We start from the raw sequence: 54,770 nt of genomic DNA, 5'->3' as shown, positions 1-54,770 counted from the left end.
AGGAGCCAGAAGGCAGGTCCAGGAGGGCGCAGGAGGAGGGAGAGCGCTGGGCCTGGGCTTCGAAGAGGAGGTGGATAGCAGGAGCGGGAGAAGGAGGGAGGGTCTGGGAGGAGGAACTGAAGGAGACGAGGAGCTGGTGGCGTTCCTCGGGAGAGAGGAGGGGGAGAGAGGCGAGGGAGCAGGAAGGGTCGGAGACGAGGGAGGAGAGCAGGGTCTGCCAGTGGCGGGCGAGCCGGACAATGGTCTGCTCTTCAAACAACTCGCTGCTATACTCAAAGCGCCCGATCAATCTCCCATCGGGTCGGTCATCCACCTCCAGCGAAAGATCAAACTTAGATGCCCCCGCACTCACATCCATCTGCGTAATCGTCCAGCCCGAAGGCAGCACTGGCAGCTGTGGCTCCAGCGTCAGGGTTACCTGGAACAGTGGATTCCATGCCGCTGAGCGCTCCACCTGGAGCTGCTCCACCAGGTAGCTAAAAGGTATATCCTGATGAGCAATTGCCCCTATTATTCTCTCGCGGACCTGTTGCAATAGTGAGCGGAAGCTCGAACTGCCTGTCAACTTGCAAGTGAGCGGGAGCGTATTCAAAAAATATCCTGGCATCCTGGCAAACTCGGGACGTTGTTCGCGGCTTCCCAGGACTGCTCCAACTACAATCTCCTCCTGTTGCGTATAGCGATACAACAAGAGCTGGAGAGAGGCCATCAGGACCATATAAAGCGTCATACCTTCCTCACGCGCCAACCTCTTGAGTGCCTCGGTTAGCTCCTGGCTCAGGGTGAAAGGTACCATCCCCCCACGGAAGCTTTGAACTGGCGGCCTTGGGAAATCCGTAGGCAAATTAATCAACGCCGGTGCCCCTGCAAGCGCCTCTCGCCAATAGGCGAGCTGTTGATCAAGTAAGCTCTGATTGACAGAAGCCTGTTGCCAGAGCGTGTAGTCAGCGTACTGATAAGCTGGCTCAGGCAGAGGTGAGGAGCGATCAGCGCAAAATGCCTGATAGAGTGTCCACAGTTCTGGCAAAAAAACCTGGTAGAGAGTGACTCCATCAAAAATGATATGATGTAAAGTTAGATAGAGGCGATGGAGCCGATCCTCAAATCGAATAAGCAGACCGCGCACAAGAGGACCGTTTGCCAAATCAAAAGGGAGGCGAGCCTGCTCGGCAGCCAGACGTTGAGCCTCTTTCTCTCGCTCTTCTGGAGGAAGATGCCGCAGATCCACAAAAGGCAATTCAATCGGCTCGAAGGGATGGATCTTTTGAATAGGCTGTCCATTCTTCTCGGGAAAGCTCGTGCGCCAGATCTCATGGCGTCTGATAAACTCGTTAAAGCTGCGCTCGAATACTTTGCGGTCGAGAGAGCCTGGCAGGTGGACAGTCACGCACTCGTTATAGACTGGCTCCTTTGCCAGGCGAGAGAGAAACCACAGCTGCTGCTGCCCAAACGAGAGCGGCAGAACCTGTCCTCGCTCATATCGGGGAAGCGGTGTTAGCAGCCTCTGAGCCAGAGGTTCGCCGACCAATTTCTTCTGGCGCAACTGCTCTAGCAGTAGTTGTCGTACATTCTCCGCCGAGTGATTCTCGCTCATCGTTCACCTCTCACCTTTCCCAAGATACCGGCAAACTTTTGAGGCCACGCAGGCCGAGATTCTCACGCCAGACAAGCGGACCTGGCTCCAGCCGGAGGCTGGGCAGGCGACGCACAATCAGCTCGATGGCAATTTGACCCTCAATACGCGCCAGAGCTGCCCCGAAGCAGAAATGACTGCCCCAGGCGAAGGCCACATGGCGATTGTCCTCGCGTCGAATATTGAGGCGGTCGGGATCGGGGAAGCGCTCTGGATCGCGATTAGCTGCACCCATAACCGCGATCACTGCATCGCGCTTCCGAATCTTCTTCCCACCCAGTTCTGTATCCTCGGGGGCCAGACGAGCCGTATGCTGGCTGGGACTCTCGTAGCGCAGCAACTCCTCCACTGCCGATGGGATCAGTGAGAGATCTGCGCGCAGTAGAGCAAGCTGATCCGGGTGGCGCAGTAAGCTCAGCACGCCATTCCCGATCAGATTGGTCGTTGTCTCCTGCCCTCCCACCATCGTAATAATCGTATTGGCGATAATCTCCTCCTCGCTCAGACGATCGCCATCGATCTCGGCGGTCAAGAATGCATGGATCAAGCCCTCGCGCGGATGGCGCTCGATTTCCCTGATGGCTGTGCGAAAATAGGCAGTCATCTCATTGAGACTGCGAATCACCTGAGCCACGCGGTCCGGGTTATGTTGAAAGTTCCCGAGCACCTGCGCGAAATCAGCTGACCAGGCTGTCAACTGCTGCCAATCCTCCGTTGGCACCCCCAGCATCTCTGCAGTGACGATCGCCGGTAAAGGGTAAGCCAGGTCCGCGATCACGTCCATGTGTCCCTGAGCTTGAACGCGATCGAGCAAGCTGTGAGCGATGTCGCGGATATGCTCGCGCAGCACGGCCACGCGGCGAGGAGTAAAAGCCTTCGCTGCCAGACTGCGCACCCGCGTATGGGCTGGCGGGTCCAGAAACAGCATCTGCTTCACCATGACGCGGGCCAGAGGAGTCAACGCCTGCATCCCCATAGCCTCTAGCTGCTCAGGGGTTGGCGTGCGCTGAGCAGAAAAGCGCTGAAAGACCGTAATGACATCGGCATAGCGCGTCACTACCCAGGCGTGTAAAAAGGGGTCCCAGTGAACAGGGTCCTCACGACGCAGGCGGTGGTATAGCGGATAAGGATTGGCCAGAATCTCTGGATCGAGTAGATGATACAGACTTAGTGGTGGCTCCTGCCGCTGCGGCGGCGTCACCGACCTCGGTTCCTGCATAATTGTCTTGGGCTCCTCTTGTCCAGCAACAAGACTGACCGTTTCTTCTTCTTGCAGTCGCAAACCAGGCTGGCTGCTCTCTCCCCCTATTCTGGCAGCCAGCAGGCGCGTTACACGCTTCTCTCCCTGCTTCACCTGTTCTGCAACTGCTCTAGCAAGCTGCAGGCTTCCTGCTCACTCATAGTGGCCAGGCGCTCAAGCAGTAGCTGCTCGATGCAAGCGGCGAGCTGACGTACTGTCGGTGCGGTAAACAGCGTATGCAGCGAAATCTGTACCCCGAACAGCTCGGTCAGGCGTAAGATGAGCTGGGCCCCCAGCAGAGAGTGGCCACCGAGCATAAAGAAGTTGGCATTAGCATCGATTGCTGGGCGTCCCAGCAGCGAGCAGACTACCTCGGCCACCTGTTGCTCGATAGCGTTGGCTGGGTCCGCAGCCGCCTCTGTCGCAGGCAGAGCAGCCAGGCTTTCTATGTCTGCCTCTCCTGTCTCTGGAGCTTCTGACAGGATCTCGCTGGCTTCAGGTGGGGGTAATGCCGCCCGATCGATCTTGCCATGCACAGTCAGTGGCAGGGCTTCCAGACGCACAAAGATCGTGGGAAGCATGTAATCGGGCAACTGCTTGGCGAGCGCCGTACGCAGCTGGGAGGGTGTGGGACGCGCTTCTGGCGAGGTGACCACATAGGCCACGAGTTGCTTCTCGCCAGGTAGCTCCTCGCGAGCGATGACGACGCTGGCAGTGATCCCCGGCTGCTGATTGAGCACCGTGGCTATCTCGTCCAGCTCAATGCGATAGCCTCGAATCTTGACCTGAGTATCCAGGCGGCCCAGGAAGGCAATCTGGCCATCTGGCAAGAAGCGTGCCTGATCGCCCGTACGATACATCCGGGCCCCAGGCTGTTGAGCAAATGGATCAGGGAGAAAACGCTCAGCGGTCAGCTCTGGGCGTCCTCGATAACCACGAGCCACTCCCTGGCCGCCGATATACAGCTCGCCAGGTGTTCCCCAGGGCACAGGGCGGAGCGCTTCATCGAGAATGTAAATCGACGTATTGTCAATAGCCCAGCCAATAGATGGAGGCTCTGCCAACGGCTCGCTCACTGGCGGCACAGGGCCGGAAGTCGCTACCACCGTGGCCTCGGTCGGTCCGTAGTTGTTCACCAGCGTGAAGGGCAGGCCGGGCTGTGGATAGCGGCGGAGCGTATCGGCTCCCGTCAGCAAGAAGCGCAGAGCAGTTTCGCGAGGCCATGGGAGCTGGATCAAACGTTCGGCCAGCGGCGTTGGTAAGAAAGCGATGGTGATTGCCTGCTCAACCAGCCAGTCACGCAGTGCTGGTGCGGAGAGACGAAGCTCATCAGCCGGCAAATAGACAGTGGCGCCGCATGTCAGATAAGGCCAAAGCTCCCAGCCGGTTGCGTCAAAAGCTGGACTGGTCACCTGGCTGGCCCTATCGGCAGCGCTCACGGAAAAGACACGCTGGTGCCAGAAGATCAAATTCAGCAGGCTATCATGGGTGACCTCCACACCCTTGGGGCGCCCGGTTGAACCCGAGGTATAGATCACGTAGGCCAGATCGGCTGCCCTGGCCTGTTGTTCCTGGATCTCTCCCGTTGACTGGGCAGCCAGCTTGACGGCATCCTGATCTAGGTAGACACGTTGCCTCGTCGGGATCGCTGTTTCCTGCTCAAGTTGGCGGGCCAGACGAGAAGTTGTGACCAATACGGGGGCCTGCGCGTCCTCCAGCATAAAGCATACGCGCTCGTGGGGATAAGACGGGTCAAGTGGCAAATAGGCCCCGCCGGCTTTGAGAATAGCTAGTAGCCCCACTACCATCTCCGGTGAGCGCTCCAGGTAGAGGCCGACCGGAACACCAGGGTAGATCCCTAGCGCTCGGAGATAATGAGCCAGCTGATTGGCTCGCCGGTTGAGCTCCTGATAGCTCAAAGTAGTCCCCGCTGTCACTACTGCTGGGGCCTGCGGGCGCTCGCGCGCCTGCTGAGCAACAAGAGCCGGTATACAGGCATCACGTGGATAATCTCGTTTAACTGCGGCCCAGAGGCTGGGTGGCTGTTCTGCTTCGCTCGCCAGGAGACGACCGGGATTCTCCTCGATTACACCTCTAGCCACCATTGCTAGCGCAGAGAGTTTGCTACTGTGCAGCTCTTCTTGCTGAAGATCCATATGAATAGCTTGCTCCTACCAAATAAATCATAGATCTTTATTGCCTCTCCCGGGAGGAGGCTATGATCAAGACAGCCTGCTGATTAAGCGTAGATAGACAATACCCTTGAGGGTACGTCTGTTGAAAAGTCACTGAATCCGTTGTGGCTGTAGCTGCTCTGAAGTGCTTCATTCCTGCTTACTATCCCCCCTATCTACCAGACTCCCTGCTCGGGGAGCGCGTATGAACGAATGCGCCTTCAAATGAGTTAGGAAGAAGAACGTCAGATAACAGTATACTGCTCTATTGGCTGGGAAGCTCCTCTGGGATAGCTTTTTTAGCTGAATATGATAGCCGTCTTTGCCGGCATTGATGACCGCTTTCGGGCGGACCTAATCCATTGCCTGGGGAGTCCCCTGTTCGGCTGTGCTCCAAATGTGCTGACAGGCGGCAATACCCTGACGAATGCCCTCCTGAATAGCGCGATTATTGGCAGGCGTTTGGGTCTGCGGACTGTAGAGATTGGCGTCCCAGCCGTAATAAGCGATGCCGGTAGCTCCATGCTGGCAGAAGCTCTGGCTTTGCTGAACAATATCGGCAGTGCTTGGCAGGGGCCAGCTCAAGCCTGGACGCGTCGAGGGGCCGCCGAAAGCCTGGGCGATCCCAATCAGAGGTGTCTGAGTGTAGTTCCAGCCCCGTTTCTGCAGGCTAGCGAACATGGCATTCAGAGTGCTGCGCATCGACCAGTCATAGCGGCTGGCTGAGGCATCCTCCTTGGCTTGCAAGACTGTGAAGATGTAGAGACCGATCATGTCGCAGCCCTCGGGCGTGAAGTTAGCCGCCACCGCGTCGTGCCAGCCGGTGTCGAAACCTGAAGGAGGCGAGGCGCCAAAACCGCAGATGGCTGGGCGCTGTGGTGTGTATTGCTGGATCAAGTCATGGAACTTGATTAACAGCTCACGGGCGCTGCCGGGGTCCCACAGCACCCAGTCATCGAGCACCCAGTAACCCAGAATGAGCGGATTAGACCGGGTCTCTTCGAGATGCCGTCTGACAAGCTGAAGCAAAGCCTCTTCGCTTGGAATCGGCACAGAGTCACGCCCGCAGTAAGGATGGGCGCCGGGCGGTGGTGGCTTGACCGTCTTTGTGCGGTGGCACTCGTAATACTGCAGATAGCTAGAGATATAGCCATCGATGACCTGCATGTGAGCAGCCTGCAGCGCCTGCCCTAGTTCGCTCTCAGGCGAGGGAGGATTGCCGTACTCAAAGACAACCCGCATCCCCAAGGCAGCAGCCTCAGCTACCTCGGCAGGGGTTCCGACGGTGAAGCCGCCGATCAGGCGCAGGTCCTTGAAGCGGCTTTCCTGTCCGCTGGAGCCGGAGAAGCGCGGGCTGCTGATGGTCAGTTGAGAAACCAGCGGCGAGTTGGTAATCACCCACCAGGGATGTAGCAGCCAACCAGCTCCTACCAGGATGACTATAACCGAGACGCTGAGCAGCAAAAAGGCACGCTTCTGCCAATGATACACCTGCTTCATACGTTCGTCGCTCCCTGCTTGACTTCCTGCGCGATGGTCATGCCAGAATGGCGACCGGCCCGGCCCCGCTGCTCTTGAGATCTTCTTGCCGATGACTAAGTCGTCTCGACCTCCTGTTGGCCAAAAAGCTTGGGAAGAAAGGTTTTAGCCAGTTCCAGGTTCCCCTCGTAGCTGCGATAGAGCCAGCTTTCCAGCTTCTGTCTGGGTGTTGCTCCTTCGGCCACCCACCAAATGGGGTGTGTCAGGAGCTGAATCGCCTTCTTTTCACGAAAAGCGGCTGACTGCAGCGGGTGGCCATAGCGCCAGCGTCCTGTTGAATCGCTGATATAGGCAAGATCGCCCCGCTGAGCTAAATGGTAGACCCTATAGATCGGCCTGGCCTCTTCTACCGGAATGCTGGAGAGCGTGCGCGGACTGTGGACGCTCGCGATATCCCGCTTGACATAGGGATAGAAGTGAGCCAGGATCGCTATTTCTTGGGCAACGTCAAGACGCTGACCGTGATAATCCTGTAGATCAATATGAAGGGCGATGTCATGTCCATAATTATGAATCTGCTCTAGAAGACGAGCACTTTCTGTGCTAAGTACATTATAGAATGGAGAGGACAGCATCACAAAATACGTGGCCTGGAAGCCTAACTCGTGTTCGACCCGGGCAATCTCCAGAGCTGCTTTTAGGCTGATATCAATATCGTGTCTCAGAAGCAGTATCCGCTCACCGCTTGCTAGCCGTTCTTCAAGAGCATCAAAAAGCGAGCAACGGTAGCCTCGGCTGGCAAAGGCCGAGAGGAGTTGACGATAGCCTTGTAAAGTAAAGTCTTCCACTGCTCTTCTACCTGTTTCTGGTTTCTACTATGAGTGAACTTTATAGTCTGCTGATTTTTTAACTGTTGACGATCTGCTGGTATAGTTGCAGTAGGTTTTCCTGTTCCTTCTCCCAATGCAGATCGGAGGAGGCCGCCTGTAGAGCATACTGGCGCATGGTAGCCAGCCTCTCTGGGCGGGCGAACATTCCATTAATGGCCCTGGCAATGGCTTGAGGAGTAAGCTCGCTAAGCACCTCACCCAGGCCGTAAGCCTGCACCAGCTCTACCACGGCAGGCAGGGCCGAGGTCAGAACGGGTACGCCGGCCATAATGTACTCAAACAGCTTATTGGGCAGAAACATCCGCACATTCAGCGAATAGTCGGGCGAGGCGACCAGTAAGCCCAGATCTGCCGAGGCTGTCCAGCTCAACAGCTCAGCGTAAGGTACTGCGGGCAAGAGCTTCACGCGGTCGCTGACCTGCTCTGCCGCAATCAACTGTTCCAGCTCCTCTGCGGCATTGCCCAATCCTTTCCCTAAGAGCACAATCACGATCTCGGGATCAAGATAGCGGGCAGCCTTGACCAGAAGATCCAGCGAGCGGTTGGCCTGGAGGCGTCCCTGATAAAGTGCGAGGCGGATCTGAGGTGCAAGGCCGAGGGCCTCGTGTAGCCGTCTAGTACGTGCCACCTGCTGATAGGGAGGAATATTGCGTACCAGCGCCAGGTGTTTGATCCGGTAGCGACGCTGAAGCTCCTCAACAATTGGTGGAGAGACCGTGATCACGCCATCGCTGGCTGGAATCATCCCCTTCATGAGCAGGGTTAGCAGATGGTGAAGCAAGCGCCGCCCCCGGTTCATCGAAGAGAGGGGATGCTCCTCCAGAGGCATTTCGTGAGCCTCAAAGACCAGCCGTTTCCGGCGCAGGCGCGAGGCCAGGTAGCAAGCTGGTAAAGCGGCAACATCATGAGCGTGATAAACATCCGCGTCGGTGCTCAGCACCTGCCACGTACCGCGCACGAAGAGAGAGGCAGCTCGCAGTAGAGCGCGACGTTTGAAACGAGATGAGAAAAACTCGGGGGCCAGCCGTACATGCTGCAGAGCAATGCCCTGGACTTGCTCACGAGCAGGTTGTTCTTGGGACTCCAAATCGACCACACTGACATGACACCCGGCGGCGCTGAGCGCGGTGGCGGCCCGCATTACTCGTACATCGCTCTTTCCCTGGCCCAGTACATGCATACAGACCCGCAGGGGGGGTAAACCTCCTGCACGCTCTCTGTTTGAAGCCTCGGTAGCCTTATTGGGGCGCTGGCTGGCTAACAACTCTGTCAAAGTGATTCCTCCTGCTGTGGCGCTGACGCGCTAGTCGAGCTTGCTGGCAGCAGCGCCTGATAGAGTTCAAACAGATGAAATTGCTCACGGTTCCAGTTGAACTCGCGACGCGCAATCTCCAGGGCGTGGCAGCGCATGCGCTCCAGAGCCTCCTGGTCGTGAATGACCCGATTGATGGTGGCAGCAACGGTGGCTGGATCACGCGACGGCTCAACCACTCCCACTTGGTGGATCTGGATCAGCTCGGCAATCACATCCAGCTGAGAGCTAAGCACGGGAAGTCCTGCCATCAAGTACTCAAAAAACTTGTTTGGCAGGCAGTAGCGGATACTCAGCGAGTAATCGGAGGGAAGCAGGGTCAGGCCGAGGTCGGCTGAAGCAGTCCAACTGAGGAGTTCCTCGTAGGGAACGGGCGGCAGCAGTTTCACACGCTCCTCTACCCCAAGCTCGGCGATTAGCTGCTGCAGTTTCTGTTGTATTGGCGCGCGGGCGGCCCCGAGCATGACGATCACGACGTCTGACTCAAGAAATGGAGCGGCCCGCACAAGCAGATCGAGGCCACGGTTTTCCTGTAAATTCCCCTGATAGAGCGCAATGCGGATATCATTTGATAAACCTAATTTCTCGCGTAAAAGGTTAGCGCGCTCAACCTGCCGGTAAGGTGGTACATTGCGCAGGAGCGTGACACGCTGGCCGCCGTACTCGCGCTCGATGAAGGAGACGATAGGCGGTGAGACAGCGATTACCCCCTGGCTGTGTCGAATGAGATAGCGCAGCACGCGGCGTGCAATCGCCAGGAGGCGAGGCCAATGCTGGACTGCTCGATCAGACAGAGGCAGTTCAGGCGAATCGAAGATCAGGGGCTTATGTCGCAGTTTCGCTGCTACAAAGGTAGCTGGTAATGTATGCTCCACAAATGAATGATAGATGTCTGCCTCTTCCTGCAGAAGATAGAGAATACTTAATAGATTGAGGCGGAGCAGCTTCACCAGGAACCAGGGCTTAAAGCGCGTTGGAGTAAACCAGGCGGGCATGAGAATGTGTTTCAGCCTGATCCCCTGGTGAATCTCCTCGCGGGGAGAGGTGTATGACCCGACAACGTCCACAATGGTGACCTGCAGACCTGCCTCCTTCAGAGCAATAGCGGTGCGCCACAAGCGCGCATCGCCAATGGCTGGGGCGAACCTGAGCATGACAACCCGCTGTCCCTGAAAAAGCGGCGTGAGGTCAACAGTCACATCTGGGGCTTCAGATACCGTAGTCATAGGCTTCTTTTCACTCTCCTTCCGGGAAAGGAATAGCGCAGGCGAGCAAGCTGCTGTAGTGGCAGGCGAGCCAGTACCAGCAGGATGACGGCGTAGGCCAGCCAGGTCAGCCCATAAAGAACGGCGCTGCTCAGCGGATCGAGGCCTTGGGCGAGGAATGCCGCGACGAAGTAGAGGGCGATCCCGATGGCTAGCACGCAGAGAAAGAAGCCGACCTCGAAGGGCACTGGATACATCTGGTTGTTCACCAGATAAGCGAGAAACGAGAGGAAAGCGTAGGCCAGTAGTGTTGAAAAGGCCGCGCCGAGTGCGCCACTGAGGGGAATGAGTACCACATTCAACACCACGTTAAAGATAGCAGCCTCTGCCGTCAGAACTACTGCATACCATGTTCTTCTCTTGATCGATATTCCTACATTGAAGACGTTGTAAATGCCGTAAAAGACCATAGACATGGCCACTAAAGAGATCACAGGCGAGGCCCCCTGGTAGCTGGCGGGGAAGAGGACCTCTAGCAAGAACTTCCCGGCGAGTGAGAGGCCAAAGGCGGCCAGCAAAAGGACCACACTGAACCAGCGGAAGATCAGTCTGAAGATCTGAGGCGCGTCGCGGCGACGAGCTACAGAGAACATAGTCGTAGGCCAGGCCAGGTTGAAAGGCGAGATGACCAGCACGCCCAGGACGTTGCCCAGTGTATAGGCAATCGAGTAGCTGGCGGTTTCGGCCAGCGAGCCAAAACGGCTCAGGAGATAGCGATCTGAGAGCTGCAGCACCCAGACGGACACGAAGCTTGCCACCAGTGGTACGCCGAAAGATAACATATTGCGAGCCATCTCTCGGTCGAAGGTCAGGCCTGCTTCCCAGAGGATCACAGGCAATATGCCGAAAACCACAATGGCATAGCCGCTGGCTGTGCCTAGCAAGGCCCCGGTCATGCCCAAATGCATGGGTCCCACGTAGAGCAAGGTTGCGACGAGGCCCACGAGTAGATTAGCGATCGAAAGTGTCGCATAGAGCGTAGGACGGTTCTCCGCTCGCAGCCAGGCCAGGCCCGGCACGCTCAAATTCTGCAGCAGCACCACCAAAGCTGCGGCCTGCACTGGCGCTGTCAGAAGGGCTGACTGGAAGAGGAGCAAGGCAATGAAGGCTGCGCCTAAAGACATGGCCAGGGTGACCACAATCGAGATCGCCAGCAGAAGGCCCACCAGCGTCGAGAGCACGCGCAGGCGCTCGCTGCGCGATTCATAGTCGTAGCCATAGGCGCGAAAAAAGGCATTCCCCAGGCCGAGCTGAGTGATGCCAGCGATCAGCGAGATAGCTGAGAGCAGCACGGAGAGAGCACCATACTCGTCGCGCGAGAGCGCATGCGTCAGAAAAGGAGCCAGCACCAGTGAGGTCAGCGGGCCAGCCAAAGAGGAGAGGGCGTAGATCCCGCTGCTCTTGACCAGCGTGCGCAGCTGACCCACATAGTCATTGCGCTTCTCCTGGGCTGGTGCTGGGGTACTGGGTTGCGGCGTCCTTGGCAGGGCCGGCTGCACTGGTCGAGCGACCTGCACCGCTGGCGCTGGCTGATAGCTCGGCGCATACTGTGGATATTGCGGCCCTGGCCCTGGGTAGGCTGGGTAAGGCTGTGGTGTTGTTGGCTTCAATCCTCAACTTCCCCCTCTAGGCCGGTACGGGCCACCGTTTCTGTAGTGATCTGCTCCAGAGCTGCCCAGCCAGAGGCCCGGAGCAGAACCCGTCGGAAAGCCTCGGGACTGTGTCGATCGGCAATATAGGCCCGAGCGGCCTGACCCATCTGGCGGCAGAGAGCAGGGTTGGCGAGCAAGCGTACGAGCGCGTTGGCGGTCTCCTCTATATCAGCCGGTCTGACTGCAATGCCGCGTCCCTCGGCAAGCAGCAGCGCATTCGAGGGCGGACGGGTTGAAGCAATCACTGCGCAGCCTGCGGCCATTGCCTCCAGTACGGCCATTGAGAAGCAAGCGCCGCGGGTACTAGTGTAGAGAAAAATATCGCTGATCGAAAGGAGCCGGGCAATCTCAGGCGCAGGCAGCTCGCCCCAGAGAGCACAATGCTCCTGGAGCTGGAGCTGATCAATCGTCTGCTCAAGCTCCGGGCGCAAAGGTCCATCGCCGGCAATCATCAGGCGCACCCTGGCTCGGGTACCGGGCTGTAAATGCTCCAGGGCACGAGCCAGGCTGGCCAGCGCGAGATCAAGGCCTTTCTCTGGCGTAAGGCGGCAGGCGATGGCCACCACCATATCGTCCTGCCTTAACCCATATTCTTGGCGGCGACGCGCGCGCTCCTCCTCAGAGGGCACTGGATAGCGCTCGATATTGACCATGCTGGCGAAGCGCACCACGCGGCTGGCGGGGATACCGAAACGTGCTGCCATCGTCTCCACGCCATCGCCCGCGACGCCTGGCACCAGATACTGGTCAACACATCGGGCTGCTAAGCGGAGCATCAGGCGATAGGAGGGCCAGTAGCACCACTCCTGCACACGCCCGATAAAGCGGCGCAGGCGACTGCGATGAGCGAGCAGACGCCTGCGCTCGGCCAGGTGTAGTGGATGAATATCTTCCTGGAGCAGCGTCAGATGACCGTGATCAATACAAATCACGCGTGCACCGGCCAGGCGTCCCAGTGGGGCGGAGAGCAAGGCAGAGAAGACTGCATCCTGCGGCAGTACAAGGTCAAAAGCTGTCCCCTGGCGTAGCAAAGCAAACAGCCTGGCGGCGCCGGTCAAGACATAGAACCAGACAAACGGGAAGTGGGAGGCGCCCATCCAGGAGCGGCCAAAGCGATGGATTATATACCTACCAGTCTCCTGGTCAGTAATGGCTCGTGTGAGATATTCCATTCTCCAATGGCCCTGCATGGCCTCTTCAATGCCTTCCAGGACCGTGAGAACCCCACCGATGGCTGGAAAAGCCGGGAGAGGGACGCAGACGCGCAGCTGGTTGGAGGAGTCCAGCGGGCGTGGAAAAAGGCGCGGTTGCCAGCGACGCCAGAGACGTGCACTCAAGGAATGCCGGGTATGCCACCAGCGGTAGCGCAGGCGGCCCTGCCGGCTTCTCGCATAACGTTGCCAGCGCTGGAGGGCGTGGGCACAAACCTCGCTCTTCGTCGAGGTCGCCAGGGCGTCCAGCAAAGCAATCTGGAGAGTTAGCTCCTGGGGCGTTGCCAGATGGCGCGTGGCCAGGTCACGATAGGGCCAAAAAGGCCCGGAGAACTCACTCAAACTCTGCTCAAAGGTAGTGAGAGCTTGCTGGAAAAGCTGTCGACTCGCCTCATCGCAAGCGGGCCAATACAGTATCAGCTCGTGGAGGCTGAGCAAGGCCAAAGCCATGCCGTTGAAGCTGTGGAGGGCCGGATAAAGCGCCAGCTCCTCGAAAAAGATCCCGTCAGCATAGAGCGGGGAGCAAATACCTCCATCCAGGATATCGCAACGGAAGGTTTCCAGACAGCGCTCCAGCGCCAATGCATGAACCTGGTCACCAGTCATACTCAGAGCGCGCAGCAAGACGGCCAGGGCGCAGCTCTGCATAAGGGCGGAGAGGCAAAGCGCCACCCTGCCACCGGGTCGAGTCGAGACTAGCAACCAGCCGCCAGCTCCATTGTTGAGAGGCTGCTCCAAAGCGAGCAAGTGCCTGGTTTCTTCAAGGAAGAGATCCCTTTCCTGGTGATCACCGCTCTCTAGATAGCGATTCCAATGGTCCAGAGCGCGCCAGGCTGTTGGTAAGGCGATCGTACTGGCAGCCAGTGGGTTGCTCAGGCTTAGACAAAGCTCTAGAACCGCTGCAGGATAGGGGCCGGGCTGTTGAGGCCAGCCGCCTTCCTGGCGCTCACTACCACTACGCACTTTTTCATACTCATAAGAGATAGACATAGATCTTCTCCAGAGATGCACCTGTCAGTTAGAAGAGATCAGATATATTAATCGCGCATGGGCGTATCCATCATGGCGGAAGTGGGGGCCAGGCTAGCCAGGAGCAGAGGAGAAGAGAGCAGGCCCAACATGAGCCAGCCGAAGCAGGCCAGGGGTGGCAGAGTCCAGCCATTGATGCTGATGCTATTGATGCACAGCGCTCCAACGGCAGCCAGGCCCCCGGCAAGCAGTGCGCGATGGCGCTGATCACAGAGACGCCAGGTGCGCCAGGCCTTCCACAGGTAGCAGATCAAGAGTGCGAGGAAGACTGCTAAGACTGGCAGGCCGCCCATCGCCCCAAATTCCAGATAGGAATCGTGGGGATGTGCCAGCGGCACATACTGAAGTGGCGAGCGGTAGGGATCTGAGACCTGCATGTAGATGCTCAAGCCGAAACCCACGCCTGTGAGTGGATAAGCCATAATCACATTCAAAGCCGTTTCCCAGGCGCCCAGGCGCAGTGATAGCTCTCCTTGGCCTGTCAGATGAGCGAAGAGGAGCTGGAGCTGATCGAAGAAGAAGAGAATCAAGATGAGTGAGACGAGAAAGATGCTCAAAACGATCTGCAGGCGTAGCTTCCAGCTGTCCACGAAGAGCAGGAAGAAGGCCAGGCCGCAGCAGGCAGCTACCCAGGCGCCACCGCTGAATGTGAAGAGCAGCGCAGGCCCAATCAGTAGTGCCTCACCCAGATAAAGCAGGCGGGCCAGCCAGGAGCGACTGTGTGCGTAGAGGCCCAGAGGAATGAAGAGCACGAAGGCGAAGAAGGTCCCATTCCAATTCGGGTCTATAAAGAAGCCCCCTACGCGTTGTACACCGGTATCGCCGAGAGTGAAATTCGAAACGCTCTTCAGGAATGGGTCGTGAAGGGAGGTGCCCAGGATAAATTTGCCTGTCAGCGCGATTACAATCGTATGAGCAGCGATCAAAGCACCAAAGGCGGCCAGGAATTCCATGACCAGCCAGAGGCTTTTCAGATTACGTGCCGTATTCAGACCCAGCCAGAAGAAAAGGAAGGAACCGGCGATGACATTCGGATAATAGAAGAGAGCATCATCCAAATTTGTGGCTCCGCGTAGGGAGGGAAAGAAAGTCAGGCCTAAAAAGAGGAGCCAGAGCCAGAGTGGACGAGGTTCTGCCCAAGGACGCTGCTGTGAGCGACCGAGGAAGAACACCAGCAAAAGGACGAGCGCGAGCAGCTGAGCTGTCGCGATGAGGGACATATAGAAGTCAAGGTAGAGATGAATCAGGGCAACGGCCACCGCCAGAATCTCGTCGCAGCGCAGGTAAAGCAGCAAAACTAAAAATAGCAGGCCGGCGATCAAGGCTGTTGACATCGAGGCGGCCTGGCGGGTCACACTGGTGGAAGGAATGACTGTCCCGACGAGTAAAGGAGCGAAAACTTCCAGCATGCCCATCAGGATCAAAGCCCCGATGAGGAGAGCAACATGCCCTGTGGAGGGAGCGATCAGCTCCCTCCCTCCACGCTCGCTTGACATTGAGCGCTGGGTTGTCTTCTGAACGATGCTCATAGTCCTTATCGCTCTCCGCGCTGTCTATGCGGTTCTATCGAAGGCATCTCCAGCGTTTTCAGCTCAGTAATATCGGAGCCACGCTGTCCTGGACGTGGAGCAGGGCCTTCGGCTGCCTCCGCTGGAGCGTTGGGACTGCCGGGACGCTCGCGTGTCAGGCGCGGACGAGCTGGGACCGGCGAACTTTTCCCGTCCGACCCTGATCCGATCCCGGTCACGGAGGTCATGACTCGCTGAACCTGGGCAGGAGTGGCTGGCTCCGTCAGTGACTGACTTGACCCAGTGCGCTGCTGGCTGGCCGTTGCAGGCATTCCTGTCGGCTGTGGTGCGGATGAAGGTTGATGTACTCCCCTTGCGGCAGCCGGAGAGTGCTCTCTTCTCGCCAGCGCGGCCTGCTGGTGTTCCTGTCTCCAGCGGCTGCTTGTCAGTTCCGCTCCTGCCTGTTCACTGTGCTCATCGCCTGCTGCCTGGTAGTAGTAGGGGGTGATACTACCGCGCTGCTGTTGCTGCTTATTGACAACACAGCCGATGATGCGTACGCCTGTCTGGCGCAGGAGGGCGCGCGCCTGGCGGATATGCTCTTTCCGAGAGCGCGTGATGTCGACCACTAAGAGAGCGCTATCGACCCGTGAAGCCAGGATACTGGCATCGGCCAGGCCTAACAGCGGCGGTGCATCGAAGATCACGATATCGAAATAGTAATCCGCCAGGTTCGATAGCAGGTTACGCATGGCCTGCGAATCCAACAGCTCGGGCGGATTTGGAGGGAGATGCCCGGCTGGCATCAGCCAGAGATTGGTAGTGCTGGTCTCATAGAGAAAGCTATCGAGAATACCTCCCTGCTCAGTTGGGCGCTGGCGTGAAGACGAGACGCTTGGCAAGGGCGTCGTCGATGACTGACTCATGGCCATAATAGCGCTGCTCAGGCCGGCTTCAGCAGCGGAGACCCCAAAGAGGCGATGCAGCATTGGGCGGCGCATGTCAGCATCCACAAGCAGAGTCCGCTTCCCCGCCTTCGCCATAAAAATAGCCAGATTCGCGGCAACCGTGCTCTTGCCCTCTCCCGGCACAGAGCTGGTGATTAAGAGATAGTTGACAGGTGTATCAATAGAAGAGAAACCGATGTTCGTGCGAAGGATGCGATAGGACTCAATGAGGCCAGCATGCTCCTTGGGATTAAAGATCTCTTTCTCCTCCGAGGAGCGCACTCGCCAGACGGTCGCGAGAACGGGGTAGCCGAAGAGCTGAGCCAGCAGCTCGCCGGTACGCACCCGTGTATCAAGCTGTTCCAGCAGCAGCGCTAGTAGCACGCCGATGAGAAGGCCAGTTACCAGCCCTGCCCCGGTGTTAAGTAAGATACGTGGCTGAGCTGGACTGGTCGGGGGAGAGGCCTGCTGGACAACACGCAGAAAATTCCCGTTTTCCGCTTCGGTCAACTCCAGTTGAACAAGAGCATCCTGAACCTGAGAATAGCGGTCCTGCAGAGCCTTGAGCCGGGCTTGCAGCATGCTGATCTGCTGCTGATCATTAGTGGTACTCTCAATTTTGCTGATCTGATCGCTAACGCTGTTGATTTGCTGCTCTGTAGAAGTAAGCTCTTGTTGTAGCTGTTGTTGAGAACGTTGATTGTCTTGCTGGATAGCGGCATCTTGTTGCTGAATAAATGTCTGAGCTATATCATTAGCTAGGGCCGCGGCCCGCGTTGGACTTTCATCCAGGACAGAGATCTTGAATAGCTGCGTATTTGTCTCTGTAGTAGTGGAGACACGCGAGGCCAGCGTGGAAGCGCTCAAGCCTGGATAATGGGAAGCCACTGCTGTAAGGACTGGCTGGCTCGTGACCAGTGTCGCCTCGGTATCGACAAGCTGGTCGCTGGCCAAAAGATTATTATAGTCAGCCAAATTGTTGCCCGTGCGAACGGTGACTTGCATGAGGACCGACGCCTGGTAGAGGGGAGTCATCAGCTTGCTGGCGATCAGGGCCCCGATGCCGACCGCCATGCAGCAGATGACAACCAGCCACCAGCGCTTGGCTAGCACGGCTGCGTACTGAGCAATCGTCATTCTAGGTGTTCCTCTCTTGCAGATACCTTTGCCCTGTCTTTGCTCTCATTGTTATATGTATCGATCCTGGCTGAGAATTGTAAACTTCTGGGGAAAGAGTGGTAAGAAGGTCCTGTTCCCCGAATGAGCAGATTCGGTGCTGGGCTGGGCCAGGGCTGGTTCCTCTTCTCCCCAGAAACACCGGCCTATCTGCCTGCCTCCTTTCGTGCGGGGATCTCCGCGCAAAAGTGCTGGCTCTCAGCGGGCGAAGCACTTAGACACCGCGCAATTTAATCACTTCAATAATCGTTCTTAAAAGAATTAGAATATCTAGTATATATGATTGGTGCTTAATATAATAGAGATCGTATTGTAGCTTTTCCAGTGCCTGCTGACTGGTAAAAGTATAGTGATATTTGACCTGAGCCCAGCCTGTTAGGCCCGGGGGAACGCTCAGCCGGCAGCGATAGAAGGGGATCGTTTTTTCCAGGACGGTCACAAACTCTTCCCGCTCGGGCCGTGGGCCGATCAGGCTCATCTCCCCGCGCAGAATATTGAGGACCTGGGGAAGCTCGTCAAGGTGAGTTGCCCGCAGAAAGCGTCCTACTCGTGTCACCCGTGCATCGTTGTGGCTGGCCCACATCGCCTTTCCCTCTGGTTCGGCATCGACGTGCATTGAGCGGAATTTGTACATCTTGAACTTGCGCCCATTCTTGCCCAGGCGCTCTTGACAGTGGAAGAGGGGACCGGGCGAATCAAGACGGATCAGTAGTGCCAGTGGCGGCAGCAGCAAGATCAGTACCAGCAAGCCTAAGAGACCAAAGGTGAAATCGAGTGCTTTGCGCCAGCAGAGGTAGAGAGGAGAAAGGTTGGCACCTGGCAAGGCAATATACCATTGTCCCCCGATCTGCTCCACAGGGATCTTGCCGCTGACGTTCTCATAGACGCAGAGGGCGGGTACCAGTGAGATCCCCAGGTGGGTCCCAGTGATGGCGTCCTGTACCAGGGCTGGATTCTCCTGATACTCGGTGGCCATAATCAGCACGTCAATGGCTTGCTGCTCAATCAAGCGCTGCAGCGTAGCTCGTCCGCCCAGAATGGGCAGAGGCAGCTGCCGCTCAGGCTCGGCCTGCGCCAGTGGGTTCTCCTCCTCTGTGATATAGCCCACGATATCGATGGTTGAGCGTCTGGGAGCAGCTTGCAGCTCTCGTGCAATTGCTTCGCCGATGGTGTTGAGCCCGACAATCACCCCCTGGCGCCGAAAGGGAGGCATGTGCAAGCATTGGGCGATGGCGAGGTGCCAGCCGGCGATCAGAGGAAGACTGACACCGGTAAAGGAGAGAGTTGTGAGCAGCAAGGAACGCAAGGCGTGGCCTTCCAGTGTGGCGCTCAGGGCAAACCAGAGGCCGGCCAGTAGGAGCAGTGTAATGATAGCTCGTAGAGGGCTGACCAGGCGGCTTGACATGCCATTGAGGTCGTAGGCGCGGGTCAGGCGGGCGGCAAAGCCCCAGAGAAGCCCAGCGCAGCCGATCCAGGCGAGGTGCGTTTCCCAGGGTGTGATCAGGCGACTACTGCTTTCCACTGGTGGCTGATTGTGTACTATCAGCAGGGTGAAGGTCACCAGCAATAGTAGACTATCGCCGCCAATCAGAATGAGCCGCCAGTCGTTGCTGGAGATGCGCCGTCTCGTTCGCAGGCCAAGCTGCCTCTGCTCACAGTGAGAGGTGGTGGACAAAGCCAGAATGGCGGCGCTACCCTGATAACTTTGCCTCGACACTGGTTCGCTTTGCTGCTGATATTCTTGCTCTTTTAACATATCTTCCTCCCTTTCTCTCCTATGCCAGACATCTGCTACCTTTCTATCTATCTATATGAAATAGATTTATTCGCCTTGTATTTTTGCTCATGTTGCTGTTCTTGCGCTAAAGAAGGCAGTGTTGGAGTGAAGGAAGAGGATGGCAAAAGGGCGGCGATTTGGGCGTCGAGGCGGGCGCTCAGTTGGTCATAGTCGAAACGCTCCTCGGCCAGCGCGCGACCGCGGGCGCTAAGAGCCTGAGCCAGGGCCGGCTGCTCATAGAGCTGTACAATGGCTTGAGCCAGGGCAGTGGGGTTTTCCGGTTCGACGAAAATAGCGGCGCCGGCCTCTTCGGCCAGCCGACGGGCTTCCCCATCGACGGCTAGCAAAATCGGGCGTCCGCAGGCCAGGGCCTCGTACATTTTGCAGGGCAAGGCCCCCTCAAAGAGAGGGAGCTTGCGCATCATGATCAGACAAGCATCGGCGGCGGCCAGCAGCAGAGGAACTTGCTCGTGAGGGAGCGGGTCCATGAAGATGACATTCTCCAGTCCGCGTCGGCGCGCCTCAGCCAGCAGCTCGGGCTTGGCGCCGCCGTCACCGACCAGGCGAATACGAATTGCGGGATAGGAGCGCAGCTGCTCGGCGGCATCCAGGACGGTGGTCAAGCCATGAGAGATGCCAAGAGTACCAGCGTAGAGCACCGTAAATCGCTCCTCCCAGCCCAGGTGTTGCCGCGCCTCGGCCTGTGGACGAGGGAAGAACTTGCTCGTATCAACGCCGTTCGTCAGAAAGAAAATCTTCTCAGCTGCCAGACCGCGGCGCAGCAGCTGATCACGTATCCCCTCGGTAAGAACCCAGACCAGGCTGGCGCGCTCGTAGGAGGACCACTCTAGCCACTCGGCCAGGCGGATCAGCAGACGATTGCGTAGTACGCCAAGCTGCACCGCCGACTCCGGCCAGAGGTCCGAGACTGTGAACACATAGGGGCTGCCTTTCCAGCGGGCCAGCAGACGCCCAGCGATGGCATTAAAGAGGGGATGCGACTCGACAACCAGCAGGTCGGGACGACCGACTGCGCGCGCTCCCAGGATGGGAGCCAGACAGCCAAAGGAGAGATGAGCCAGGATACGGCGCAGGAAGCCGCGGTTGGGACTCGTGTAGCTCCAAACGCGTACCACGCGCACACCAGCTCGCGTCTCCTCCTGGAGCAGGTGCCCACGGTACTCTGGCGGGACCACGCCGGTCGGATAATTCGGCACCGTTGTCAGGACTGTGACCTGGTGACCTCGCTGCACAAGATGTTCAGCATACTGACTGATTCGTGAAGCTGCTGCCCCTTTCTCTGGAGGGTAATACAGAGTCAGGAAGAGAATATATGCCATAGATCTTTTTATTCCTCATCTTCAGCGCTGCGAGAACGAGAGCTGTATGAATAAGTCGACGTCGACCGTCTCTAATGAGCACTTTTTGGACGATGGCGCGTAGTCGCTGCTGTTTCCTGACTAGAGGCTGTGGCCTCCCGCCTGCGGAAAGCCGCCAGCTGTCTCTGCCTGCTTCTGCCCGGGCTACCGTCACCGATAGCGAGGTAGCGCATGCCAAGCGCCTCAATGGCGGAGCGTTGCAGGGCCTGGCGACCATCGAGCACCACCTGGCAGTGGCTAAAAGGACGAAAATCAAAAGAGCGATAAGCGGTATGAGCTGCTTGCAGAATAATCGCCCTCACCGCGGCAGCCTCCGAAGGAGAGAAGGGGGTATAGCCAGCGGCTCGGATTTCCTCGGAGCTGAAAAGCGGATCATCAGCGAGTACGTGCGCCCCCCGCTTCTCCAGAGCTGTGCGCAGCAAAGCTGCGCTGCTAAAGGCCAGCTCGCGTACATCGCCGCGGTAAGCAATGCCCAGGATCAAAACCGTCTGTCCCCGTAAGGAACCAAGGGCCATTTCGAGGCGCCGGACGGCATAAGTGGCCATGCTATCGTTGATGGCGCGAGCCTGGCGGGGAAGCTGGAGCAGAGGAGCGAAGCCATCGACCTGCTCGGTGACTGCTTCAGCGCCAGCCAGCAAAAAGTAGGGATAAACAGGGATACAGTGGCCACCGACTCCAACGCTCGGTGTATGGATATGAGAATAGGGCTGGCTGTTGGCGGCGGCGATGGCTGCCTGCACATCCAGGCCGTGAGCATCGGCGAAGCGAGCGAACTCGTTAGCCAGAGCAATATTCACATCGCGATAGGTTGTCTCGATCAGCTTCACAAACTCAGCATCGTCAGTCGAGGGCATCACAATAATCTCGGAAGTATCGAGCACCGAACGATAGAAGGCCACAGCTGCCTCCGTGCTGGGGGGATTGAACCCTCCCACAACCTTGGGGTAGAGGCGCAGGTCGCGGAAGATGGTGCCGGAAGAGACCCGCTCGGGACTATAGGCCAGCCAGAAATCGGAGCCGGCCTGCAGACCAGACTCGCTCTCCAGCAATGGGGCCAGGTGGTGGGCGGTCGTTCCCACCGGCAGGGTTGTCTCATAGAGCACCAGTGTCTCGGGCTGTAGCCCTCTGCCAATGGAGCGGGTAGCGGCCTCCAGGGCTGTAAGATTGGCGCGATGAGCCTCATCCATGAGGACTGGCACAATCACCACGACGGCGCGCGCCTGGCGTACAGCAGCCGTCGTGTCGCTCGTGGCACGTAAGCGTCCCTCCTGGACCAGCTGTGCCACCGCTTCCTCCAGGCCAGGTTCCTCATGAATATGGGAGCGACCAGCGTTGATCTGCTCAACCACGTCAGGATTCACGTCGCAGCCAATGACATACCAGCCGTGACGAGCATACTGCACGGCCAGCGGCAAGCCAATCTTGCCCAGACCGACAACGACCGCCGTGGCTGGTGGCAAGGTGGCTATTGACTCGCTTGACAATCTCTTCTCCATGCTCTTCTCTGCGTTGCAGTCTCTCATCCCTCGTCTAGCTGCCTCCCAGGGTGCTGGGATGCTCCTCATGCCTCTGTGGCAGGGTGAGAGAAGAGGGGCTGGCAATACGGCGAGGGAGAATCTGCTCATTCGGCCCTCGCTGGTGAGAAACTGCCGTGCTGGACCCTGCTGTCGAGCTGCGGTCGGCCTCTTCAGGCGAGATATGCGGCTCCTGGGCCTGGGATAGAAGGCCATTGTTGGCTAGCGCCGAAGCCAGCAGCTGCTGAACCACCTTCAGCACAGCCAGGCCATCCTCTCCCGAGACAGAAGGGCTACTATCGCTCATGATCGAGCGAATCACATCCTCATACTCGCGGCGCAGCGGTTCCGCCTTCTGTACCTTCAGGCGGATCATGGTTCCCTCGCTCACGCCTGTCAGGGAACGCAGGGCATCCCAGGAAGTAGGGGAATAGTCGTTCTCGTAGAAAAAGACATCTTGAGTCAAATAATTCACCAAGAACATCCCCTTCTCACCGGTGATGGTCAGCTCACGCACCTTGGTAGGCGTCAACCAATTGACATCCAGTACTCCCAGAGCATCGTTGCTGAAGCGCAGCAGCCCCAGCAGCAAATCCTCGCAGGTACGGTGGATATGCTGCTGGATTTGAGCCGAAACCTGGCTGATCTCGGCGTCCACCAGATAGCGCATCGTGTCGATCTCATGCGAGGCCAGGTCGAGGGTCACGCCGACGTCGCGGATGCGCGGTGGGAACGGTCCGATACGTCGCGCATGGAGATGGAAGATGCGTCCGAGAGTACCAGCGTTCAAGCGGCGCTTCACCTCTGTCACCGCTGGATTGAAGCGCTCGATGTGGCCCACTGCCAGACGAGCATCGCGCTGACGGGCTAGCTCGATCAACGCCTCAGCCTCCTCGACCGTACTGGTCAGGGGCTTTTCTACCAGGACATTGAGGCCGAGATCCAGAGCGAAAGCGGCCACCTCACAGTGGAGGTGAGTCGGGACGACCACCGCGACCAGCTCGGGGCGTTGCTCATCCAGCATCTGGCGATAGTCGCTATAGCCGGCGATGTGGAAGCGCTGAACCGCGCGCTGGAGAGCGCTGGGATTGGTTTCGGCGACAGCCACAAGCTGAACCGAGTCCTCCAGCTCCTTCAAGACGCGCAAGTGGTTCCAGCCCATTGAGCCGGCGCCGACCACTGCTACTCTCAGCTGCATAGAGCAATCACCTCCCGGGCGATGGTCTCCAGGTCATCTTGAGTCAGGGCGGGGTGCACTGGCAGCGAGAGCACCTCGCGCGCCGCCCGTTCCGTCTCCGGCAGCTGAGCCAGAGGGCTGTCTCCGCGCACGCGCTGCCGCCGCTCGGGATTCACCACATAAAAGCGGCTCGCCTGGCTGCGGTAGAAAGGTTGCTGGTGGATAGGAACGGGGTAGTGGACGGCGGTGGCGATGCCGCGCCGGTGCAGCTCAGCGGCGATCTCATCGCGGTGGGCAGGAACGCGAATGGTGTACTGATGATAGGTATGACGGCAACCCGGGCGAGTAATCGGCGTCTGCACAATGCCGGCCAGATGCTGGTTCAGGTAAGTGGCGTTAGCGATGCGTCGCCGTGTGAACTCCTCCAGTTTCGCCAGCTGGACCAGACCCAGAGCGCCCTGCAGGTCAGTCATACGCAGGTTATAGCCCAGGCCAATCTGGTGATAACGACTGGCCTGGCCGTGGTTGCGCAGAAGACGCAGCCGGGCGGCCACCTCGGGATCGTCACTGGTAATCATCCCGCCTTCGCCGGTGGTCATGTTCTTCGTCGCATAGAACGAGAAGCAGCCTGTGCCGAAGCTCCCCACCGGCTTCCCGGCGAAGCTACTGGCATGGGCCTGGCAGGCATCTTCGAGCAGGATCAATTTGTGGGCCTCGACCAGCGGCAGCAAGCGACCCAGGTCGCAGGGATGACCGTAGAGATGGACAGGAAGAATGGCGCGCGTACGCTCGCTGAGGGCCAGCTCTACCTGTGTGGGGTCAAGAGTATAAGTTTCCGGCTCGATGTCGACGAAAACCGGTGTGGCACCCACCAACAAGATCACATTCGCGGTGGCCGCAAAGCTGAAGGCCGTGGTGATCACTTCATCTCCCGGGCCGATATCATGAGCCAGAAGGGCGAGATGAAGAGCCGCCGTGCCCGAGGAAACGGCAATCGCGGCACCAACCTGGCAGAGTTCGGCGAAACGCTGCTCAAACGCAGCGACGTATTTGCCCTGAGCAAGCAGACCCGAGGTCAATACCTCGCGAATAGCAGCCTCCTCCTCAGCTCCCAACAGGGGACGAGCAATCGGAATCATCGCTTTCTCACTTCTCACTGCGCCATCGATCGAATCTGGTCAAATCGCCTGCGTATGACCAAGCGGAGCAGTGCTAGAGCCGTGGGTCACTCACTGGTCAGCGGCAAGATGCGGGAGGTGGCCTCTCTCTACCGGGCAATCGGGATGCTTCTCAAAGCCTGCATGCTGGCCAGATGATGATTTTTAGACATAAGCCAAAGGCATTGGCCTCGACGCTCCTGCGCCACTCAGCAACGCTCTTTCTTTGCGAATTGTTAGGAAAGTATTGAGAAAACAGTCCCTTCCACACTACTCGAGCAGCGCTCTATCCTGGCGCTGCCACACTGCCGAAGACCAGTATAGCTGACCTGGTTGCAATTGTCGTCCCGTTGATGGCTATTTTGTCGGGAATTGATAACCGTTTTTCCGGGTAATATTTACCGCTGACTCGGGTTAACAAATACACACCGCTCAGTGGCTGCTGGAGGTAGGCGAGAAGGCGTCAATCGGCTTCCTGGGCTGATGGAGCCTGGTAGCCACTCGTAGGACCTCCCCGGCAATTCTGGCTACTCGCCTATGGTCCAGCGAATGCCTGTGCTATATATCCCTTCAGCGAAGGCTGTGATTGGTATGTGTCGATTCATTCATGGGCGCTCCAATCGCTGCCGGCTGCGAGGCTGGGCTCTCGTCCAGGCAGTACGACCGGCCTGGCCCCTCATCCCAATGGACAGGCGTACAGACGGGTGGACCCTGCTGCACAGGGGCTTGTCTGACCTTGACGGAAGGAGTTGGCCTGGCATCTTGCCGGGTTCGTCAGCTCTTCTCTGGCTCGTATGATTTGGTTTGTCGCTTAGGCATGAAGGAAAAAAACACTATGTCAGAGCAGACATTAACTCGTTTTAGAAAACGTCGAAAAGGGACAGAGACGCGCATTCTCCATTTTGCTTTTCAGGATCTCTTGCCTCCTGGTCAGACGCTGGCCTTGAGTTTAGGCACGCGGACGCTCTCTTTACTTTGTGATGGAAAAATGATACTTGATCAGCAATTCAGTATCAATGAATTGCGTGTGCTTGAACCTATTTTACAGGCTTTTCCTCACTATTGCCCCTACGAGGTTCTGCTAGCCAGTTTGTCGTCGGCTCCGGTGACCGCCAGCTCGATCGCTCGCTGTCGTCAGCGCCTCTTAGAAGCCCAGGGCAGCCAGCGCTGGCAGCAGGAGTTGCGTCCGCTCCGCCGTGCTCTCTCGTCGGTGCGTAGCAAGCTGCATCACTTTGGTTTGGAGATCTCAAATGTGCGCGAGCGAGGGTGCAGTCTGACATGCCTGACCTATGCTGGGGATATGGCCCAGCGTGAGGTAGTCTAAGCTGGCAGAGGGCTGAGCCGAATGGCCAGCTGGTCTGACAGCCAGGGTGAGCAGGCAAGTAGAGAGAGGCGGGGTCAGCTCTGCGGACGTCTCTCCTCTCTGCTGATCCAGACCTCTCTCATCCGTCTGGCCTCTGTCTGTTTCTGGTGTCACCCAGTCCGTGATCGGCCAGGAGTAACTGGTCTCTGAACGTTTTGGAGCTGCCTCTGCTTTCTGGTGATGGTGGCTGAGCACCCCTGACTTGCTCAGGAGTACTGGAGGCGGTGGAGCACTTCGCCGGCATGTTCGACCACCAGAATGCCCTCGTCCTCTAGTCCTTTCCAGGCTTCGGGATCGATTGACTGTGGATCGCGATAGCCCAGATTGACACGCTGGCAGCGTTCAGCATCGATACCGGTTGCAAGCGTGACCTGGATGCGCGGCAGCTCGCGCCCTGTTGTGGCGTCGTAGCTGCCGGCCCCTTTGACATGGGTGCTATGCGCTTTAATGGTGCCGGGGATCGTGCGAAAGCGTTCAGGTTGCTTGAGAAAGTAGTCGCGCACGTGATAGCCAACGCGCTCGATCAGGGGGCCGTGGGTATAGGAGAATTCGGTAATCTTGGGGGCATAGATGATGACCTCGCCGCCGTCGGCTACAATTGGCTCAGTTTTGTACATGGCTTTGGCACCAGTCCAGAGGTCGGGATAGAGTGGAGCAGCCACGGCTAGCACCAGTTGGTAGGGGTGTGGATGAGTAACGATGTTGAGGCGCGCGGAGAGGTCTGCCGCTGCTTCGAAGGCCTGCTGGTAGTCACCGATGTAGAGTCCGTGCAGATCCTGCCCTTGCATTACAAGGGCAAGGACGAGCAGTGGCCTGGGTACCAGTTCGGCGGCGCGATGCAGCAGGCGACGTACTGGTGTCTCTTTCACGCCGATCGTGTGCAAGCTGGTGACCAGGGCTCCTAGCCAGTGGGTAGTATTGATAATTTCTGGCCCGGCTATGCCAGGGAAAAGATACTTGGCCCCGCCTGAAAAACCGGCAACCTCGTGCGGAAAGACCGGACCGCAGATGATCAGCTGATCATAGTCAAGGATGCGGCGGTTCAGGGAGACGACAATCTCGTCTCTGAGCAGTCCTTCAGTCAGCTGATCAACTTCCTCGGCGTTCAGGGTGCCGAGAGCGTGCAACATCGCGGGTCGATCCCACTGGTGGTTGAAGATGCGCAGGCCGGGATAGGACTGCGCACGCTCCTCCGCTGAGAAGCCCACCAGGGCCGTAATAGCGGCCTCACTGAGAGGGGGATGGGTGCCGAGGGCGATGAGATAGTCTAGTTGCGCTACTCGGCTGTATAGTTGCTCATTCAGGAGGCGGAAGAAGAGAGGGATAGGAGCGCTGCGCGTTCCATCGGGAATGATGACCAGGACGCGCTTGCCTGCAAGGGCTAGCGGTTCGAGGGCGCGCTGGAGCAGGTCGCTCACCTGGCTGGAACTGAGTGTCTCGCTGGTACTTCCCTCGCCAAGCAGCATCGCAAGTTTCTCTCCTTTGGGTGTCTTGCCTGAGTGCTTATGTTCTCTTCTTTGCTCACTGGCCACCGCGGAATGCGGGAGCAGCATCCGCGAGGGTCGGCCTAGTAGGCCTAGTAGGGGCTGGATGCAGCGTGAAGGCAAGCTGACTTTCTTGCTTCCCCCTTGTCACTGATTGTATCACCTGCATTGCAGGCCAGGGTCTTCTACTGAATTGGTTGGCTATGGTGCGTTAGACTGGCTATTTGATTGTCTGTTTGTCTGCTTGCCGCGCTGGCCAAGGGCTCTAGTGGATAGTGAGACCTTGCCAGCGCTGACCAAGCAGCAAGAGTTCCTCTTCAATCTCATGGAGCACGCGTAGCTCAGCCTGCTTGTATGAGAGGGGAGTACCGTGCAGAGCGGCCTGGCGCAGCTGCTCTAGCACGCGGCCAACGGAGCTGATAGTATAGGGACGCTGCTCGGCTGCGGAGGGCATAATGCCCAGCGCGATCTGGCTGCTGTCAAAGAATTCTTCCGGCTCACAACTCAAAGCCAGAAGATAGGCGTAGTCGCGGGCCAGGTCAAGCTGGGCCTGATGGAAATAGTTGCGCTGGGTGCTGGCAATGGAAAGACAGCCAGCGATCTTCCCCCCCTGCAGAAGAGGATAGGCTAGCATGCTTTCTGTGAAAGGCTCGCTATGGGTAGGGAAATAGTAGGTGAGGTCCTCCCGGCTTGGAATGATGGCGTAGTGGCCAGAGGCTACGCAGTGACCGGCCAGCGATTCGGCCCCCAGCAGAAGTAGCTCCGGCTCTGGCAGCGAGCGCCAGGGTGGGGTGCCACGCCCCTGGACGATGCGTAGGCTGCGCACTTGTTGGGTGGCCAGACTAGGGGGCACGCACTGGATAAGGGTAACTTTCAGCCCAAGCTCATGAGGATCAAACTGGCTGATCATCTGCTGCAAAATAAGGTTGCGCATGGTCACGGAGCGGAGCGCCGGTGCGCATTCCAGACAGGTAGTGAGGATACGGCGGTAAAAGGTCGACGGGATCTGCTGGTCTTCGCTGTCGCTGATGGCTGGCCTGCCCAGGAGCTCAGGATGGGCCTGTCGCAGATGCTCCGCCAACACTGGATGGGAGCGGAACACGGCCTGATAGAGCTGCCGCAGATGCTCCGTGCGCGGGCTGCTTTGCCCTTTGGCCCAGCGCGCGATGGTGACGCTATTGACACCGACAGCCTGCGCCAGGCGTCGAAGCTCGTGCGCGTTGCTAATGGCCTGCTCCAGCAGTCTCCGCCAGGTCTCCAGCTTTGTCATAGTTGCCTCTACCTAGGGATTGTTGAGTGCTGCCTCGCTGGTCCTGATCTGCCTATGACTGTCTCATTTTAACCCAATCCTGTGTAAATATCAACGCGAATCGACCCTTTCTGCGACAGCGAAATAAACGCTCGCTTCGCTATGTATTATCAATCAACGATCATCGATAGATGCTGGCTTCAGACACCGGCGTAGGCGGAGAAACCGCCATCGACCGGAACCACGATACCTGTAACGAAAGCCGAGGCAGGACTCAGCAGCCAGAGCAAGGTACCGAAGAGATCCTCTGGCTGGCCGAGGCGTTGCATAGGAGTATGGTCGAGAATGCGACGCCCGCGCTCGGTCAGGCTGCCTGTCGAGGGATCAATGAGGAGCCTCTGGTTCTGCTCGGTTAAGAAAAAGCCGGGGGCTATGGCGTTGACACGAATGGCGGGGCTGTACTCCTGAGCCATGTAAACAGCCAGCCAGTGTGTCAGATTCACGACGCCCGCCTTGGCTGCTCCGTAGGCAGGGACACGCGTTAGTGGGCGCAGCGCGGCCATAGAAGCGATATTGACGATGCTTCCCCTCCCCTCGGCAACCATGCCGCGCCCGAAGACCTGGCAGCAATAGAAGGTGCCGATGAGGTTGAGTGTCAGCACCTCATGCAGGGCCGCCGGCGTCAGATCGAAGAAGGGCAGCTGTGAGCTCGTCGAAGCGGCCTCGCGATTCCCGCCGGCGGCGTTGATTAAGATGGTCGCGCGCCCAAAAGTGGCCTCAATCTCTCTGGCCGCTTGCTCGATAGCCTGACGGTCGCCTACATCACAAGGGAGCCCCAGGACCTCCCCTCCCTCGTGGCGAATCGTGCGCACGATCTCGCTTGTGGGGCCGGCGCGGCGACTGAGAAGGGCGACACGGACTCCACAACGAGCCAGGAAGCGAGCCATACTTCCTCCGAGCACGCCGGTGCCGCCGGTGATCACCGCTGTTTGGTTGGCAATGGTGAATAACTCCTGCTCATCAGCAAGGCGCTCACTCATTTTATGGTATCCTCACTTTCCTCTTTTGATCTTCAAATATGCAGCAGGCGCTATATCTGACCTCTCTCTTCTCCCGTAGACCTGGTAGGTTGGTAAACGATAGGCGGATCGTTACGATCACGTACCTCGCCATGTGCGACGTACCACAGAGCCAGATGGCCACAGAACAGCGGATCATCCGCCAGCGCATCTTGGTGCAGCGACACCGGCTCTGGTAGCTTGCCGTGTGGCGTGCTCAGAAATGAGTTCAGGAGCGGCACTCGCAGGTCCTGCTCGTGCTCCGAACGGAACCGGATCATAAGCTGACCATCCTCGCTTCACTGCAATCCGGGACGTGGCGGAGGTTCAACAAACCGGAAATTTCGAATGAGCTACTCATGTTCCTGCCTGGCCTTTTCTGGCTTCTTCTCCACTGGGCTCTTTCTTCCCTTGACAGGGGCTGCCGCGGGACGTATACTTCTCTTTTAAGAGAAGGAAAACTTTTATTTTAAAAATTTAAAAAGTTGGATAATGGGGTGGGCTGGATCAGACATGGCCAGGGAAGGTGTTGTGGCAGGAGGGTATCCCTGACCGGTTAGGGGTGAGGGTTGCCATGTCCGCGAGGTGATCAAGGTTATCTTCTCTGCACGTCTCATCTTCTCAGCACGAGAACGCGACAGGAGCAGATTATTATGCGGTCCGAGTCATCGAAAATCGCAGTTAACGGGGGGGGAGAGAGGGGGGGACAGTGCGAGCGGCCAACGAGGTCCTGAGCGGTCAGACCAGGCGTGGTCTGCTGCGTCGGGTGCTGCCTTTTTTGGGGCCGGCCTTCATTGCCAGTGTGGCCTACATAGACCCTGGCAACTTCTCGACCAACATTCAGGGAGGGGCCAGCTTCGGTTATCTGCTGCTCTGGGTCATTGTCGCCAGCAATCTGATGGCCATGCTCATTCAGGCCCTCTCTGCCAAGCTAGGAATTGCCACCGGGCTGAATCTGCCCGAGATGTGTCGCACCTATTTCCCGCGTCCTGTTGTTTGGGGCATGTGGCTCCTTGCCGAGATCGTGGCTATGGCTACCGACCTGGCTGAATTTCTCGGAGCTGCTGTCGGCTTTCAGCTCCTCTTTCACATTCCCCTCCTGCTCGGCGGCCTACTGACCGCCATTGTCACCTTTCTCATCCTCGGCCTGGAGCGCTACGGCTTTCGCCCCTTGGAGGCTGTCATTAGTGCCCTGGTGGGTGTCATTGCACTTTGTTACGTCATCGAAACCATACTCGTGCGGCCTGCCTGGGGAACCATTGCCTATCATGCTTTCGTGCCGCAATTCTCCGGCCCTGAGAGCATTCTCCTGGCCTCTGGCATTCTGGGCGCCACCGTCATGCCTCATGTCATCTACCTGCACTCAGCCCTTACCCAGGGGAGGATTGTTGTCCGCGACCCGGTGCGTCTGAAGCGCCTCTTCCGCTATGAGCTGCTCGATGTGATTATCGCCATGGGCATTGCAGGCTTTGTCAATGCAGCGATGCTCATTATGGCTGCAGGCACCTTTTTTCAAGCTGGACTACGCCAGGTTGCCACCCTCGAAGAGGCCTATCGTACGTTGCAGCCCTTGCTAGGGAGCGCTGCCAGTTGGGTCTTTGCCATTTCCCTTCTCATTTCGGGACTTTCGTCCTCGACCGTTGGCACGATGTCGGGCCAGGTTATCATGCAGGGCTTTCTCCATCGCCAGATTCCCGTCTGGTTGCGGCGCCTTGTGACCATGCTGCCATCTCTGCTCGTAATCCTGATCGGCCTGGAGCCGACGCGGACATTGGTAATTAGCCAGGTGGTGCTCAGCTTTGGCATACCTTTTGCTCTTGTGCCGCTGATTCTCTTTACGCAGCGCCGTGATATCATGGGAGTATTGGTCAACAGCCAGCTGACGACCGCTCTGGCCTGGTTGGTTGCCAGTTTGATTATTGCCCTCAATATCTTTCTCTTGTATCAGGTCTTTACAGGAGGCTGATGGAATGTTGCCTGCTCGTGAAAAAGGAGAAAGCGATAGTGACCAGAAGCAGCCTATCAAGCAAGATGCCGGGAAGGGTGTTGCGCAAGGCATCGGGCATGAGCTGGAGCACGAGCGTGGGAAGGTCTTCACGGCGAAGAGTGGCAGGCTAAGGCTCCTCGTCCCTTTAGACGGCTCGCGCCTGGCTGAGGCGGTGCTCCCAAGCGCAGCTGCCCTGGCCCAGCGCTATCAAGGTGAGATCCTGCTCCTGCATATTCTAGAGCAACATCCGCCTGCTCAGGTGCACGGAGAGCGCCATCTGCGTGACGTTGCCGATGCCAGGGTCTATCTTGAAGAGGTAGCGGCTCGTCTGAGGGCGCAAGACCTGATGGTCACCGTGCATGTTCACGAGAACCGTGAACAGAGCGTTGCGCGGGGCATTGTGGAGCATGTGCAGGAGCTACAGAGCGATCTAGTGGTTATGTGCACTCATGGTAATGGCGGTGTACGTGATCTACTCTTTGGCAGCATTGCTCAGCAGGTCCTACAGCGAGGTCCTTGCCCTATCTGGCTGGTTCAGCCGCGCAAGGATGGGAGCGCGCCGCCCTTCAAGCTGAGGCGTATCCTGGTACCACTGGATGGGACTCCGGAACACGAGCCAGGACTGCCGGCGGCCATCGCTCTGGCGCGCACTTTTGGGGCAGAGCTGCGTCTTGTCTTTGTGATCCCAACGCTCACGACGCTGGCGGGGGAGCAGGCGGTCTCAGGCACTATGTTGCCTGCCACCATGCGCGCTGTCCTTGACCTGGCTGAGCAAGGAGCGCGCTCCTATCTCAAGCAGGTCGCCGAGGAGTGTCAGAGTCAGGGGGTCAAGGCTCAGGGAGAGGTCTTGCGAGGCGAGACGGTGCTAGAGGTCGTCAAACTGCTTGAACGCCAGGAGCTGGATCTGGTTGTTCTGGCCAGCCACGGTCGGACCGGGCTGGATGCGCTGCTGAGTGGCAGTGTGGCCCCGCGCCTCGTAGGGCGCGTGAGCGTGCCGCTGCTGCTGGTGCGCGCCACAAACCTCTAATGGCGCTCTCACTCTCATGGCTGACGGCCAGCCAGCGCCCTGGTCTAGCCCAGGCTCTCAGTTAGGATGAGAAGCTAGGCTGGAGGCGATCCGCCGAATCATCCTCGTCTTCCTGGAGGCTCACCGTAATCTGTTCGGCCAGTTCGGCGCTCAACAGGTGCTCGACTGCCTGGCTCTCCTCACCAACGCGGATGCGCAGCGGCCCACCGAAGGGTACCCGTTCAATCACATACACCCGTACCTCTGGATAGAGGCCCATCTGACCCAGATAGCGCAGCTTGGCCGCGTCCTGGTCGTTGACGCGCAGAATACGGGCAGATTGTCCTGCGGGCACCTCCAACAGCGGCTGGCCCGGGCGTTGGGCAATAACCCCTTCCTTGCTGGGGATGGGGTCGCCGTGGGGATCAACGGTTGGATAGCCGAGAAGGGCGTCGAGCCGTTCCTCGAACTCTTCCGAGATCACATGTTCCAGTCGATCGGCCTCCTCGTGCACTTTATCCCAGCTATAGCCCAGTTCGCGCGCCAGATACAGCTCCAGCAGCCGATGATGGCGGATGACCTCCTTTGCCTTGCGCTCTCCCAGCGGGGTCAGGCAGACGCCGCGGTAAGGAGTATGCTGGACCCAGCCAGCCTTGGCAAACTCTTTGAAGAGCAAGGTCACGGTGGCATCGCTGACCCCCAGACGTTCGCTCACCGCCGAGGTAGAGACTCGCTGGCCACGTTCCTGCATGGTATAGATGACCTTCAAGCAATCGCTGACGCGCGGGGCCAGTGCCTGTATCGGTTCATCCATGCGCTCATATCCCGATGTCTGAAATTTCTGATGCAGGAAATCTATATCACATCTTCAGCATGTAAGCAAGGTATGGCAAGGGATCACATGGCGAGAATGGGCGGTATTTGGCCGACCCTAGGGGTCGCTCTGTTAAGCGATCCGGTCACCCGCCCGATCAGCGCCTGCTGCCTCTCCACCGCTGTGGTTTTTCTCACCAGAAAGCCAGCACCATTGTCACCACCCCGTAGAGGAGGCAAACTATGCCCATAGCAAAGTAGGCCAGAGGCTCGGAGAGACCCTCTATGGCTGCTGCAATGAGCAGGAGCAGAAAGCCGACGAGCAGGGTCAGGCCCTCGAACAGCAGGCGTTTGCCCAGACGCAGATGAGGATGACGATAATAGATCAACACCAGAGGAAGAAGTACCAGCTCGCAGGCGCAGGCTACTAGTACGAAGATAGCCATCACCGTCGAGGGCATCTGGAACAAGAGGCCGCCCACGCCAAAAAGGGAGAGAAAGGCTCCCCACAGATACAGCAGCGTGCTGATCAGAGCCTCGCTCCAGCCCCGGCGCCGAGGCTGCTTCTCTGCTGCCACAGAGACAGGCAGCCCCCCGGAGAGGGGATATGGTCCTGGCGTTGGCTCGCTTGCTCCCTGAGCATAAGGGTCATAGGCTGCCTGTCCCCCTGAGTAGAAGGGGACTGAGGCCCCCTGTGAAGCGAGCGATGGCGTCAACGACCTGTACGGCCACTCGTCCAGTGGGTTGGACAAGTTGGAAGCGAGTGGAAAGCGGGCATTCACATAGCCTGCCTGCTCTTCTCGCGGCAGCAGCTCCGTCAGATCGGTGTATGCCTCCGCCAGGGTGCTACCGCAGAAAGCACAAAAACTACTTGTGGTATCGTTCTCACGACCGCAGCTGGGACAGCATCTATTCATCGCACTTCTTACGCGGCAGGGATGAGAGCCGCGCCCTCCCCAAATTTCAAAAGCGCGAAGCCAACACGCCGCATGGCCTGACCCCCGCAGGCGCTGGCATCAGCTGTTGTCACGCTGCCAGACCGGGCTGCAAGCATGTCATCTGCCTGGTCATAGGCAACGCCCGTTGCTGCCAGGGAGCGTGTCGGCCTTTCCTCCATCTCTTGGTGGCGGCCACTGGGGGCCGATGCATCTTGGTCAGAGAAAGTGAGATGAGTCCTTCCTGGGCACGGATCACCTGCTTCCACAAGTGCCTGCTGCCAGTCGGGGCCTGACGCTCTGCTATCCCGACCGAGCAAGGTGGACAACAGATCCCTGTGGTTCGTATTCGTCTATCCGCTTTACCGCCTGGGAGAACTACTTTTTCATTCTAATCTGACCGTGGAGAAAAGGCAATGGCGAGCGAGAACACAAGCTGCTCTCTCCTGCTACGTAGTCGAGGGCTATGTATGTAGGGTAGGTACGGTTACGCTCACCGCTCCCGCTCCAGGCGCTACTGCAGGACGTTCCCCAGGCAATCAGGTTGTCTATTGCTGCGCTCAGCGTCTTGCGGTCTCGGTCAGCCAGTGGTCCTCTGCGCCTGCTGAAAGCGGGAGGGATGGAGCAGCGAGGCCATACATAGGCTGGATGAGGAGAGAAGGGAAAAATGCGGGCCAGGTCTCGTGGTGAGCCAGAGCGAAGGCGACCGGCTGTTGCGTCACCTGCTCTAGCTCACCAACTCTCTCAGGAGCGAGGGCGACGTGCGGCGATGAAGGAAGCATACCAGTAGCCACTGTCCTTGACAATGCGCCGCTGAGTGGAATAGTCGACATAGACAATGCCAAAGCGCTTGCTGTAGCCGAAGGCCCACTCGAAGTTATCTAATAGCGACCAGACAAAGTAGCCGCGCACAGCAGCCCCTGAAGCCAGGGCCTCGCCCAGGGCCTGGATATGCTGTCTCAGGTAGGCAATCCGACAGCCATCGTGGATATGCTCGTTGCCATCCCATTCATCGTGAAAAGCCGCCCCGTTCTCAGTTACAACCATCGTCTTTGGTTGATATTCGTGTTGAAGGCGCAGCAATAGGTCTTTCAAGCCGGAAGGGTAGACCTCCCAGCCCATTTCCGTATAGCTGGAGCCGGGTACTGGAGCCACCGTTTCATGGGCCAGGCGTGCTGAGATTGGCCCTCCGTTAGCCGGAGCGCTAGCGCGTACCAGCAGGCGGGTATAGTAATTGACCCCAAGGAAATCGAGAGGAGCAGCAATCAGCTCCAGATCTGAGGCCTCCATCGCTGGTGGTTGGACCTGCAATGCCGAGAAGAGCGTCTCGGGATAGCGAGCGCAGTAGAGCGGCTCAATAAACCAGCGGTTGTGGAAGGCATCGGCCTGCTGTGCGCTTTCCTGAGTCTCGGGCTGCTCATCGGCTGGGTAGACGGGGGTGAAATTCAGAACAATCCCCAGTTGAGCATCGCTGCGCGTATGGGCACGCAAGCGTGGCAGGGCCAGGCCGTGTGCTAGCAGGAGGTGGTGACCGGCGGTGATAGCAGCCTGGAGATCGCGCAGGCCCGGAGCATGCTCGCCGGACCCATGCCCGAGATAGGCGCTGCACCAGGGTTCATTGAGCGTTGCCCACCAGCGTACGCGATCACCCAAACGACGGGCCACAATCTCCGCATACTCGGCAAAGGCCAGGGCCGTCTCGCGGTTAAGCCAGCCGCCATCGCTCTGGAGCGCCAGGGGCAGATCCCAATGGAACAGAGTGACCAGCGGCGTGATCTTGTGAGCGAGCAAACAATCGACAAGGCGCTCATAGAAATCGAGGCCGCGGCTATTAACTGAGCCTTTGCCCTGGGGGAGCACCCGGGGCCAGGAGATCGAGAAACGGTAAGCTCCGATGCCCAGGCGGGCCATCAGAGCGACATCCTCCTCCATCCGATGATAGTGATCGGCGGCAATGTCGCCGGTGTCGCCCTGGTAGGTCTTGCCAGGTGTACCTGAGAAGGCGTCCCAGATGGAAGGGCCGCGCCCATCCTCATAGGCTGCGCCCTCGATCTGGTAAGCCGAGGTGGCCACTCCCCAGAGGAAATCGGGTGGGAAGCTGACACTGATCTCCAGAGTATTAGAAAGGGGCAGTGTATCAGGAGCTGTGCGCGCTGGTTGACCCATTAATCCTCCTTGTTCAGATGGAGCGGCAAGCAGCCGCTGCCTGGAATAGTAGAGTTCGGGCCGGGCTGCGACCGGCTGAATCGCTGTGGCTGCCATTGGTAGTGTCTCTGTCTCCCCCGATGCTGCTAGTAGAACATAGAACAGATAGAGATCGTTAAGCACTCTACCAGAGAGTGTAGCGTGGAAGCTCGGCTCGTCCAGGTGGGCAAGGCCCAGGCTGACCGAGGCTGGCTGATGTTGCGCTTCTCCTGGTCCCGACGAGGCAAAGTAGGCAGACTGAGTTTGAATAAGGATAGGGCGACCGCAAGCGCAGTCGCCCTATCGATAAATGATTGGCGATTACCCCTGCGGCATCCCTGCCTGTTAAACTCACATCCATGTCTGCTTTACCAGGTGAGACGAAGCGTCCCTACTGAGCTGAAGGGGTAATAAGCAGGTGAGAGAAGCAGCGGAGAGCCATCGTGGCCCTCTAGGCGCTCACTCACTCTATGATGCCTGCTCTCTATAAGTCAGCTCGCTGTAGAAGCCATAGCGCCTCACTGCGGTGGTACTCCTCTCCTCTGGCGCTGAGTGGCGCTGTGATCAACCCCTTGCGGATTGATAAGGACAACAGGATCAGTGCCACCAGGATGACAGGTATACTGGTCATACACTCTACAGTAACCTGGCCTGCCTGGCGCTCTGGCTTCACTCCCTTACTCACTCATCGCTCAAAGAATGCTCCTGCTCCTGACGGCGATGCAAAGTCAACGCTCCGCAAGACTCACGAATCACCAGGCGAGTGGGAAGCTGAATACGGATAGGAGGCTGATAGCCGTCCTCCGCGCCAGCTACGGGCTGCATTGCCGGCCCGTGCAGCAGCGAGAGCAGCAACTCGACCGCATTGCGTCCCATCTCGTAGAATGGTTGCTTGATAGTGGTCAGCGTTGGCCTCACATGCGCCGAGAGGGGAATATCGTCGAAGCCGACAACTGCAAGATCCTGCGGAATGCGTAGACCCAGCGCCTCAGCGGCACTCAGGAAACCGAAGGCCATCTGATCATTGGCGATGAAGATAGCCTCGGGACGCTCCGCAAGCGGTAGCGTGGCCAGCGCTACAGCACAAGCCCTCCCACTGGCGGTCTCGAAGGTGCCGTTGAAGACCAGCGCAGGATCAAAGGGGAGACCAGCGTCGTCGAGGGCCTGACGGTAGCCCTGGTAGCGCTCCTGAGCGCAGCGGAATTCGGCGGGACCTTGCAGATGGGCGATGCGCCGATAGCCGAGGCGGATCAGGTGCATCGTGGCCTGATAGGCACTGACGCGGTTGTCGATGCCGACCGAAGGCAGCTCCGGCGGCGGTCCCTGGTCGTCGATCACGACCACCGGCAAGCCCTGAGAGGCGAGCTGCAACAGGCGTGGAGTCAACGGACCTGGCTGAATTACCAGCAGGCAGGAGGTCAGCCCCAGCGCTAGAATGCGGTTGACAATCGTCGTCGGACTCTGCCCGGCATTCGTGCTGTAAAGAACAATTTCATAATCGGTGTGCTCGATCGCTTCGGCCACGCCGCGCAGAATCTCGGGAACGGTTGGCTGCGTGAAGGGTGGAGTCAGCACTCCTACCAGTCTGCTCCTTCCGCCGGCCAGTCCCGCTGCCGCCAGACTGGGTACAAAACCTTGCTCTTGCATGACACGCAGGACTCGCTCGCGTGTCTCGGCCTTCACATTGCTGCGCTCATTGAGCACCCGCGAAACTGTGGCCTTCGATACACCTGCCAACCGGGCAATGTCCTCAATCGTCACCTTTGGCTTCATGCTGCCTGCTCCCTCCCTGCTGCGTTCCAATGCTCACCCTCTTCCCTCTCTGCAACGACCTCCCTCGTCACCCTCTCATGGCCTTCGGGATGAAAGCGGTTTCATCGCTTTCTACGTAAGCATAATATGAAACCGTTTTCATGTCAAGGGGGCAGCGATGTATCAACGTCACCGCCCGGAAGCGAGCGCGCTGGGTACAGGCCGAGTGAACGGCAGAGGCGAGCTGTTCTGGTGCTCAAGCGCCCAAATAGGCGGTGCGCACGCGCTCATTTTGCAGCAGCTCATGGCCAGTTCCTTCAAGGACAATATGACCATTTTCAAGAACATAAGCGCGATCGGCACGCTCCAGAGCGATTTGCACGTCCTGTTCAACCAGGAGAAGGCTCAGGCCCTTCTCGCGATGGATCACGTCGAGAGCATTGAGCAGATCGTCCACGACTTGGGGCGCCAGGCCCAGTGAAAGCTCATCGATCAGCAACAGCTCGGGATGGCTCATCAAGCCGCGGCCAATAGCGCACATCTGTTGCTCGCCGCCCGAGAGCGAGCCGGCCAATTGGCGGCGGCGCTCGCGCAGCTTTGGCAGAAGCGCATAGACCTCTTCCAGCTCCTGTTTGATGGCCTGCTGTGAGCCGGCGCGCCTGGTATAGGCCCCGAGCAAGAGGTTCTCTTCCACAGTCAGCGCGCTGAAGAGGCGTCGGCCCTGGGGAACATGGCTCAGGCCCAGGCGGACAATCTCCTCAGCTCGCCGGTGGGTAATATCATGTCCGGCAAAGCGAATATAGCCCGTCCAGGCTGGTAAGAGGCCCGAGAGAGTGGCCAGCAAGGTTGACTTTCCGGCCCCATTAGCGCCGATCAGGGCTACCAGTTCGCCGCGGCGTACTTCCAGCGAGACATCCCATAGTACGCGCGTTTCATCGTAGCCACTCTCTAGATGATCTACCTGCAGCAGCGCTTGCTGGCGCTCCTGGCTGGAATTGGATACTGTTGCGGGCTGTGTGGAAACAAAACCCCTCTGCTCGCTCAGAGCACCTGGTCCCGACCGTGGCTCAGTCGGATTCATCCCTGCTCCTCCTTCCCCTCCTTTTGGGGAACCGGACGCGCCGCGCCCAGGCGGCTCTGTTGCTCGCGGGCGTAGCGCTCACCCAGGTACGCTTCGATGACACGCTGATCTGCTAACACCTGTTCGGGCGGTCCCTCAGCGATCTTAGTACCCTGGTGCAGGACCATGATGCGCTGCGATAGGCCCATGATCGCCTGCATCACATGCTCGATGACAAGCACGGTCACCCCGCTGGCGTGGATAGCCCGAATCAGAGCGATCGCTTGTTCCATCTCTGTGGGCGTCAGGCCGGCCATCACCTCGTCGAGCAGCAGCAGCTCTGGCTCCAGCGCTAGAGCACGCGCCAGCTCCAGCCGCTTGCGATCGGCAACCGTGAGCTGATCCGCCCGGAAGTGAGCCTTGGCTGCCAGACCGACGCGCTCCAGCACAGCATCAGCAGCCTCGCGCGCGGCGGCCTGTTTCAGGCCACGGCGTCCGAAGAGGGCGCCGATCATGACGTTTTCGCGCACACTCAGCCCCTTGAACGGCTGAGTCACCTGAAAAGTGCGGGCAATACCCAAGTAGGCCCGTCGGTGAGGGGGCAAACGACTGATATCCAGACCGCGGTAGCGAATCTGTCCGCTGCTCAAGGGCAGCGAGCCGCTGATTAGCCCGATCATCGTGGTCTTGCCGGCTCCATTGGGGCCAATAATGCCGACAATCTCGCCGTGTCGGACGGCAAAGTCGAGCTGCTTGACGGCGGGTAGCCCATCGAAGAACTTGCTCACCCCCCGCAGCTCTAGCAATGGCTGAGGCCCCTGCTGGCTTCCTGCCTCAACTGGCTCAGACGCCGTTGGCGGCGATAACACGTCGGACACGTCGCACTCCTTCCACCAGCAACTGCCGGCGGCTCATCCCAGGGGCCAGGGGGCGGAAAAACTCCTGTACGAGGCCCACCAGTCCCTGGGGAATGAAGATGGTGACAATCGCGATCGTCAGACCTAGCAACGAATTGTGGAACGTCGAGCCACTGATCTGAAACTGGAACGAGAGTAGCTCGAAGAGAATGGCGCTGACGAGCGGTCCGAGCAGGGTTCCTGCCCCACCAAGCACGGTCAGGAGAACCATCTCTACCGAAATGCCAACATCGAAGACTGTCGGGGGGTCGAAGCCGGTTGACCAGTAGGCATAGAGGCCGCCGGCGAGCGCCGTGGGCACAGCGCTGAGGACAAAAGCCCCGATCTTATACCAGTAAGTCGGAATTCCCATAGCCTCGGCGGTCTCTTCGCTCTCGCGAATGGCGATCAGAGCGTAGCCAGGTTTGCTGCGCGCCAGATAGGCCGTCAGTAGGAAGCACGCCAGGGCTAGCAGCCAGAAAAGAAAGTAAAAGGCGGTGTCGGAGAGTGCTGGTAGAGGCAGCTCAACCTCGCCACCGCTGCCCCCAAGGTTGCGGATGGCAACCAGCTCACGCGTGGCTTCGGCGATCCCTAGCGTGGCGATAGCGAAATAGTGTCCACGTAGGCGCAGAACAGGTAAACCAAGTAAAAAAGCCAATAATCCGGCGGCCACGGCTCCGGCCAGCACTCCGAGCCAGAACGGGCGGCCAGCCAGTATCAGCAGACCAGTGCTATAGGCGCCAACGCCGAAGAAGAAAACGTTCCCGAAAGAGGCGTAGCCAGTGAAGCCGCCGAGAAAATTCCAGCTTTGAGCGAGGGCGGCGAACATCAAAATCAAGGTCCAGGTGTGGAGCGTAGCAGCATCGCCGCTGAGCGGAATCAGGGCCGCCAGTGCCAGGATGATCAGCCCTGTCAACAGCGACCAGGGCCAGCGAGTGCCTGATTTTGGCTGAGCTGGCCGCTGCTCTGCACCCGGCTCGGCGGTAGCCGTGGATGAGGTAGAGGGCTTATGCCAGGATCCAAACATGGAGCCTTCTCCTTCTGGTCTTTGGCCGACCATCATTGTCATTCAAGCGTAGAATGCCTTGCCCAAAATACCGCGCGGACGGAAGATCAACACCAGGACCATCAGGGCGAAGGCAATGGCGTCGTCATAGCCGGGGCCGATGCCAGGCAGCAAAGGAACAACCGTTTCGGCCAGACCAAAGACCAGCCCACCAGCCAGGGCCCCCCACGGGGTTCCCAACCCGCCGAGCACGACGATGACGAAGGCTCGCAGCGTGAAAACTCCGCCTTGCGAAGGATCAAAAGGGTACAGTTCAACCAGCATAGCCCCTGCTGCGCCGGCCAGGGCCGCCCCAAGGCCGAAGGTGAGCGCGTAGATGCGATCAATGCGAATGCCCATCAGGCGTGCTGCGTCGCGGTCCATACCGGTGGCCAGGATAGCGTTCCCGGTGCGAGTACGTTGCAGAAAGAGGCTCAGGGCAGCCGTCAGCAGCACAGCAATCAGAGCGGCGAGCAGACGGTCAAAGGGAATATGCAGGGTTCCTAGCGTCAGGCCGAAGCCGCTGTAAGCCGTATTGATCGAGCGCCGATCGCTGGTGAACAGGAGCTGTACCACATCGGCAATGAGCAAATCAAGACCGAAAGTGAGCAGGAATGTCACCAGAAAAGGTGCGCGAATAACGCGATTAATGGCCACATATTGCACGACCCAGCCCAGGCAGAAGAGCAGCAGCATAGTTAAGGGGAGGCCGAGGAAAGGATCGATGTGCAGCTGGGTAAAGGCCCAGTAAGCAGTATAGGCTCCGACCAGAATGAATGCGCCGTGGGCAAGATTGACAATATTCATGATCCCCCACACCAGCGAAAAGCCCAAGGCTACCGCGGCGTAGAGACTGCCCAACAGCAGCCAGTTCACAATCACCTGCGCAATCAGCATCGCGGATACCTCTCTGTGAAAGGGAAGCCTGCGCACAGGCAGGCTTCTGACAGCTAAAACCAGCATCACTCCGGCCCTCACTGACCTGTCATGGCGGGTCAGTGGCCTTCGTCTTGCTCAAGTGAGCCGGTGAACAATGCTAGCGCTGGGATAGAGGAGGAGTGGGATAAAGCAGCTGTGCGTTAGCGACCTCCTTGGGATAGACGGTCACCACCTGGCCATTCTGGATCTGGATGGTCGCCATCGGCTTAAACGTATTGGCTCCGGTAGCATCGAAGCGAATGACGCCATAGAAGGTCGTAATATTGAGACGAGCCAGGGCGTCGCGCACCTTCTGAGGGTCGATCGAACCGGCGTTCTGGATCGCATACTGGAAGGCCAGGCCAGCAGCAGTGGACTCGGCAGACTGATAGGATGGCTCGTGACCAAAGGTCTGCTTGTAAATCCGCTCGTAGTTGGCTGGAGTACCGAAGAAATCGATGCCCTGATAGCGCTCTTGGGGAGTCCACTGTGAAGATCCCAAGACGTAGTTGGCATCGGGGCCGAGCGAAGTGATAAAGTCAGGGGTAGCAGGTCCGACGGTAAAGGCATAGAGCTTGGCATTGATATTGAGCTGCTTGCACTCTTTCATGGTCGTCACGGCTTCGCTTTCGTGCCCCGAGCCAAGCAGCATATCGGGGACGCTTCCGTGGGCCGAAGTTTTCAAGGCTGTCAGTACTCCTGTCAGATCAGTAGCCCCCGATGGGTAAGTCTGGTAGTAAACGACCTCCATGCCGTGACTGCTGGCGAAGTCGCGGGCGGCAGTAGCCACCTCCTCAGAGAAGGAGTCGTTGGCTGAAATGATGGCCACGGTCTTCGGAGGGGTGGGCAGGCTCAGGGCTGCTTCCAGCATGACTTTGGCGTACTCCGAGGCCGGGCTGAGTACGCCAAAGATGTAGTGGAAACCACGAGAGAAAATCGCTTTGGCTGCGCCGTTGGCCTCAACCATTGGGATCTTGTAGCGTTCAGCGATGGCTTCGTCCTGCAGGGTGGCTGATGTGCCATAGGGGCCGAGGAGGAAATTGACTTTATCGGCAGTGATCAATTGCTGAGTGAGCTGAGCACTCCTGGTAGGACTGCTGCCATCATCATAGTACTTGAGCGCGACCTGGTAGGTGGTGTTCCCCACTTTAATGCCGCCGTGGGCATTGACCTCTTTGACCCAAAGCTGGTAGCCTTCCAGGGTAAGATGACCTTCGGTCGCGGTGGACCCCGTGAGCGAAATCGGGGCGCCGAAGAGGAGCGTATTGCTACTGCTCGCTGCTCCACCGCAGGCCAGCAGCCCTGTCGAGCAGAAGAGGACGAGGAGTAGCGAGAGGAGAATTATCGGCAGCGACAAGCGCGCTGCGCTGCTCCGGGACTGGAAAGACGAGTCGTGTCCCGTGTGCGCAAGATGGCGCCGCGGGAGGTGGAGGTAGCTGAAAAGGTGAATCATGGCTTCTCCCCCCATCGTTGGGTTCTCCGGGTGGCGCTGTAGCTGTTAACACCGGCGTAACGAGATGACTGGCGCTGCGCCTGGCCCGAGGCAGGGCGCGGAGAGCACGAGATGGAGCAGGGATCACGCTGTCGCACAGCACGGCCAGCAGTCGTTGCCTGACCTCCCTGCCAGGGCTGCTCGCAACGGCGACGCCTGGCGTGGGCGCTGTCTCCTTTGCTTCGCTTCACTGCCTGTCCATCTCTGCAATGCATCGTTGCGCTGGTCAAATAGATTGAACAATTTCTATTATAATAGGTCAGACAGGGAGCGGTAAACTGTTGACAGGCCAGCATTAAGCGTCTGGCTGCTCATCCGTACTCGACTCGCCGAACATGGCCTGTGATTAGCCGATGCTGCCTGCAAGCGAAGAGGAGGAATGGTATGCGTATGCACTCTGATGATTCCCAGACCAGCCTGGCCTTACAGGTCATTTGGAAACCGTGGACCCGGCTGGGTCGTTTCTGCCGTAATCAATATGCTGAGCTTGTCGCTGCGGTTCTGTTTCTGACCATCTTGCCGTTACCTGGGAGGCGCCTCTTAGCCAGCAGCAAAGAGGGAAGCGCTGTGCCGATTGTGGGGAGCGTCTATTACCCTCTCGTTGGCCTCATCCTCGGGGCGATCCTTTGCGTGTTCGCCGCCTTGTTCACCGCACGTGTTCCCGCGCTTGTCCTGGCAGCTCTGCTGGTCCTTGTCGAGATCGCCTTCACGGGCGGCCTGCACCTGGATGGTGTCATGGACAGCTGCGATGGCCTCTTTGGGGGCCTCGGACGCGAGCGTCGCCTGGAAATCATGCACGATAGTCGTGTTGGAAGTTTTGGAGTTCTGGGTGCTGTGACGCTATTACTGCTACGTTTCGCTATTCTGGCCAGTCTCCCCTTCTGGAGTCTGCTGGCTGCGCTCCTGGTCGCGCCGACCCTGGGGCGCTGGGCGATGGTACTAGCTGGTGGTCTCTTCCCGGCGGCGCGTCCTGATGGGCTGGGAGCAGCCTTCCATCAAGCTGTGACCCTGCGGCGTCTCCTGTTGGCTGGCCTCAGCAGTGCGTTAATAGCCCTCCTCTTCGCTCACCTCATTGGCCTCTTTGTCTGGTTACTGAGCAATCTCCTGGTCGTTGGCCTGGGCGTAGCCGTGACACGCTCGCTCGGCGGCCTGACGGGTGATGTTTGTGGGGCCTTGGGCGAGATCTGCGAGGTGTGCGCCTTGCTGCTCTTTCTGCTCATGCATGTCTCTCTTTAGATGAAGGTCAGGAGTTGACTCCACATGGACGGAGAAAAAACAGGATCTGGAGCTGTCGTTGCCCAGTTAACATTTATCCTGGGAGGAGCACGCAGCGGCAAAAGCCGCTTGGCCCTGCGCCTGGCCGCGGCTAGCAAGCGGCGTGTAGCTTTTATTGCCACCGCGACAGCCAGTGATCGGGAGATGGCTGAGCGCATTCGACGACATCGGGCCGAGCGTCCTGGGGACTGGTACACCTTTGAAGAACCGTTACGATTGGACCGGGCCGTTCATCAAGCAGCCAGAGTTGCTGATGTGCTCCTGCTCGATTGCCTGACGCTCTGGCTGAGCAACCTGTTACAAGCCCATGAGCAAGCAGAGCCAGAGATGGCGGCGATCAGTCCCGAACGAGAGGCCCAGGTCCTGGAAGAAGTTGAGCGCCTTCTGCAGGCGGCACGCGCCCTACGATCTGATCAACAGCTCATCGTCGTCTCTAACGAAGTGGGGTTAGGCATCGTGCCGCTCTCTCCCCTGGGACGAGGGTACCGCGACCTGCTAGGACTGGTCAATCAACGCCTGGCCCGGGCCGCCGCGCGGGCCTATTTCCTCATCGCCGGCCTTCCCCTTGACCTCAAGCGCTGGCAGGCTGAGGGCCTGGAGGCCATTCTCGACAACGACCGGTCCGGCCTCTAGCCTCGTCTCTCGCTGGCTGGTAGCTAGTAGATGAACGCAGGAGAGTCGAGCCAGCAGCGGCGCTGAAGAAGGCTCAGGCTGGCCTGGCAGCCCGCTGCAACTGGCGACTGGCGATGATGAAGAAAGGGATGGCCAGCAGCTCGGACAGCAAGCAGAAAGTGATAGCGAGCGGCAGCGCCACGCTGTAGAGCAGACCGATCAGGGCGCTGCCGAGGAACCAGCAGATACCGTAGCCGGCGGTGAAGATGCCATAGGCGGAGGCACGGCGCTGACCAGGTACCATTAGGGCCACGGCGGCGGGAATAAGCGATTCGTGGACGCCCATGCCGAGGCCCCAGACAACCACTCCGAGCAGTGCCAGCCAGAAGCCTCCCAGGAAAACCAGCGGTGCAAACAAAGCTGCCAGAACTGTCAAAGGAATCAGAATGCCCATCCCCAGACGATCGAAGAGTCGTCCACACAGGAGCGAGCCTAAGCCGCTACTTCCCATCGCAATGGCATAGAAGACTGGGACCAGCGTGGAGGGCACGCTGGAGACACGAGCGAAATGATAGGCTATCAGAGGAAAATCGGCGAAACCGGCGGCCACCAGGACGGCCCCGACCAGATAGATCCAGTACGTAGCTGGCAGTGCCTGGGGGGCAGCCACCTGGGGGGCGGGTGCCAGCTCGTGAGGACGAGGGTAGAGCAGGCGCGCCAGCAAGAGAAGCAGCAAGGTTAACGCAGCACTGACCGCCAGCGAAGCAAAGGCCAGGCGGTAGTTCCCCTGCCAGGCCAGTACCGCCGCTACAGCCAGTGGTCCCAGCAAGGCCCCAAACTGATCGAGGGCCTCATGGAAACCGAAGGCCCAGCCATAGCCCATCTCATGAGCGGCCTGCGACAGCATGACATCTCGCGGTGGATTGCGGATCGCCTTGCCGGCTCGTTCGAGGATGATCAATAAGGCGGCCAATGGCCAGCTACCCGCTACAGCCAGCAAGGGAACTGAGACCATCTGCACGACATAGCCCACAATTGTGACCGGCCAGTATTGGCCAGTGCGATCACTCAGAGGACCAGAGACGAGGCGCAGACCGTAGCCAAGTAGCTCGCCCAGCCCGGTTACGACGCCGATCAAAGCCGCCCCAGCTCCGAGCAGGGCCAGATAGGGACCGAGGATGCCCCGGGCTCCTTCATAGGTGAAGTCCGCAAAGAAGCTCAAGATACCGATCAACAGCACGAAGCGAAAGGCAGCTCTTTTGAGCGTCAGGCTATTCATAATCAGCCTTTCTCCCCTTTCTCCTCGCCGGTTCACGAGGCGGGAACAACCGCTCGTTGTCGAAGCGAGGTCTTCTGGCTCGGGGCACAGCGGTAGTTGGGTAGAGTGACCACCGCCATGCCGCCGCTCCTTATTCTATGCGTTCATACACCCACACAGGAAGAGGGAGAAAGAGTCCTTGTCTCTCTTCTGATCCTGGTGGCCTCCTGTCTGATCTTCAGCCACGGGTCTCATGCTCAGCCTCGACCAGCTCTATCTGCGGGTCATCCTCTGTTGCGGGCAGAGCCTCATGCCGTGGCAGGAACCAGGTCTGAGCGATGAGCGTCGGTACGAAAGCCGAGAGCACAACCACGGTCACCAGCACCGTATACTGTTCCTGCCCGATAATCTGATGGGTTAAGCCATAGAGAGCCGCGATGCTCCCAAAAGTCAGACCAGTGGACATGAGCAGCGTTGTGTAGGTTCCCTCGCGCGCCTGGAGCCTGAAGACCTGGGCCAGAGGCCATACACCGGCGAACTTCGTGCCAAGCTTCACGCAGAAGAGGCAAAGAATCAGGAAGGCGCCGCTTATCAGTGCTGATAGCGAGATGTACATACCGGCTTTCAAGAAGAAAAAGGGCGTCAGGAGGGCAAAGGCTATTGAGCGCAGCCGCTGCATCAGGGCGCGCTCGCGCTCAAAGAAGCCAGCCATTACCAACCCGATGAGATAGGCGGGCAAGACCGCCTCGCTCCCGGCCAAACTGGCCAGACCGCCAAGAGCGAAGAGCACGAGCAGCAAGAGCTTTACCTCGAACTCACTCACTCTTCCTCCCAGGTGGTGAAAACTCCAACCGGCAAATGCTGGCAGGCTCCAGAGGACGAGGGCAGTGACTGAAACGAAGGCCAGCATCCAGAGCGAGAAGCCGGCGAAGAGCAGTCCCAAGGCCAGCACTGTTCCCAGGTCAGTCACAAAACAGGCTGCCAGAATGAGCTTGCCAATCTCGCGTCGATTGAGGCCCGTCTCGACCATCACCGCGTACACCACGGCTACAGACGTAGTTGAAAGAGCTATCCCGGCCAGCTCTGAGGCTCGCCAGCTCCAGTGGCTGATCAACAACGTGAAGGCGAAAGCCCCGGCGAAGGGTACCACAAACGAGGTGCAGCCGATAAGCAGACTGGGCCAGAGATGGCGACGAAAAACCGCCGGCTCGATTTCCGCTCCTGCCAGGAAGGTCAGCAAGACCGAACCGAGGCTTGCCAGAAAGTCGCTCCAGGCCGTCGAGTAGAGCAGATGGCTATTGCCGCCGATGACCCCCAGAACGATTTCCACCAGGGCAACAGCGAGGCCCGTGCGAATCGAGATCAAGCTGGCTAAGAGAGCCAGCGCCATCCAGATCGCTGCGATGAACCACAGGTTTTCCGACACTCTTCTCCTCCTGATTGGCACAGAACCAGTGATTGCTGGCAAACAGAGAGAGCCTGGGAGACGCAGACAGAGGAAGAAGAGAATGGGGGAGAGGCCTCTCTGATGGGAGAGACAAAAAAGCCCCTGATTTGCGCCTCCAGGCGTAAATCAGGAGCCATCAGCAGCGCTGGTTGTCATCTGCGGTTTCGCCACTTTCCTCGCTCAGCGCAAGTCAGGTGGCGCGGCGGACTCCATCGCCTTTCTCATACTTTGCATGCAGCTGCTTGTTCTCTCAACTGCTTTAGTAATTATACCATAGCTTGCAAGAAGCGGGGGAAGATTTGCGGTGTGGATGGCTGGCGGCCTATAATGAAAGGGCAGCCGCCCACGATGGAAACAAGCGTTATCTTCCTTTCCTCTCAAACCTCATCTCTGGAGCAGAGCATTGAAACAGGTAGTAGCTGATGCAGAGGTCCGTCCCATCTCCAACTGGCGTATGATTCTCTGTTGCGGCCTGTTGACCCTGGTTGGGCTGAATCTTCGATCCATCATCCTCGGAGTCCCGCCAGTGCTACCACTGGTGCAGCATGATCTGGCGCTCTCTTATTTCGAAGTTGGCCTGTTGACGGCGCTCCCGCCGCTGACTCTTGGCGCAAGCGCCTGGTCACTTGGCCTGGTTGTCGAGCGCCTTGGAGAGCGGACCTGCGTTGCCCTTGGTCTGCTTCTGCTTGGTATAGGGGCGATCCTGCGGGCCTTGTGGCCGTCGGCGGTGACGCTCTTTTGCTTTACCCTGCTGCTCTGTCTTGGCATAGTGCTTGCTCAGACAGCCGTCCCGCCTCTGGCGCGCCACTGGTTCCCGCGCTCCGTGGGCCTGGTAACGGCCCTTTTCAGCGACGGCCTCATCATCGGCGAAGCGCTGGCTGCTGGACTAACCGTGCCTCTGATGCAGCGCTTCTTTGGTCCTGGCAACTGGCGAGCCACCTTTATTTTTTGGGGAATGCCAGCGCTTGTCCTGCTACTGGGCTGGCTGGTGTTCGCGCCACGCACATCGGACAGACAGCATCGAGAGCTGCCACCAGCCGCGCCAGCACCCCAGCCGGCGATAACGCAGCAACCCGCCCAGGGAGCGGAGGCTCATCTTGGAAAGGCAAGGCAAGGGCGACGTGTTAACGCCTGGCACCTGGGCATCTTGCTGGGCGGAGGAAGCCTTATCTATTTCGGCATGAATGCCTGGATTGCCCCCTATAACGCGGCCCTACAGCGAGCAGCCGTCACGCCCCTGGTGCTGGGCGTTCTCAACACCGCTCAGCTCCCATCGAGTCTGGCGGTTACTCTTTTCGCCCAGCAATTGGCGGGAAGGCGCTGGCCCTTTATTGGGGCAGGCATCGTTTGTGCCATCTCCCTCATTGGCTGGCTCCTCTCACCTGCCGGGCTGGAAGTTATCTGGGCGGCTCTCATTGGCGCTGGCTCCGCCCTCGTTTTCACCCTTGGAGTAGCATTGCCCGCTTTGCTGGCCTCGCCCAATGAAGTCGCTCGTCTGACCGGCATGACCCTCTCGCTCACCTATGCAGTGGCCTTCATTGGTCCACTCATTGGCGGGGCCCTCTGGGATCACCTCGGGTTGCCGGCTCTTGCTTTTCTTCCCATCCTCATTGCCTGTCTATTGCTAATCATTCTGGGGGCTTTGCTGCCCGAGCGCCGACCAGATCAAGTGGCCCTTCTCGCTGCCGAGCAGAGCCAGATCGGTCTGGTTGGGGGTGGTGTCAGCCAGGAGCAACCGAGCCCACCAACCGCCTCCTAGATCGTTGGCGGAAGGGCTATCGTCCTCCATTGCCTCGCTGGGGCCGGGGCCTGTTGCAATCCTTGCCTGATGCGCTATCATGAGGAAAGACAAGGAAACAGAGATTAGCGAGGGAGGCTACTCAAGCCATGTGCTACGATGACAATGCTCGTCCACCCGTGCCAGATGGGGCAGATGGGCAAGCTCAAGGAGAAGACCTGGTTCTCACTGCTGCGGATGGCAACCGCTTTGCGGCCTACTTTGCCCGTCCTGCGGCCCCCACGGGCGCACAGGTGATCATCTATCCTGACGTCCGTGGCTTGCATCAATTCTACAAAGAGCTAGCGCTGCGCTTTGCCGACATTGGCATCGCCGCCATCGCGCTCGACTATTTTGGTAGGACTGCCGGATTAACAGCGCGCGACGATTCTTTTGAGTTCTGGCCCCATGTCCAGCAGCTCAAGCTAGAGAATTTCTTTCTGGATGTGAGGGCGGCTCTCGACTACCTGCGCAGCCACGCCAGCGCCGAGGGAGCGACCTTCCCCGTTGGCTTCTGCATGGGTGGCAGTTTAACCATCCTCTCGGGCAGCGATCGCTCCTTCGGCTTTGCCGGCCTGATAGCCTTTTATGCAGGGCTGAGCCGCCCCATTGCGGGTAATGGCACGGCTCTGGAGCATGCCGATCAACTGGTTTATCCGCTGCTCGGCCTCTTTGGAGGCGCGGATCAAGGCATTCCTGTCAGCCAGGTGCACGAGCTAGAGGAAAAACTACGCCAACGCGGCCTTGAGCACCAGATTCACATCTATGAAGGGGCGCCCCATAGTTTCTTTGACCGTCGCTACAGCGAGTATGCCGAAGCCTGTGCCGATGCCTGGCAGCGCGTCCGCGACTTCATTGCCGCCCATAGCCATAGCCGTTAGTCGTACCTAGGCCCACCTCACTCAGAAGACCTCATGATGTTGCTACGCTTCCCTGCCTGGTTTCGCAGGCCATTCCCTGTGAGACCAGATAGGGGAAGCGCAGCGCCTCCTGCAAGCTACCTGTCTGGCGGAAGTGCTCGATCATCTGCTGGGCAGGTGTCTGACGCTGCTCCAGAAGCGCGAAAAGCGGTTCCAGCAATGAGCAGCTCTCATCCTGGCTTAAGGCTTGTGCAGCAGCAGTCAGGATCTGCTGTGCCCCCTCGAGAATTGTCTCGTCCGCAAAACCGCGCAGAGCCGCGCGCTGATGAAGGTTGGCATCGGGCACGGTGGCTCGTCCGGGCAGGGTATCATCGAGTGTCAGGCCCTTGAGGAGAGCCAGCAGGGCGGCATAGAGCGAGAAATCCGCGCAGCTATCACAGGCTTTGAATTCCAGCCGCCCTATCTCTGCCGGAATACGCGCCAGCTTCGTCAGCGAAGGGCTGCTATAGAGCAACTTGGTCTCATCCGCGATGAAGACCAGCACTGCTGGACGTTGGCCAGTACGCAGAAATGTACGCACAGAGAGTCCTTCCCAGAGCTTGCCCTCGTAAAAAGGCGAACTGAAGCTGAAAGGCACGATATAGGGACTGTAATAGGTTAATTTACGCCCCCGGTCGATCAGCAGCTCTGTCGGCCAGCTCGGGCAAGACAGGCTGAGATCGGGACCATAGGTCAGAAAGGTGCTCAGGGCGGTGCGATCTTCTGGCGAGCGATCCAGCAGGCGCCATTCATAAGCATTGAGCGGAGGATCAAGAATGAGGCAGGTTTGATAGGGGTTATAGCTCGTCAGGACCGGAGTGAAGCCGTGGCGAGCAGCTACCTGGCAAAGCAGAGCAAAACTCTCCTGCAACTCGTCAATAGTACTCTGGATGTCATGATGAATGGTCGTCCTAATTTCTATTCCCTTTGGAAGGCAGGTCAGCCACTCGCCTTCAGGGCTGAGACGCTCCAGAGCTTCAAGGTACCAGCGCTTGAGACGGATACCGGCATCGCCGATACGCAGCTGCTGTTCATCGCCGGGATAGAGTGGCAGCTCTTCAATCACGGCCTGAAGCAGGCTATAGGGAGTCGAAACGAAATCCACAAAGCGTCCATTGTGGTCAAGAAAAGCCACCTCGTGTTCAATACCAAAGCAGAAATTGCTCATCTATCTCGTCCTTTGCCTGAAATAGAAGATTACAAGAGAGAGCTACCTGGGAGCCGCCTTGTAGTGGGAGAGGGGAGGTCTGCCTCCACCAGCTACCAACCACCTGGGAGGAAAAGCGCTCTTCCCTTGCGGCAGTGCAAGCAACGATCCCAAATCAGAGTAGGCAACTCAGATATTAGCATGACCTAACATTGGCGTCAAGAGGAAAGGCACTTCTGGCGTAGCGCGTAGTATCAGGAATAGGTCATTGCACGATACGCACGGGCAATCAGTCGGCAGCGATGAAGTAGCAGGAGCAGGGACAGATCAGAGCCGTGAGGGAGTGGTGGCGTAGTGAGGGAGTGGCTGGTATAGCAAGTAAGCAAGCGAACGGACCTTTCTCTGTTCTCTCTTGCTTTTGAGCAGGAGCGCAGGATAAAATACAATACTGGCTCTTGCGCTGCGCTATTGGAGAGCGCAGGAAGAGGGTCTACCGCTATTACACCTATGACTGCAAATAAACGATATCAGCGAACATCAGTCCTTCAGCATCTTATCAAGTCAGTTCTCGACAGTTCTGGCTTCCGCAACCGAACTCTGCTCGCCATCTCCTTTTCTGTGCTTGGGGCCTATATAGGAACAGCAATGATCAACCCTGTGCGCGTTCTTTACGCCCAGGAGCACGGAGCCTCATTACCGATCATTGGAGCGATGGCCTCAGCCTACCTGGTCTCTGACTTTCTCTTCGGCTACCCGTTAGGCTGGCTAGCCGATCGCTGGGGACGCAAGCAGGTGATCCTCATCGGCATGGCGGCGCAAGCATTACTCTCCGCGCTCTATCTCCCCGTCTCCGATCCGGTCCTCTTTATCGTCCTGCGCTTCCTGGAAGGAATCGCAGCGGCCTCCCTGCTGCCGGCGGCGCGGGCGTTACTCATTGATGCCGTGCCTGTTGAGCAGCAAGGTGAAGCATTTGGAGTCTTTAACGCCTTTTTCAATGCCAGTTTTCTACTTGGGCCGGCGCTTGGGGGATTGATAGCCTCCCTGGGCTACAGCTGGGCTTTTATAGGGGCGATTGTCATCCGGCTGGTAGGTATCGTTCTTGTTGTGCTGCTCATTCGGAACGAACCCCAGGCTCGCTCCCGCAATGCAAAGCAGCCTGCCCTCGGTAGTGTCTTCAAGGAGTTATTTGCCTGGCCGCTGCTCGCTTCCTATCTAATTGCCTTTGGAGACTATCTCTATTTAGGCTTTGATCTCACCCTGACGCCTGTCTGGATGCATGATCACTTGCAGGCTTCCGTGGCCCTGATCGGCCTAACATACACCGCCTGGGCGGTGCCGAACACGATTTGCTCTCCGCTTGGGGGGAAAGTGGCCGATCGCCGGCGGCGTTCCACATTGATCTTAATCTTTGGTCTGGCCCAGGTACCGCTCTACTTCCTCTATGGGATGCTAAGCCAGGCCCTGTTGGCCTTGCTGTTATTCGCCGTGCATGGGATCGTTTATGCCTTTGTCCAGCCGGCCATTGACGCTCATCTGGCAGCCTTTTCTGGAAATCACGTGCGCGCACGTATTCAGGGTCTCTACAGCACGATAGGTCTGATCGGAGCCTTTGTCGGAAGCAATCTGTTCATCCCTCTTTACCTGGTCAACTTCCGCTTTCCCTGGTTTATGATGGGACTGTGCTATGGTCTCTGTATCCTCGTTGGGGGGCTGATCATTCGGCGCCAGGAGAGCAAAAATCTACCTCGGTCTCAGATGCTGCAAGAGGATCAGGCCAAGGCGGTGACCTTGGGATCAGGCTCCCATCTCTAATCAGGGCTGCCGTCTGGCCTCTCTCTTCTTTTCCCTCTGCTGCGACTGGAGGAGGAAGACATGGCAACTTCATCGAACGACGCCAGACCGTTTCGTCTTCTGTTCCTGGGCGATGTCATGCTCGGACGCCTGATGAACCAGGTCCTGCAGCAAGTTGAAGCGACCTATCCCTGGGGAGATACCCTCCCGCTTCTGTTACAGGCGGATGCGTGTATCTGTAATCTGGAGTGTGTTCTCGCTGATACAGGTAGCCCCTGGTCGCTCACGCCAAAGGTCTTCCACTTCCGTTCAGACACGCGCAACGTGGCGGCGTTGCAGGAGGCACACATCAAGGCAGTCTCATTGGCGAATAATCATACGCTCGACTTTGGCTACGAGGCTCTGCTGCAGATGCTTGCTGTACTGCGCCGGGCTGGCATTCACTTTGCTGGTGCAGGGAGCAATAGCGCAGAGGCCAGGCAGCCTGCTCTCTGGGAAACAGCAGGTCGGAAGCTGGGGCTGCTGGCACTCACCGATAACGAGCCGGCTTGGGAGGCTGGCCCTGAGCGGCCCGGTATCTGGTATATGACGATGACCATGAGCGACCCGCGGGCTGCAGAGCTACGCGCTGCGCTCAAGACTGTGCGCGCTCAAGTTGATTGGCTGATTGTTTCCCTGCACTGGGGGGGCAACTGGGGCTATACTCCACCGGCAGAACATCGAGCTTTCGCGCACGCGCTCATCGAGGCGGGGGCGGATATTGTTTATGGCCATTCCCCTCATGTCGTACGCGGCGTCGAGA

At 58.4% G+C, this 54,770-nt stretch carries 41 protein-coding genes and 1 riboswitch (1 of these 42 cut by a window edge); of the genes, 9 read left to right on the top strand and 32 right to left on the bottom strand.

The features are described from left to right. The 16 genes from A4R35_RS05700 to A4R35_RS05625 all read right to left on the bottom strand — a co-directional run. The coding region (locus A4R35_RS05700) for a condensation domain-containing protein (RefSeq protein WP_223258214.1) at positions 1-1,594 on the bottom strand (1,594 nt) is incomplete at its 3' end. A 10-nt stretch (positions 1,595-1,604) separates the two neighbouring features. Then, the gene (locus A4R35_RS05695) at positions 1,605-2,852 is read right to left on the bottom strand and encodes a cytochrome P450 (RefSeq protein WP_112434028.1); all 1,248 of its coding nucleotides are present in this window, start codon (positions 2,850-2,852) and stop codon (positions 1,605-1,607) included. 131 nt (positions 2,853-2,983) lie between these two features. Then, a complete protein-coding gene (locus A4R35_RS05690; RefSeq protein WP_112427389.1) occupies positions 2,984-5,029 on the bottom strand; it encodes a non-ribosomal peptide synthetase in 2,046 nt (681 codons plus the stop codon). Positions 5,030-5,401: 372 nt separating this feature from the next. Then, the gene (locus A4R35_RS05685; RefSeq protein ID WP_112427387.1) at positions 5,402-6,547 is read right to left on the bottom strand and encodes a hypothetical protein; all 1,146 of its coding nucleotides are present in this window, start codon (positions 6,545-6,547) and stop codon (positions 5,402-5,404) included. Between the two features lie 95 nt (positions 6,548-6,642). After that, positions 6,643-7,374 (bottom strand): polysaccharide deacetylase family protein, encoded by a 732-nt coding sequence (locus tag A4R35_RS05680; protein ID WP_112427385.1) that lies wholly within the window; start codon positions 7,372-7,374, stop codon positions 6,643-6,645. Positions 7,375-7,432: 58 nt separating this feature from the next. After that, on the bottom strand, positions 7,433-8,689 hold the full coding sequence (locus A4R35_RS05675; protein WP_112427383.1) for a glycosyltransferase: 1,257 nt from the start codon (positions 8,687-8,689) through the stop codon (positions 7,433-7,435). After that, on the bottom strand, positions 8,686-9,954 hold the full coding sequence (locus tag A4R35_RS05670; protein WP_112427381.1) for a glycosyltransferase: 1,269 nt from the start codon (positions 9,952-9,954) through the stop codon (positions 8,686-8,688). Before A4R35_RS05670 ends, A4R35_RS05675 begins: the two co-directional genes overlap by 4 nt. Further along, positions 9,951-11,603 carry a lipopolysaccharide biosynthesis protein gene (locus A4R35_RS05665; RefSeq protein ID WP_112427379.1) on the bottom strand — a complete coding sequence of 551 codons (1,653 nt, stop codon included), beginning with the start codon at positions 11,601-11,603 and terminating at the stop codon, positions 9,951-9,953. The genes A4R35_RS05670 and A4R35_RS05665 overlap by 4 nt, the downstream gene beginning before the upstream one ends. Further along, the gene (locus A4R35_RS05660) at positions 11,600-13,846 is read right to left on the bottom strand and encodes a glycosyltransferase (protein WP_112427377.1); all 2,247 of its coding nucleotides are present in this window, start codon (positions 13,844-13,846) and stop codon (positions 11,600-11,602) included. Before A4R35_RS05660 ends, A4R35_RS05665 begins: the two co-directional genes overlap by 4 nt. A gap of 47 nt (positions 13,847-13,893) precedes the next feature. Then, complete coding sequence (locus tag A4R35_RS05655) at positions 13,894-15,414, bottom strand: O-antigen ligase family protein (RefSeq protein ID WP_112427375.1); 1,521 nt, start codon at positions 15,412-15,414, stop codon at positions 13,894-13,896. Between the two features lie 5 nt (positions 15,415-15,419). After that, positions 15,420-17,477, bottom strand: a complete 2,058-nt coding sequence (locus tag A4R35_RS05650) for a polysaccharide biosynthesis tyrosine autokinase (protein ID WP_112427372.1) — start codon at positions 17,475-17,477, stop codon at positions 15,420-15,422. Positions 17,478-17,730: 253 nt separating this feature from the next. Continuing rightward, on the bottom strand, positions 17,731-19,272 hold the full coding sequence (locus A4R35_RS05645) for an exopolysaccharide biosynthesis polyprenyl glycosylphosphotransferase (RefSeq protein WP_112427370.1): 1,542 nt from the start codon (positions 19,270-19,272) through the stop codon (positions 17,731-17,733). A gap of 47 nt (positions 19,273-19,319) precedes the next feature. Next, entirely contained in the window at positions 19,320-20,633 is a 1,314-nt protein-coding gene (locus A4R35_RS05640) for a glycosyltransferase family 4 protein (RefSeq protein ID WP_112427368.1), read from the bottom strand. A gap of 71 nt (positions 20,634-20,704) precedes the next feature. After that, positions 20,705-22,168, bottom strand: coding sequence for a nucleotide sugar dehydrogenase (locus A4R35_RS05635; RefSeq protein ID WP_189361365.1), 1,464 nt, complete (start codon positions 22,166-22,168; stop codon positions 20,705-20,707). A 34-nt stretch (positions 22,169-22,202) separates the two neighbouring features. Continuing rightward, entirely contained in the window at positions 22,203-23,384 is a 1,182-nt protein-coding gene (locus tag A4R35_RS05630) for a Gfo/Idh/MocA family protein (protein ID WP_112427363.1), read from the bottom strand. Continuing rightward, positions 23,375-24,502 carry a DegT/DnrJ/EryC1/StrS family aminotransferase gene (locus tag A4R35_RS05625; RefSeq protein WP_112427361.1) on the bottom strand — a complete coding sequence of 376 codons (1,128 nt, stop codon included), beginning with the start codon at positions 24,500-24,502 and terminating at the stop codon, positions 23,375-23,377. The genes A4R35_RS05630 and A4R35_RS05625 overlap by 10 nt, the downstream gene beginning before the upstream one ends. A gap of 853 nt (positions 24,503-25,355) precedes the next feature. Between A4R35_RS05625 and A4R35_RS05620 the strand changes: the two genes are divergently transcribed. After that, positions 25,356-25,844 carry a hypothetical protein gene (locus A4R35_RS05620; protein ID WP_112427359.1) on the top strand — a complete coding sequence of 163 codons (489 nt, stop codon included), beginning with the start codon at positions 25,356-25,358 and terminating at the stop codon, positions 25,842-25,844. A gap of 245 nt (positions 25,845-26,089) precedes the next feature. Here A4R35_RS05620 and A4R35_RS05615 read toward each other — a convergent pair whose 3' ends face one another. The 4 genes from A4R35_RS05615 to A4R35_RS05600 all read right to left on the bottom strand — a co-directional run bounded on the left by A4R35_RS05615 (position 26,090) and on the right by A4R35_RS05600 (position 29,955). Then, positions 26,090-27,349 (bottom strand): lactate racemase domain-containing protein, encoded by a 1,260-nt coding sequence (locus A4R35_RS05615; protein ID WP_112427356.1) that lies wholly within the window; start codon positions 27,347-27,349, stop codon positions 26,090-26,092. A gap of 283 nt (positions 27,350-27,632) precedes the next feature. Next, complete coding sequence (locus tag A4R35_RS05610) at positions 27,633-28,637, bottom strand: GAF domain-containing protein (protein WP_112427354.1); 1,005 nt, start codon at positions 28,635-28,637, stop codon at positions 27,633-27,635. A 179-nt stretch (positions 28,638-28,816) separates the two neighbouring features. Continuing rightward, positions 28,817-29,656, bottom strand: coding sequence for an SDR family oxidoreductase (locus tag A4R35_RS05605; protein WP_112427352.1), 840 nt, complete (start codon positions 29,654-29,656; stop codon positions 28,817-28,819). A 50-nt stretch (positions 29,657-29,706) separates the two neighbouring features. Beyond that, a complete protein-coding gene (locus tag A4R35_RS05600) occupies positions 29,707-29,955 on the bottom strand; it encodes a hypothetical protein (protein WP_112427350.1) in 249 nt (82 codons plus the stop codon). A gap of 428 nt (positions 29,956-30,383) precedes the next feature. On the opposite strand from A4R35_RS05600, the gene A4R35_RS05595 reads away from it, so the two are divergent. Further along, positions 30,384-31,640, top strand: a complete 1,257-nt coding sequence (locus A4R35_RS05595; protein WP_112427348.1) for an Nramp family divalent metal transporter — start codon at positions 30,384-30,386, stop codon at positions 31,638-31,640. Between the two features lie 4 nt (positions 31,641-31,644). Then, on the top strand, positions 31,645-32,688 hold the full coding sequence (locus A4R35_RS05590) for a universal stress protein (protein ID WP_112427346.1): 1,044 nt from the start codon (positions 31,645-31,647) through the stop codon (positions 32,686-32,688). A 61-nt stretch (positions 32,689-32,749) separates the two neighbouring features. Here the strand turns inward: A4R35_RS05590 and A4R35_RS05585 are convergent, their stop codons facing one another. From A4R35_RS05585 to A4R35_RS05535, 9 genes are all read right to left on the bottom strand, one after another. Further along, complete coding sequence (locus A4R35_RS05585; protein ID WP_112427344.1) at positions 32,750-33,481, bottom strand: metal-dependent transcriptional regulator; 732 nt, start codon at positions 33,479-33,481, stop codon at positions 32,750-32,752. Positions 33,482-33,674: 193 nt separating this feature from the next. Further along, positions 33,675-34,397 (bottom strand): zinc ribbon domain-containing protein, encoded by a 723-nt coding sequence (locus tag A4R35_RS05580; protein WP_112427342.1) that lies wholly within the window; start codon positions 34,395-34,397, stop codon positions 33,675-33,677. Positions 34,398-35,159: 762 nt separating this feature from the next. After that, positions 35,160-36,581 (bottom strand): GH1 family beta-glucosidase, encoded by a 1,422-nt coding sequence (locus A4R35_RS05570; protein ID WP_189361363.1) that lies wholly within the window; start codon positions 36,579-36,581, stop codon positions 35,160-35,162. A gap of 699 nt (positions 36,582-37,280) precedes the next feature. Next, a complete protein-coding gene (locus A4R35_RS05560) occupies positions 37,281-38,372 on the bottom strand; it encodes a LacI family DNA-binding transcriptional regulator (protein ID WP_112427337.1) in 1,092 nt (363 codons plus the stop codon). Between the two features lie 235 nt (positions 38,373-38,607). Further along, positions 38,608-39,321, bottom strand: coding sequence for an ABC transporter ATP-binding protein (locus A4R35_RS05555; RefSeq protein ID WP_399358686.1), 714 nt, complete (start codon positions 39,319-39,321; stop codon positions 38,608-38,610). 107 nt (positions 39,322-39,428) lie between these two features. After that, positions 39,429-40,217, bottom strand: coding sequence for an ABC transporter ATP-binding protein (locus tag A4R35_RS05550; protein ID WP_112434024.1), 789 nt, complete (start codon positions 40,215-40,217; stop codon positions 39,429-39,431). A gap of 37 nt (positions 40,218-40,254) precedes the next feature. Then, positions 40,255-41,334: a branched-chain amino acid ABC transporter permease gene (locus A4R35_RS05545; RefSeq protein ID WP_189361361.1), complete on the bottom strand. Its 1,080-nt coding sequence runs from the start codon at positions 41,332-41,334 to the stop codon at positions 40,255-40,257. A gap of 42 nt (positions 41,335-41,376) precedes the next feature. Then, positions 41,377-42,249: a branched-chain amino acid ABC transporter permease gene (locus A4R35_RS05540; protein WP_112427330.1), complete on the bottom strand. Its 873-nt coding sequence runs from the start codon at positions 42,247-42,249 to the stop codon at positions 41,377-41,379. A gap of 139 nt (positions 42,250-42,388) precedes the next feature. After that, a complete protein-coding gene (locus tag A4R35_RS05535) occupies positions 42,389-43,627 on the bottom strand; it encodes an amino acid ABC transporter substrate-binding protein (RefSeq protein ID WP_189361359.1) in 1,239 nt (412 codons plus the stop codon). A 519-nt stretch (positions 43,628-44,146) separates the two neighbouring features. Here A4R35_RS05535 and cobS point away from each other — a divergent pair. Next, a complete protein-coding gene (cobS, locus tag A4R35_RS05530) occupies positions 44,147-44,998 on the top strand; it encodes an adenosylcobinamide-GDP ribazoletransferase (RefSeq protein WP_112427326.1) in 852 nt (283 codons plus the stop codon). A gap of 24 nt (positions 44,999-45,022) precedes the next feature. Continuing rightward, positions 45,023-45,670 carry a bifunctional adenosylcobinamide kinase/adenosylcobinamide-phosphate guanylyltransferase gene (cobU, locus tag A4R35_RS05525; RefSeq protein ID WP_112427324.1) on the top strand — a complete coding sequence of 216 codons (648 nt, stop codon included), beginning with the start codon at positions 45,023-45,025 and terminating at the stop codon, positions 45,668-45,670. 73 nt (positions 45,671-45,743) lie between these two features. Here the strand turns inward: cobU and A4R35_RS05520 are convergent, their stop codons facing one another. Further along, the gene (locus tag A4R35_RS05520) at positions 45,744-46,928 is read right to left on the bottom strand and encodes an MFS transporter (protein WP_112427322.1); all 1,185 of its coding nucleotides are present in this window, start codon (positions 46,926-46,928) and stop codon (positions 45,744-45,746) included. A 217-nt stretch (positions 46,929-47,145) separates the two neighbouring features. Further along, complete coding sequence (locus A4R35_RS05515) at positions 47,146-48,333, bottom strand: cation:proton antiporter (protein WP_223258212.1); 1,188 nt, start codon at positions 48,331-48,333, stop codon at positions 47,146-47,148. Positions 48,334-48,474: 141 nt separating this feature from the next. Further along, positions 48,475-48,580, bottom strand: a riboswitch (Fluoride riboswitch). A 177-nt stretch (positions 48,581-48,757) separates the two neighbouring features. On the opposite strand from A4R35_RS05515, the gene A4R35_RS05510 reads away from it, so the two are divergent. Further along, positions 48,758-50,113 carry an MFS transporter gene (locus A4R35_RS05510; protein ID WP_112427320.1) on the top strand — a complete coding sequence of 452 codons (1,356 nt, stop codon included), beginning with the start codon at positions 48,758-48,760 and terminating at the stop codon, positions 50,111-50,113. 128 nt (positions 50,114-50,241) lie between these two features. Next, the gene (locus A4R35_RS05505) at positions 50,242-51,012 is read left to right on the top strand and encodes a dienelactone hydrolase family protein (RefSeq protein WP_112427318.1); all 771 of its coding nucleotides are present in this window, start codon (positions 50,242-50,244) and stop codon (positions 51,010-51,012) included. Between the two features lie 31 nt (positions 51,013-51,043). Here the strand turns inward: A4R35_RS05505 and A4R35_RS05500 are convergent, their stop codons facing one another. Further along, positions 51,044-52,198, bottom strand: coding sequence for a glutamate--cysteine ligase family protein (locus A4R35_RS05500; protein WP_112427316.1), 1,155 nt, complete (start codon positions 52,196-52,198; stop codon positions 51,044-51,046). Positions 52,199-52,684: 486 nt separating this feature from the next. Here A4R35_RS05500 and A4R35_RS05495 point away from each other — a divergent pair, with 486 nt between their 5' ends. Together A4R35_RS05495 and A4R35_RS05490 are read left to right on the top strand one after the other, a co-directional pair. Further along, a complete protein-coding gene (locus tag A4R35_RS05495; protein ID WP_112427314.1) occupies positions 52,685-53,989 on the top strand; it encodes an MFS transporter in 1,305 nt (434 codons plus the stop codon). Between the two features lie 60 nt (positions 53,990-54,049). Further along, on the top strand, positions 54,050-54,770 hold the 5' portion of the coding sequence (locus A4R35_RS05490) for a CapA family protein (RefSeq protein ID WP_112427312.1). 296 nt of this gene lie beyond the right edge of the window; the window shows 721 of its 1,017 coding nt (coding positions 1-721); the start codon lies at positions 54,050-54,052; its stop codon lies beyond the right edge, outside the window.

Origin of the sequence: Thermogemmatispora tikiterensis (assembly GCF_003268475.1) — a bacterium.
Taxonomy (GTDB): domain Bacteria; phylum Chloroflexota; class Ktedonobacteria; order Ktedonobacterales; family Ktedonobacteraceae; genus Thermogemmatispora; species Thermogemmatispora tikiterensis.
Note: the sequence above shows the minus strand (reverse complement) of the source record. Positions and strands in the feature narration are given on the sequence as shown.

What these genes read in the sequence shown, in the direction of transcription:
- A4R35_RS05695 (WP_112434028.1), bottom strand. Translation starts at nt 2,852, where the DNA reads ATGCAGGAACCGAGGTCGGTGACGCCGCCGCAGCGGCAGGAGCCACCA.
- A4R35_RS05690 (WP_112427389.1), bottom strand. Translation starts at nt 5,029, where the DNA reads ATGGATCTTCAGCAAGAAGAGCTGCACAGTAGCAAACTCTCTGCGCTA.
- A4R35_RS05685 (WP_112427387.1), bottom strand. Translation starts at nt 6,547, where the DNA reads ATGAAGCAGGTGTATCATTGGCAGAAGCGTGCCTTTTTGCTGCTCAGC.
- A4R35_RS05670 (WP_112427381.1), bottom strand. Translation starts at nt 9,954, where the DNA reads ATGACTACGGTATCTGAAGCCCCAGATGTGACTGTTGACCTCACGCCG.
- A4R35_RS05660 (WP_112427377.1), bottom strand. Translation starts at nt 13,846, where the DNA reads ATGTCTATCTCTTATGAGTATGAAAAAGTGCGTAGTGGTAGTGAGCGC.
- A4R35_RS05655 (WP_112427375.1), bottom strand. Translation starts at nt 15,414, where the DNA reads ATGAGCATCGTTCAGAAGACAACCCAGCGCTCAATGTCAAGCGAGCGT.
- A4R35_RS05650 (WP_112427372.1), bottom strand. Translation starts at nt 17,477, where the DNA reads ATGACGATTGCTCAGTACGCAGCCGTGCTAGCCAAGCGCTGGTGGCTG.
- A4R35_RS05645 (WP_112427370.1), bottom strand. Translation starts at nt 19,272, where the DNA reads ATGTTAAAAGAGCAAGAATATCAGCAGCAAAGCGAACCAGTGTCGAGG.
- A4R35_RS05640 (WP_112427368.1), bottom strand. Translation starts at nt 20,633, where the DNA reads ATGGCATATATTCTCTTCCTGACTCTGTATTACCCTCCAGAGAAAGGG.
- A4R35_RS05635 (WP_189361365.1), bottom strand. Translation starts at nt 22,168, where the DNA reads ATGGAGAAGAGATTGTCAAGCGAGTCAATAGCCACCTTGCCACCAGCC.
- A4R35_RS05630 (WP_112427363.1), bottom strand. Translation starts at nt 23,384, where the DNA reads ATGCAGCTGAGAGTAGCAGTGGTCGGCGCCGGCTCAATGGGCTGGAAC.
- A4R35_RS05625 (WP_112427361.1), bottom strand. Translation starts at nt 24,502, where the DNA reads ATGATTCCGATTGCTCGTCCCCTGTTGGGAGCTGAGGAGGAGGCTGCT.
- A4R35_RS05620 (WP_112427359.1), top strand. Translation starts at nt 25,356, where the DNA reads ATGTCAGAGCAGACATTAACTCGTTTTAGAAAACGTCGAAAAGGGACA.
- A4R35_RS05615 (WP_112427356.1), bottom strand. Translation starts at nt 27,349, where the DNA reads ATGCTGCTTGGCGAGGGAAGTACCAGCGAGACACTCAGTTCCAGCCAG.
- A4R35_RS05610 (WP_112427354.1), bottom strand. Translation starts at nt 28,637, where the DNA reads ATGACAAAGCTGGAGACCTGGCGGAGACTGCTGGAGCAGGCCATTAGC.
- A4R35_RS05605 (WP_112427352.1), bottom strand. Translation starts at nt 29,656, where the DNA reads ATGAGTGAGCGCCTTGCTGATGAGCAGGAGTTATTCACCATTGCCAAC.
- A4R35_RS05600 (WP_112427350.1), bottom strand. Translation starts at nt 29,955, where the DNA reads ATGATCCGGTTCCGTTCGGAGCACGAGCAGGACCTGCGAGTGCCGCTC.
- A4R35_RS05590 (WP_112427346.1), top strand. Translation starts at nt 31,645, where the DNA reads ATGTTGCCTGCTCGTGAAAAAGGAGAAAGCGATAGTGACCAGAAGCAG.
- A4R35_RS05585 (WP_112427344.1), bottom strand. Translation starts at nt 33,481, where the DNA reads ATGGATGAACCGATACAGGCACTGGCCCCGCGCGTCAGCGATTGCTTG.
- A4R35_RS05580 (WP_112427342.1), bottom strand. Translation starts at nt 34,397, where the DNA reads ATGAATAGATGCTGTCCCAGCTGCGGTCGTGAGAACGATACCACAAGT.
- A4R35_RS05570 (WP_189361363.1), bottom strand. Translation starts at nt 36,581, where the DNA reads ATGGGTCAACCAGCGCGCACAGCTCCTGATACACTGCCCCTTTCTAAT.
- A4R35_RS05560 (WP_112427337.1), bottom strand. Translation starts at nt 38,372, where the DNA reads ATGAAGCCAAAGGTGACGATTGAGGACATTGCCCGGTTGGCAGGTGTA.
- A4R35_RS05545 (WP_189361361.1), bottom strand. Translation starts at nt 41,334, where the DNA reads ATGTTTGGATCCTGGCATAAGCCCTCTACCTCATCCACGGCTACCGCC.
- A4R35_RS05540 (WP_112427330.1), bottom strand. Translation starts at nt 42,249, where the DNA reads ATGCTGATTGCGCAGGTGATTGTGAACTGGCTGCTGTTGGGCAGTCTC.
- cobS (WP_112427326.1), top strand. Translation starts at nt 44,147, where the DNA reads ATGCGTATGCACTCTGATGATTCCCAGACCAGCCTGGCCTTACAGGTC.
- cobU (WP_112427324.1), top strand. Translation starts at nt 45,023, where the DNA reads ATGGACGGAGAAAAAACAGGATCTGGAGCTGTCGTTGCCCAGTTAACA.
- A4R35_RS05520 (WP_112427322.1), bottom strand. Translation starts at nt 46,928, where the DNA reads ATGAATAGCCTGACGCTCAAAAGAGCTGCCTTTCGCTTCGTGCTGTTG.
- A4R35_RS05505 (WP_112427318.1), top strand. Translation starts at nt 50,242, where the DNA reads ATGTGCTACGATGACAATGCTCGTCCACCCGTGCCAGATGGGGCAGAT.
- A4R35_RS05500 (WP_112427316.1), bottom strand. Translation starts at nt 52,198, where the DNA reads ATGAGCAATTTCTGCTTTGGTATTGAACACGAGGTGGCTTTTCTTGAC.
- A4R35_RS05495 (WP_112427314.1), top strand. Translation starts at nt 52,685, where the DNA reads ATGACTGCAAATAAACGATATCAGCGAACATCAGTCCTTCAGCATCTT.